The sequence below is a fragment of the Bradyrhizobium sp. CCBAU 53421 genome (genome assembly GCF_015291625.1).
GTDB lineage: Bacteria > Pseudomonadota > Alphaproteobacteria > Rhizobiales > Xanthobacteraceae > Bradyrhizobium.
In genome coordinates, this window is record NZ_CP030047.1 from 3803167 (window position 1) to 3856960 (window position 53794).

Annotated in this window: 61 protein-coding genes (2 of these 61 running past the window's edge); 37 read left to right on the forward strand and 24 right to left on the reverse strand. The window is 65.4% G+C overall.

Features of this window, described 5'->3' with window-relative positions:
* Positions 1-742 carry the 5' portion of a flagellar basal-body rod protein FlgF gene (flgF, locus tag XH92_RS17885; RefSeq protein ID WP_194460376.1) on the reverse strand. Its footprint begins 23 nt before the window's first position, so only the first 742 of its 765 coding nucleotides appear in the window; its start codon is at positions 740-742; its stop codon lies off the left edge, out of view.
* 382 nt (positions 743-1124) lie between these two features.
* Here flgF and fliL point away from each other — a divergent pair, with 382 nt between their 5' ends.
* Genes fliL through XH92_RS17905 form a run of 4 tightly spaced genes read left to right on the forward strand, consistent with a single transcriptional unit; the run spans position 1125 to position 4113 of the window.
* Positions 1125-1613, forward strand: coding sequence for a flagellar basal body-associated protein FliL (gene fliL / locus XH92_RS17890; RefSeq protein WP_194460377.1), 489 nt, complete (start codon positions 1125-1127; stop codon positions 1611-1613).
* An 18-nt stretch (positions 1614-1631) separates the two neighbouring features.
* On the forward strand, positions 1632-2834 hold the full coding sequence (fliM, locus tag XH92_RS17895; protein ID WP_194460378.1) for a flagellar motor switch protein FliM: 1203 nt from the start codon (positions 1632-1634) through the stop codon (positions 2832-2834).
* Positions 2831-3304 carry a DUF6468 domain-containing protein gene (locus XH92_RS17900; RefSeq protein WP_194460379.1) on the forward strand — a complete coding sequence of 158 codons (474 nt, stop codon included), beginning with the start codon at positions 2831-2833 and terminating at the stop codon, positions 3302-3304. Before fliM ends, XH92_RS17900 begins: the two co-directional genes overlap by 4 nt.
* Positions 3301-4113, forward strand: a complete 813-nt coding sequence (locus XH92_RS17905) for a MotE family protein (RefSeq protein WP_194460380.1) — start codon at positions 3301-3303, stop codon at positions 4111-4113. Before XH92_RS17900 ends, XH92_RS17905 begins: the two co-directional genes overlap by 4 nt.
* Positions 4114-4158: 45 nt before the next feature.
* On the opposite strand, the gene XH92_RS17910 is transcribed toward XH92_RS17905, so the two are convergent.
* Positions 4159-5358 (reverse strand): glycosyltransferase family 87 protein, encoded by a 1200-nt coding sequence (locus XH92_RS17910; protein WP_194460381.1) that lies wholly within the window; start codon positions 5356-5358, stop codon positions 4159-4161.
* A gap of 386 nt (positions 5359-5744) precedes the next feature.
* On the opposite strand from XH92_RS17910, the gene XH92_RS17915 reads away from it, so the two are divergent.
* From XH92_RS17915 to XH92_RS17940, 6 genes are all read left to right on the forward strand, one after another.
* Entirely contained in the window at positions 5745-9566 is a 3822-nt protein-coding gene (locus XH92_RS17915) for a tetratricopeptide repeat protein (protein WP_194460382.1), read from the forward strand.
* A 280-nt stretch (positions 9567-9846) separates the two neighbouring features.
* Positions 9847-10083, forward strand: a complete 237-nt coding sequence (locus XH92_RS17920) for a hypothetical protein (RefSeq protein ID WP_194460383.1) — start codon at positions 9847-9849, stop codon at positions 10081-10083.
* Between the two features lie 21 nt (positions 10084-10104).
* Positions 10105-11064 (forward strand): LysR family transcriptional regulator, encoded by a 960-nt coding sequence (locus tag XH92_RS17925; protein WP_194460384.1) that lies wholly within the window; start codon positions 10105-10107, stop codon positions 11062-11064.
* Positions 11065-11152: 88 nt separating this feature from the next.
* Positions 11153-11863, forward strand: a complete 711-nt coding sequence (locus XH92_RS17930) for an SDR family NAD(P)-dependent oxidoreductase (RefSeq protein WP_194460385.1) — start codon at positions 11153-11155, stop codon at positions 11861-11863.
* A gap of 31 nt (positions 11864-11894) precedes the next feature.
* On the forward strand, positions 11895-12146 hold the full coding sequence (locus XH92_RS17935; protein ID WP_194460386.1) for a 4-oxalocrotonate tautomerase family protein: 252 nt from the start codon (positions 11895-11897) through the stop codon (positions 12144-12146).
* A gap of 122 nt (positions 12147-12268) precedes the next feature.
* Entirely contained in the window at positions 12269-13510 is a 1242-nt protein-coding gene (locus XH92_RS17940) for a YbfB/YjiJ family MFS transporter (RefSeq protein ID WP_246788475.1), read from the forward strand.
* Here XH92_RS17940 and XH92_RS17945 read toward each other — a convergent pair.
* The 4 genes from XH92_RS17945 to XH92_RS17960 all read right to left on the reverse strand — a co-directional run bounded on the left by XH92_RS17945 (position 13507) and on the right by XH92_RS17960 (position 17363).
* On the reverse strand, positions 13507-14658 hold the full coding sequence (locus XH92_RS17945; protein WP_194460387.1) for an aminotransferase class V-fold PLP-dependent enzyme: 1152 nt from the start codon (positions 14656-14658) through the stop codon (positions 13507-13509). The two genes, XH92_RS17940 and XH92_RS17945, sit on opposite strands and share 4 nt — an antisense overlap.
* Before the next feature lie 53 nt (positions 14659-14711).
* Positions 14712-15599 carry a hypothetical protein gene (locus tag XH92_RS17950; protein ID WP_194460388.1) on the reverse strand — a complete coding sequence of 296 codons (888 nt, stop codon included), beginning with the start codon at positions 15597-15599 and terminating at the stop codon, positions 14712-14714.
* A gap of 85 nt (positions 15600-15684) precedes the next feature.
* Positions 15685-16437: a flagellar type III secretion system pore protein FliP gene (gene fliP, locus XH92_RS17955; RefSeq protein WP_194460389.1), complete on the reverse strand. Its 753-nt coding sequence runs from the start codon at positions 16435-16437 to the stop codon at positions 15685-15687.
* Positions 16434-17363, reverse strand: coding sequence for a flagellar biosynthetic protein FliO (locus tag XH92_RS17960; protein WP_194460390.1), 930 nt, complete (start codon positions 17361-17363; stop codon positions 16434-16436). The genes fliP and XH92_RS17960 overlap by 4 nt, the downstream gene beginning before the upstream one ends.
* Positions 17364-17732: 369 nt before the next feature.
* On the opposite strand from XH92_RS17960, the gene flgB reads away from it, so the two are divergent.
* From flgB to XH92_RS18005, 9 genes are all read left to right on the forward strand, one after another.
* Positions 17733-18143, forward strand: a complete 411-nt coding sequence (gene flgB, locus XH92_RS17965) for a flagellar basal body rod protein FlgB (RefSeq protein ID WP_194460391.1) — start codon at positions 17733-17735, stop codon at positions 18141-18143.
* Positions 18144-18169: 26 nt separating this feature from the next.
* Positions 18170-18595 carry a flagellar basal body rod protein FlgC gene (gene flgC, locus XH92_RS17970; protein WP_097675999.1) on the forward strand — a complete coding sequence of 142 codons (426 nt, stop codon included), beginning with the start codon at positions 18170-18172 and terminating at the stop codon, positions 18593-18595.
* A gap of 26 nt (positions 18596-18621) precedes the next feature.
* Positions 18622-18933 carry a flagellar hook-basal body complex protein FliE gene (fliE, locus tag XH92_RS17975; RefSeq protein WP_194460392.1) on the forward strand — a complete coding sequence of 104 codons (312 nt, stop codon included), beginning with the start codon at positions 18622-18624 and terminating at the stop codon, positions 18931-18933.
* Between the two features lie 128 nt (positions 18934-19061).
* A complete protein-coding gene (gene fliQ, locus XH92_RS17980; RefSeq protein ID WP_194460393.1) occupies positions 19062-19325 on the forward strand; it encodes a flagellar biosynthesis protein FliQ in 264 nt (87 codons plus the stop codon).
* An 18-nt stretch (positions 19326-19343) separates the two neighbouring features.
* A complete protein-coding gene (gene fliR / locus XH92_RS17985; RefSeq protein WP_194460394.1) occupies positions 19344-20114 on the forward strand; it encodes a flagellar biosynthetic protein FliR in 771 nt (256 codons plus the stop codon).
* A 12-nt stretch (positions 20115-20126) separates the two neighbouring features.
* Positions 20127-21200 (forward strand): flagellar biosynthesis protein FlhB, encoded by a 1074-nt coding sequence (gene flhB / locus XH92_RS17990; RefSeq protein WP_194460395.1) that lies wholly within the window; start codon positions 20127-20129, stop codon positions 21198-21200.
* Positions 21201-21341: 141 nt separating this feature from the next.
* Positions 21342-23927, forward strand: a complete 2586-nt coding sequence (cckA, locus tag XH92_RS17995; protein ID WP_194461309.1) for a cell cycle histidine kinase CckA — start codon at positions 21342-21344, stop codon at positions 23925-23927.
* Between the two features lie 242 nt (positions 23928-24169).
* Positions 24170-25129 (forward strand): TIM44-like domain-containing protein, encoded by a 960-nt coding sequence (locus tag XH92_RS18000; RefSeq protein WP_194460396.1) that lies wholly within the window; start codon positions 24170-24172, stop codon positions 25127-25129.
* 201 nt (positions 25130-25330) lie between these two features.
* Positions 25331-25957: a lectin gene (locus XH92_RS18005; protein WP_246788566.1), complete on the forward strand. Its 627-nt coding sequence runs from the start codon at positions 25331-25333 to the stop codon at positions 25955-25957.
* 248 nt (positions 25958-26205) lie between these two features.
* Here XH92_RS18005 and XH92_RS18010 read toward each other — a convergent pair whose 3' ends face one another.
* Positions 26206-26613: a DUF3606 domain-containing protein gene (locus XH92_RS18010; RefSeq protein ID WP_194461310.1), complete on the reverse strand. Its 408-nt coding sequence runs from the start codon at positions 26611-26613 to the stop codon at positions 26206-26208.
* Positions 26614-26766: 153 nt separating this feature from the next.
* On the opposite strand from XH92_RS18010, the gene XH92_RS18015 reads away from it, so the two are divergent.
* Positions 26767-27474 carry a glutathione S-transferase gene (locus XH92_RS18015; RefSeq protein WP_194460398.1) on the forward strand — a complete coding sequence of 236 codons (708 nt, stop codon included), beginning with the start codon at positions 26767-26769 and terminating at the stop codon, positions 27472-27474.
* Positions 27475-27480: 6 nt separating this feature from the next.
* On the opposite strand, the gene XH92_RS18020 is transcribed toward XH92_RS18015, so the two are convergent.
* Positions 27481-27840: a GFA family protein gene (locus XH92_RS18020; protein ID WP_137480094.1), complete on the reverse strand. Its 360-nt coding sequence runs from the start codon at positions 27838-27840 to the stop codon at positions 27481-27483.
* A 9-nt stretch (positions 27841-27849) separates the two neighbouring features.
* Positions 27850-28524, reverse strand: a complete 675-nt coding sequence (locus XH92_RS18025) for an isoprenylcysteine carboxylmethyltransferase family protein (protein WP_194460399.1) — start codon at positions 28522-28524, stop codon at positions 27850-27852.
* 155 nt (positions 28525-28679) lie between these two features.
* Here XH92_RS18025 and XH92_RS18030 point away from each other — a divergent pair, with 155 nt between their 5' ends.
* Positions 28680-29006: a helix-turn-helix transcriptional regulator gene (locus XH92_RS18030; RefSeq protein ID WP_194460400.1), complete on the forward strand. Its 327-nt coding sequence runs from the start codon at positions 28680-28682 to the stop codon at positions 29004-29006.
* Positions 29006-29446 (forward strand): SRPBCC domain-containing protein, encoded by a 441-nt coding sequence (locus XH92_RS18035; protein WP_194460401.1) that lies wholly within the window; start codon positions 29006-29008, stop codon positions 29444-29446. Before XH92_RS18030 ends, XH92_RS18035 begins: the two co-directional genes overlap by 1 nt.
* Before the next feature lie 4 nt (positions 29447-29450).
* Here XH92_RS18035 and XH92_RS18040 read toward each other — a convergent pair whose 3' ends face one another.
* Together XH92_RS18040 and XH92_RS18045 are read right to left on the reverse strand one after the other, a co-directional pair.
* On the reverse strand, positions 29451-29858 hold the full coding sequence (locus tag XH92_RS18040; RefSeq protein ID WP_246788567.1) for a hypothetical protein: 408 nt from the start codon (positions 29856-29858) through the stop codon (positions 29451-29453).
* 156 nt (positions 29859-30014) lie between these two features.
* Complete coding sequence (locus XH92_RS18045; protein ID WP_194460402.1) at positions 30015-30332, reverse strand: Kazal-type serine protease inhibitor family protein; 318 nt, start codon at positions 30330-30332, stop codon at positions 30015-30017.
* 234 nt (positions 30333-30566) lie between these two features.
* Between XH92_RS18045 and XH92_RS18050 the strand changes: the two genes are divergently transcribed.
* From XH92_RS18050 to XH92_RS18060, 3 genes are read left to right on the forward strand one after another with little or no spacing between them, the layout of a single operon-like run.
* Positions 30567-32222, forward strand: a complete 1656-nt coding sequence (locus tag XH92_RS18050) for a fumarate hydratase (protein WP_194460403.1) — start codon at positions 30567-30569, stop codon at positions 32220-32222.
* Positions 32219-32893, forward strand: a complete 675-nt coding sequence (locus XH92_RS18055) for a DUF429 domain-containing protein (protein ID WP_194460404.1) — start codon at positions 32219-32221, stop codon at positions 32891-32893. The genes XH92_RS18050 and XH92_RS18055 overlap by 4 nt, the downstream gene beginning before the upstream one ends.
* 42 nt (positions 32894-32935) lie before the next feature.
* Positions 32936-33379, forward strand: coding sequence for a MaoC family dehydratase (locus XH92_RS18060; protein ID WP_194460405.1), 444 nt, complete (start codon positions 32936-32938; stop codon positions 33377-33379).
* A 58-nt stretch (positions 33380-33437) separates the two neighbouring features.
* On the opposite strand, the gene XH92_RS18065 is transcribed toward XH92_RS18060, so the two are convergent.
* The 5 genes from XH92_RS18065 to XH92_RS18085 all read right to left on the reverse strand — a co-directional run bounded on the left by XH92_RS18065 (position 33438) and on the right by XH92_RS18085 (position 37570).
* Positions 33438-34373, reverse strand: coding sequence for an SH3 domain-containing protein (locus tag XH92_RS18065; protein WP_194460406.1), 936 nt, complete (start codon positions 34371-34373; stop codon positions 33438-33440).
* A gap of 15 nt (positions 34374-34388) precedes the next feature.
* On the reverse strand, positions 34389-34685 hold the full coding sequence (locus XH92_RS18070; protein ID WP_194460407.1) for a hypothetical protein: 297 nt from the start codon (positions 34683-34685) through the stop codon (positions 34389-34391).
* A gap of 79 nt (positions 34686-34764) precedes the next feature.
* Positions 34765-35319, reverse strand: coding sequence for an inner membrane-spanning protein YciB (locus tag XH92_RS18075; RefSeq protein WP_194460408.1), 555 nt, complete (start codon positions 35317-35319; stop codon positions 34765-34767).
* A gap of 54 nt (positions 35320-35373) precedes the next feature.
* Positions 35374-35949: a hypothetical protein gene (locus tag XH92_RS18080; RefSeq protein ID WP_194460409.1), complete on the reverse strand. Its 576-nt coding sequence runs from the start codon at positions 35947-35949 to the stop codon at positions 35374-35376.
* Positions 35950-36166: 217 nt separating this feature from the next.
* Positions 36167-37570 (reverse strand): carotenoid oxygenase family protein, encoded by a 1404-nt coding sequence (locus XH92_RS18085; protein WP_194460410.1) that lies wholly within the window; start codon positions 37568-37570, stop codon positions 36167-36169.
* A 113-nt stretch (positions 37571-37683) separates the two neighbouring features.
* Between XH92_RS18085 and XH92_RS18090 the strand changes: the two genes are divergently transcribed.
* The gene (locus XH92_RS18090; RefSeq protein WP_194460411.1) at positions 37684-38409 is read left to right on the forward strand and encodes a TetR/AcrR family transcriptional regulator; all 726 of its coding nucleotides are present in this window, start codon (positions 37684-37686) and stop codon (positions 38407-38409) included.
* A 38-nt stretch (positions 38410-38447) separates the two neighbouring features.
* Here the strand turns inward: XH92_RS18090 and XH92_RS18095 are convergent, their stop codons facing one another.
* Positions 38448-39050, reverse strand: coding sequence for a hypothetical protein (locus tag XH92_RS18095; RefSeq protein ID WP_194460412.1), 603 nt, complete (start codon positions 39048-39050; stop codon positions 38448-38450).
* A gap of 165 nt (positions 39051-39215) precedes the next feature.
* Here XH92_RS18095 and XH92_RS18100 point away from each other — a divergent pair, with 165 nt between their 5' ends.
* Both XH92_RS18100 and XH92_RS18105 read left to right on the forward strand, forming a co-directional pair.
* Complete coding sequence (locus XH92_RS18100; RefSeq protein ID WP_194460413.1) at positions 39216-39884, forward strand: SET domain-containing protein; 669 nt, start codon at positions 39216-39218, stop codon at positions 39882-39884.
* Between the two features lie 442 nt (positions 39885-40326).
* Positions 40327-40791, forward strand: coding sequence for a cupin domain-containing protein (locus XH92_RS18105; RefSeq protein WP_194460414.1), 465 nt, complete (start codon positions 40327-40329; stop codon positions 40789-40791).
* A 120-nt stretch (positions 40792-40911) separates the two neighbouring features.
* Here XH92_RS18105 and XH92_RS18110 read toward each other — a convergent pair whose 3' ends face one another.
* Positions 40912-41217: a DUF6522 family protein gene (locus tag XH92_RS18110; RefSeq protein ID WP_194460415.1), complete on the reverse strand. Its 306-nt coding sequence runs from the start codon at positions 41215-41217 to the stop codon at positions 40912-40914.
* Positions 41214-41636, reverse strand: a complete 423-nt coding sequence (locus XH92_RS18115) for an Rrf2 family transcriptional regulator (RefSeq protein WP_194460416.1) — start codon at positions 41634-41636, stop codon at positions 41214-41216. Before XH92_RS18115 ends, XH92_RS18110 begins: the two co-directional genes overlap by 4 nt.
* Positions 41637-41719: 83 nt before the next feature.
* Between XH92_RS18115 and XH92_RS18120 the strand changes: the two genes are divergently transcribed.
* Entirely contained in the window at positions 41720-42178 is a 459-nt protein-coding gene (locus tag XH92_RS18120; RefSeq protein ID WP_194460417.1) for a group III truncated hemoglobin, read from the forward strand.
* Between the two features lie 119 nt (positions 42179-42297).
* On the opposite strand, the gene XH92_RS18125 is transcribed toward XH92_RS18120, so the two are convergent.
* Positions 42298-42696 (reverse strand): hypothetical protein, encoded by a 399-nt coding sequence (locus tag XH92_RS18125; RefSeq protein WP_194460418.1) that lies wholly within the window; start codon positions 42694-42696, stop codon positions 42298-42300.
* A 31-nt stretch (positions 42697-42727) separates the two neighbouring features.
* Positions 42728-42952, reverse strand: a complete 225-nt coding sequence (locus XH92_RS18130) for a hypothetical protein (protein WP_194460419.1) — start codon at positions 42950-42952, stop codon at positions 42728-42730.
* Positions 42953-43046: 94 nt separating this feature from the next.
* Between XH92_RS18130 and XH92_RS18135 the strand changes: the two genes are divergently transcribed.
* Positions 43047-43871: a helix-turn-helix domain-containing protein gene (locus XH92_RS18135; protein ID WP_194460420.1), complete on the forward strand. Its 825-nt coding sequence runs from the start codon at positions 43047-43049 to the stop codon at positions 43869-43871.
* A 54-nt stretch (positions 43872-43925) separates the two neighbouring features.
* Positions 43926-44753 carry a helix-turn-helix domain-containing protein gene (locus XH92_RS18140; protein ID WP_194460421.1) on the forward strand — a complete coding sequence of 276 codons (828 nt, stop codon included), beginning with the start codon at positions 43926-43928 and terminating at the stop codon, positions 44751-44753.
* Here the strand turns inward: XH92_RS18140 and XH92_RS18145 are convergent.
* Positions 44741-45538 (reverse strand): thioesterase family protein, encoded by a 798-nt coding sequence (locus tag XH92_RS18145; protein ID WP_194460422.1) that lies wholly within the window; start codon positions 45536-45538, stop codon positions 44741-44743. The genes XH92_RS18140 and XH92_RS18145 overlap by 13 nt on opposite strands.
* 158 nt (positions 45539-45696) lie before the next feature.
* Here XH92_RS18145 and XH92_RS18150 point away from each other — a divergent pair, with 158 nt between their 5' ends.
* Both XH92_RS18150 and XH92_RS18155 read left to right on the forward strand, forming a co-directional pair.
* Positions 45697-46362: a DsbA family oxidoreductase gene (locus tag XH92_RS18150; RefSeq protein WP_194460423.1), complete on the forward strand. Its 666-nt coding sequence runs from the start codon at positions 45697-45699 to the stop codon at positions 46360-46362.
* An 84-nt stretch (positions 46363-46446) separates the two neighbouring features.
* Complete coding sequence (locus XH92_RS18155; protein ID WP_194460424.1) at positions 46447-47085, forward strand: NIPSNAP family protein; 639 nt, start codon at positions 46447-46449, stop codon at positions 47083-47085.
* A gap of 632 nt (positions 47086-47717) precedes the next feature.
* Here XH92_RS18155 and XH92_RS18160 read toward each other — a convergent pair.
* Positions 47718-48902: a GNAT family N-acetyltransferase gene (locus tag XH92_RS18160; RefSeq protein ID WP_194460425.1), complete on the reverse strand. Its 1185-nt coding sequence runs from the start codon at positions 48900-48902 to the stop codon at positions 47718-47720.
* Between the two features lie 182 nt (positions 48903-49084).
* Positions 49085-49738: a TetR/AcrR family transcriptional regulator gene (locus XH92_RS18165; protein ID WP_194460426.1), complete on the reverse strand. Its 654-nt coding sequence runs from the start codon at positions 49736-49738 to the stop codon at positions 49085-49087.
* Positions 49739-49982: 244 nt separating this feature from the next.
* Here XH92_RS18165 and XH92_RS18170 point away from each other — a divergent pair, with 244 nt between their 5' ends.
* From XH92_RS18170 to XH92_RS18185, 4 genes are all read left to right on the forward strand, one after another.
* Positions 49983-50600 (forward strand): hypothetical protein, encoded by a 618-nt coding sequence (locus tag XH92_RS18170; RefSeq protein WP_194460427.1) that lies wholly within the window; start codon positions 49983-49985, stop codon positions 50598-50600.
* A 208-nt stretch (positions 50601-50808) separates the two neighbouring features.
* A complete protein-coding gene (locus tag XH92_RS18175) occupies positions 50809-52077 on the forward strand; it encodes an MFS transporter (RefSeq protein ID WP_194460428.1) in 1269 nt (422 codons plus the stop codon).
* 33 nt (positions 52078-52110) lie between these two features.
* On the forward strand, positions 52111-53397 hold the full coding sequence (locus tag XH92_RS18180; RefSeq protein ID WP_194460429.1) for a DUF1254 domain-containing protein: 1287 nt from the start codon (positions 52111-52113) through the stop codon (positions 53395-53397).
* Between the two features lie 62 nt (positions 53398-53459).
* Positions 53460-53794, forward strand: partial view of a hypothetical protein gene (locus XH92_RS18185; RefSeq protein ID WP_194460430.1) — the 5' end (the start) only. 1789 nt of this gene lie beyond the right edge of the window; 335 of the gene's 2124 nt are visible here — the first part of the coding sequence; it begins with the start codon at positions 53460-53462; its stop codon lies off the right edge, out of view.

Sequence of the window (53794 nt, forward strand, 5' to 3'; positions counted from 1 at the left end):
TCTCGATCGCCGATTTGTGCAGGTCGCTCTGCTGCTGCAGCAGCGAGGCGATTTGGGTGTAGGTCCGCGTGATCTCGATCATGCGGCTCATTTCGACGACGGAATTGACGTTCGACTTCTCGATGAAGCCCTGGCGGATCTGGGCCTTGGTGTCGGGCAGCGGCTGCGTGCCTTCGCCGGGCACATAGAGGTTGGAGCCATCCTTGAGCAGGCGCTGGGCCTGCGCGAACGAGACCAGGCGCAGCTTGCCGCGGATCGAGTCGAGACGGGACGTGCCCTCGAGCACGCTGATGTTGCCGTCGGTGGCAATGTTGACGTCGTGGTCGGTCTGCTGGAACGTGATCGGGCCGGAGGTGCCGAGCACCTGGTAGCCCGAGGCGGTGACCAACTGGCCGCGACTGTTGATCGCCAGATTGCCTTCGCGGGTGTAGCGTTCGCCGCCCGGCGTCTGCACCACCAGGAAGGCGTTGCCGTCGATCGCGACATCGAGCGGGTTCTTGGTCTCTTCGGTCGGGCCCTGCGAGAAGTCGTGGAAGGTCGCCCGGTCCTGCACGAAGGAGACGCGGCGGTCCGAGGACGCGAAATTGTCCTCATGCGCGTTCGAGGACAGATATTCCTGGAACAGCGAGCGGTCGGCCTTGTAGCCGTTGGTATTCATGTTCGCGATGTTGTTGGAAACGACATCCATCTGCCGTTCCAGCACCATCTGCTTCGATAGTCCGACCAGAAGCGTATTCTGCATCGGTGGTTCTCCCCTGTGAGGTGATCCGATGCAGTGGTTCTCCCAAACCCTTACCTCGGACCGTCGGTAACCATTGGGTTCTCCCAAACCCGCTCGTTACGCCGTCCTCTCAGCGAAAGCCGTGCCAACTTGAAATGTTCAGCTGTTTGAATGGCTTAGTTGTTTTGCCGGGCGCCGTACCGGGCGGCAGAAAGGTCTTGTTGACCATGTTTGCCCGGCAGTTTTTTCCTAGTGGAAGGTAAATCCTAATCTTACGTTAACCATTATGGCCCCAGTGTTGCCGGCATTGGGGCGCGTGTGCGCCGGCGGCCTTTGTATCGCGTCTTCAAGCCAAAGCTGGGGCAAATCGCGTTCGCATCCTTCGGGTTGAAGCGAGCGGACGATGGCGGACGAGGAAAAGACTGAAAGCGGCGAGGGCGCAGCCGCTCCGAAGAAGGGCAAGCTCAAGCTGATCATTGCCGTCGTCGGCTTCCTCGTCGTGCTCGGCGCGGGCGCCGGCGGGTGGTTCTTCTTCATGCGCGGTCACGGCGAGGAGCAGCACGCCGAAGCGCCGCCGCCGAAGCCGCCGAGCTTCATCGACGTCCCGGACATGCTGGTCAATCTGGTCGGCGCGCCCGGCGAGCGGGTGCAATATCTCAAGCTGAAGCTCGTGCTCGAGATCAAGGAAGAGAAGCAGGTCGAGGCGATCAAGCCGGCGCTGCCACGCGTCACCGACCTGTTCCAGACTTATATGCGCGAGCTGCGCCCGAGCGACCTCAACGGCTCGGCCGGCCTGTTCCGTCTCAAGGAAGAGCTGACCAAGCGCGTCAACCTCGCGCTGGCACCCAACCAGGTGAACGCGGTGCTGTTCAAGGAAGTCGTGATCCAGTGACGGGGCGGATGTAAAGCCATGGCCGGCAACGACCAGATGGACCAGGACGCCATTGCGGCCCAATGGGAAGCCTCGCTCGATTCCGAGGATCCCACGACGGCCGCGGCGGAAGCTGCCAAGAACGAGCTCACCGAGAACATGGCGCTGCAATGGGCCGCCATGGTCGAGGACGGCAGCCGCGACTTCGGCGGCAAGAACACCAATGGCGAGCGCGTGCTGTCGCAGGAGGAGATCGACAATCTCCTCGGCTTCACGGTCGGCGACGTCAGCCTCGACGACCATTCCGGCATCCGCGCCATCATCGATTCCGCGATGGTGTCCTACGAGCGTCTGCCGATGCTCGAAATCGTGTTCGACCGCCTGGTGCGGTTGATGACGACCAGCTTGCGCAATTTCACCTCGGACAACGTCGAAGTCTCGCTCGACCGCATCACCTCGGTGCGCTTCGGCGACTACATGAACTCGATCCCGCTGCCCGCGGTGCTCTCGGTGTTCAAGGCGGAGGAGTGGGAGAATTTCGGCCTCGCCATGGTCGACTCCAATCTGATCTATTCGATGATCGACGTGCTGCTCGGCGGTCGCCGCGGCCAGACCCAGCTCAAGATCGAGGGCCGGCCCTACACCACGATCGAGACCAATCTGGTCAAGCGGCTGGTCGAGGTGGTGCTGTCGGACGCCGAGCAGGCGTTCCGGCCGCTGTCGCCGGTGACCTTCACGATCGACCGGCTCGAGACCAACCCGCGCTTCGCCGCCATCAGCCGCCCGGCCAATGCCGCGATCCTGGTGCGCCTGCGCATCGACATGGAAGACCGCGGCGGCAATGTCGAATTGCTGCTGCCCTACGCCACCATCGAACCGATCCGCAACGTGCTGTTGCAGATGTTCATGGGCGAGAAGTTCGGTCGCGACCCGATCTGGGAAGGCCATTTCGCGACCGAAGTGGCGCAGGCCGAGATTGCGGTCGACGCGGTGCTGTACGAGGCCGATATCCCGCTGAAGGAACTGATGAAGCTGAAGGTCGGCGACACGCTGCCGCTGGACATCCGCTCCGACGCGCTGGTCTCGGTCCGTTGCGGCAACGTGACCCTGACGGAAGGCCGCATGGGCCGCGTCGGCGACCGCGTTGCGATCCGCGTCACCAAGAATTTGCGTAAACCCCAAACCACCTTCGCGATGTTCGAGAAGGCGGACGAGCGGACCAAGATGATGGAGGCACCATGAGTCATGTGCTTGGACTAGCAATAGAGAGTCTGGTGGCCGTGCTGCTGATGCTGACGATCGGCTATTGCTGGCTGCTCAACAAGCGGCTGCAGCGGCTGAAGGCGGACGAGCATTCGCTGAAGGCGACGATCGCCGAATTGATCACCGCGACCGAGATCGCCGAGCGGGCGATCGGCGGGCTGAAGCACGCGGTGCGCGACGTCAACGAAAACCTCGGCAACCAGCTCGATGCGGCGACGCAGATGTCGGCGCAGTTGAGGAACCAGCTCGCGGAAGGCGATGGTGTGGTGCGCCGCCTGTCGAAGATCGCGATGGCCGCGCGGCCGCCGGAGCCCGCGCATGCGCCGGCACCGGCTGCTGCGCCCGCCGCGCCAGCGGCGCCGGCGCCGAGGGTTTCGGCCGCACGCGCGGTTGCCGCGGCGGCTGAAGCCTTCACCGAGCGCAGGAGGGCCGGCGGCCTCGCTGCATGAAGTTGCTTCGTGACATCAGAGTGATGCCTGTGGTGCTGGTCGCGATCTTCGGCCTGATGGTGCTGAAGGTCGCCGGCCTCGTGCTCGACGGCGGTTACGTGTTTGCCGATGACGCGCCGCCGGCGGGTCCGGCCGGCCCCTCCTGGGCGCAGCAGAACTTCAACTTCCCCGGCGCTCCCAAGGCGGTGGCGGACAGCAAGATCAAGGCCGATCCCAACGACATCACGGGTTCGGTGCACGGCAAGGAAGAGAAGAAGGACGAGGCACCGAAGCCGGCCGCACCGGCCGCGGAGGCGCCCAAGCCCGATGGCGTGGTGGTCAATCTGGATGCGCCGCCGCCGGTGTCTGCGTCGGAACGCGCGATCCTGGAGCGGCTGCAGTCGCGCCGCCAGGAGCTCGAGACGCGCGCCCGCGAGGTCGAGATCCGCGAGAGCCTGCTGAAGGCCGCCGAGAAGCGCATCGAGGCCAAGGTCGAGGAGGCCAAGGCCAATGATGCAAAGGCGAATGCCGATGCGGCGGCAAAGGCTGAGGCCGACGCCGCGCGCTTCAAGGGCATCGTCACGATGTACGAGAACATGAAGCCGAAGGACGCCGCAAAAGTGTTCGATCGGCTGGAAATGAATGTGCTCTACCAGATCGCCTCGCAGATCCAGCCGCGCAAGATGTCCGACATCCTCGGCCTGATGCAGCCCGAGGCCGCCGAACGGCTCACGGTCGAGCTCGCCCGCCGCGCCGGCGGCGACAAGTCGGCGTCGACAGATGATCTGCCCAAGATCGAAGGCAAGATGCTCGCGCCGAAGACGAATTGACGGGTGCTGTTCGAGCCGTCCGTCAATTGCCAGGTGTCGGCCTCCTCAGCCGTAGGCCGGATCCGGCTTGAGACCAGGTTGCCTGCATTTCATCCAGATGATCGCGATGACAGCTCCGCACATGAACGGACCAACGGGCACGAGCACGAACGGGAACGCGTATCCCAGCACGACAATGACGCCGAGGGCGATACGGATGGCTCGCCGATTGGCGACCAGCAAGCCCTGATCGAAGTCAGCCTTCATCAGGAAGACCAGCGCCATCGCCAGGAGCGGAAGATCGTAGATGACGAAGTAGGGCGACATCAGCGGCGTTGCCGCTAGCAGGCTGGCCGCCTGAAGAGCGAAGCTGACGTTACGACGCCATAGCACGACCACCCAAACCAGTGCGGCTGCCGCGACGGCCATGTGGAGCGACCAGGCCAGTCCGTAACCAAGGCCGGCCATCCTAAGCAGGCCATAAACACTCGACAGGTTATACCAAGCGACCCCTCCACCAGCATGCAGCCGCGCCGATACAGTCGTCGCCCCTTCGCCGAATGCCTTGAACGTATCCCAGCCGAAGCTCACTCCGGTGAGCAGCACGAGTGCAAGCGTTGCCAACGCTGCGGTGATGATGACGTTCCAACGCCTGGTCGCAATCAACACGAAGGGCAGAAGGACGCCGAACTGAGGTTTGAAGACGAGCAGTGCGATCAGGAAGCCGCTGAGGAGCGGCCGCCTGTCCAACGTCAGCAGGATGCCGCCGAGCAGCGCCGAGGCAAGCAGCCCGGTCTGGCCGTGAAACACATCATAGAAGACCGGCGGGGTCGCGAGTGCCAGCAGCAGGGCGCCGGGGCGCGGTCGGATGGCATAGATGACGAGGAGCCAGCAGAACAGCTTTGCTATGCTCCAAACCCAGAACGCGACCGGAAACGGCAGCAATGCGAGGGGCGCCAGGGCCAGGAGAAACACCGGCGGATAAAAGAACGGCAGTGGAATCTGATCGTACGGATACCGGAGTTGATCGATCGGCGGCATCCGAAGGATGAGTTGCCGATGCAGTTGCTCCCAGTCGTAGGCGCCGGCCGCGTGGCCATCGAGCGCCATCCTGCCCGCGCCCCAGAAACACGAAAAATCGAACCCGGGGCCTTCGCCGTTACCACTGACGAACAGTAAGACCTCGAAAGCGATCAGGAGAGCGCAGGCAATAGCCTGCGCCGGGTCGTCTCCTGCAAAACCATTTCGGCGTGCGACTTGGTTCATAACGTTGGTTTGAAAAATGCTTAAATCAATCAAAAGTCGAATCTATCATTGCGTTTCTTGACTAGGCAAGGCCGGGCATTTCCGGGCTCATTCGGAGAGTTAATCCCCAAGAATGGATTGTTCTCTGCCGCGGCGTGCGAGATCGCCGCGATGGGCCGCTTGGCGATGGGGCGATCACTCGTCCTCGTTCGCGGCGCTGTCGAGGGTACGAACCGCGTCCGATGCGGCTGACAAAATGCGGAACCAGGCGCACACGCCACGACCCCGAAAATGCGGCCGACGGGTTTACGTTAACAGGTCCTTAACGCCGCCCGATCCAAGATCGGGACGCGTGGGCGAGGGCGCTTCGCGCTGGTATGGCTGAGGTCCCGAGAAGACGTTTCGAGATGGCGCGAACGGCTGCCGCTGGAACATGGTCGTTAGGCCGCGCCTGGACGCGGACTGCGCGTCTGTGCCTGCTTGCCACCGGCCTCGCCCTCACAACCCTGACATATCCGGCCGCAGTGCGGGCCCAGGACCCGCCGCCGGTGCCGGGTGAGGCGACATTCTCGGCCGCGAACGGCTATGCCCGGCTGGTACTGAAGCTGAAGGAGGATGTCGAGTCGGAGGTCATGACCGCCGGCTCGATCATCGTGATCCGCTTCAAGCGTCCGGTCGAAATCCCCGTCGAGCAAATCTCGGATGCGGTGCCCGATTATGTCGGCGCCGCGCGCCGCGATCCGGACGGTTCGGCGATCCGCCTGTCGCTGGCGCGCCGTGTCACCGTCAACACCATGACCGCCGGCGAGCGCATCTTCGTCGACTTCCTGCCCGACGGCTGGACCGGGCCGCCGCCGTCGCTGCCGCAGGAGGTGATCCGCGAGCTGGCGGAGCGCGCCCGTGCCGCGGAGCGGCTGCTGCGCATCCAGCGCGCGGCCGATGCCGCCAAAAAGAAGCCGCCGATCCGCGTTCGCGCGCTGGTGCAGCCCACCTTCGTGCGTTTCGTGTTCGAGGTTCCCGACGGGGTCAGCGTCTCCTCGGTGCTGAACGAGCAAAAGCTGACGCTGTCCTTCAACTCGGTCCTGAGCTTCGACCTTGCCGATGCCAAGGTGGCAGCTCCCCCGAACGTCGCGTCGATCAGTTCGCGCGCCGATACGGACACCTCGGCGGTCGACGTCACGCTGATCGGCGATGTCGACGTGCATTCGTTCCGCGACGAGAAGAACTACATCGTCGATGTCGCCTTCCAGCAGAACGAGCAGCAGCAAGCCGCAAAGCCCTCGCTGAGCTCGTTGCTGCCGACGCCGCGCGGCAAGAAGGGGTCGGCTGCGATCGCGCCGGTGACGTCGGAAAGCATCGCGCAGCAGGCCAAGGTCGAGATCAAGTCCGAGCAACCCAAAGCAGAGCACGCCAAGGCGGAGCCGGCCAAATCCGAACAAGTAAAGTCCGAACAGGCGCCGTCCGAGCCGGTCAAGGCCGAACCGGCCACGACCGGAGAACCGGCGCCCGCGCCGGCCAAATCGGAACAGCCGAGATCCGAGCTGCCGGGTTCGGAGCCGCCAAGGATTGCCGCTGCGCCGCCGGCCGACGCCGAGAAGGCGGCTCCGCCGGCCGGGCCGCGCGAGGGCGGTGCTGCGACGGAACAGAGCGACGCGCCAAAGCCTGCGCCTGCAGTCGCGGCCGCGCCGGCGATGGAGACGCCGAAGCCGGCGGCAGCGCCATCGCCGCCTGCCGAGGCGCGCGCCGGCGCCAAGTCTGCTGCCAGCTCCGCGGTCGAAGCCCAGCGCGACAGCGACGGGTTGCGGGTGACGTTCTCATTTCCCGGCGCGACGCCGGCGGCGCTGTTTCGTCGCGCCGACACGGTGTGGATGGTGTTCGACACGCCCGAGGCGATCGACGTCGATCCGATCCGCGCCAAGGCCGGCTCGCTGATCTCGGATGTCAGCCAGATCGCGCTGGAGAAGGGGCAGGCGGTGCGCTTCCGCCTCAACCGGCCGCAGATGCCGTCGCTCGAGAGCGACGACCGCTCGCGCGGCGTGAACTGGACGCTGACCTTCGCCGACCGGGTGCAGAAGCCGCCGCTGCCGCTCAGCGTGGTGCGCAACATCAGCGAGCCCTCGCTCGCCAATGTCAGCGTGCCGCTCGCCAATCCCGGCCAGCTCCACAGGCTGATCGATCCCGACGCGGGCGACACGCTCTGGGTCGTGACCGCGCCGCCGCCGACCCGCGGCATCATCAAGCGGCAGGATTTCGTCGAGCTCTCGCTGCTGGAATCGATTCACGGCGTCGTGGTTCATCCGAACGCCGACGACGTCAAGGCGGAGGTCGGCGCCGACAAGGTGACGCTGGGCCGGCCCGGCGGCCTGACGCTGTCGTCGGCCGACGTCGCCGCCGAGCGCGCGACCGCGGCGGTGAAGCCGCTGTTCGATCCGGACGAGTGGCGCAAGAACCAGTCGGAGAATTTCCTCAAGCAGCTCGACGGCCTGATTGCGGCGGCTTCGACGGCCAATGCCGAGCAGTTGCCGCAGGCGCGGCTCGACCTCGCCGATTTCTACATGGCGCGCGGCATGTACCAGGAAGCCCATGGCGTCGCCAATCTGATCCTGTCCGACAGCAAGCGCGGCAGCGAGACGGCGTCCGTGGTGATGGTGCACGCGGTCGCCAGCATCCTGATCGGGCACCCGGCGCAAGGGCTCAAGGATCTTGCCAATCCCGTGATCGGCAACGGCTACGATTCCCAATTGTGGAAGGGGCTGGCTTTTGCCCGCGAGGGCAAGTGGCCCGAGGCGCGCGAGAAATTCAAGAACGCCGAATTCGCGGTCGCGACGCTGCCGCCCGATCTGCAGCGCATCGTCACCTTGGATTCGATGAAGGCCTCGCTCGAGGTCAAGGACTATGCCGGCGCCGCGCGGCGCAAGAGCGATCTCGACGTGGTCGGCGTTCCCGATGCGCTCAAGCCCGCGGTTGCGGTGCTGCGCGGCCGGCTCGCCGAAGCGCTCGGCCAGGAGAAGGATGCGCTCGACGCCTACCGCTTCGCCGCCAGTTCGTCCGACCGTCTGGCCGCTGCCGAAGGCAAGCTGCTGGAGACGCTGTTGCGGCAGAAGCGCGGCGAAATCGGCCGCGACGATGTGCTGAAGGAGTTCGAGCTGTTGTCGATGCTGTGGCGCGGCGACAATATCGAGCTGAAGACGCTGTACGTGCTGTCGAAGATCTATGCCGAGACCGCGCGCTATGCCGATGCCTTCGCGGTGACGCGTGCGGCGACCCGGCTGCAGCCGAACGCGCCGGAATCGCGCCAGGCGCAGGATGCCGCCTCGGCGCTGTTCGTGCAGCTCTATCTCGGCCCGAAGGGCGACGAGATGGCGCCGATCGATGCGCTAGGCACCTTCTACGACTATCGCGAGCTGACGCCGATCGGCCGCCGCGGCGACGAGATGATCCGCCGTCTCGCCGATCGTCTCGTCGGTGTCGATCTGCTCGACCAGGCCGCCGACCTCCTGCAATACCAGGTCGACAAGCGGCTCGAGGGCGCGGCGCGCGCCCAGGTCGCCGCGCGGCTTGCGATGGTCTATCTGATGAACCGCAAGCCCGACCGCGCCATCGGCGCGCTGCGCTCGACCCGGATCGCCGATCTTTCCGGCGAACTGCGCCAGCAGCGCCTGCTGCTCGAGGCGCGCGCGCAGAGCGATGTCGGCCGGCACGACCTCGCGCTCGACATCATCTCGAACATCACCGGCCGCGAGGCGATCCGGCTGCGTTCGGACATCTATTGGGCGTCGCGGCACTGGCGCGAGGCCTCCGAGCAGATCGAGCTCTATTACGGCGAACGCTGGCGCGACTTCACTCCGCTCAATCCCGGCGAGAAGGCCGACATCATCCGCGCCGTGGTCGGCTACGCGCTCGCCGAGGACGCCATCGGGCTGTCCCGCTTCCGGGAAAAATACGCGCCGCTGATGTCCGGCGATGCCGACAGGCTGGCATTCGACGCGGCCAGCAAGCCGGTCGCGACCTCGAGCGCCGAATTCGCCCAGATCGCGCGGATGGCCGCCAGCGTCGACACGCTCGACGGCTTCATCCGCGAGATGAAGACCCGCTTCCCCGACGCCACCGCGCGCGCGCCGCTGCCCGACCCGGTCACGACCGGATCGCTGCCCGACGGGCCAAAGGCCGCGCCGGACAGCACGCTCCCGGCCATCAAGGGCGAGCGCCGCGCCAGCGCCACGCCGTAAAGTCGCGCATGGGGTCAACCTTTGCATCGACGAACGGAAAGCGTCAGGAGCTTGCGTTGCTGACCCGTTCGTGCGGGCAAAGGAAGCCTGAAACCTGGCTTGATACGTTCACCGTCCCCGGGCGGGGCGCAAGCGGCGGGTGGTATCGACCCGGCACGAATGTTCGCCGGAGAGGTGCGATTTGTCAATTGCAAGAGGGCGTGATCGCGTTCGTCTCTCGACATTCCGCTGCCAAATCGGCAACCATGGCGGAAGTCGCCAGCCGGGAGGACGTCGTCACATGAGCAAGCCGATCAAGACCGAAGCCGAACTCATCGCGATGGCGCGGGCCGAGTTGAAGGTCCATGCCGATTGCCCCGACGGCATGGGCATTTCGGTGCTGCGTGACGGCGATAGCTGGGAATTCCGCGCCAGCGCCAACGAGGCCACGGTGGCAAGGCCCGGCTATCCCGAATGCGTCGCGATGCTGGTGCAGATCGGCGACCACCTCAGCAAGCAGTATGACGTAGAGGGCTAACGCTGCCGCGAAGAGGGAGCGATGGATCGCATCGACGCCATGAAGGTCTTCGTCGCCGCGGTCGACGAGGGCAGCCTTGCAGGCGCGGGGCGGAAGCTGCGGCGCTCGCCGGCGGCGGTCAGCCGGGCGATCGCATTCCTCGAGCATCACGTCGGCGCCGAGCTGCTCCATCGCACCACGCGGTCGCTGAAGCTGAGCGATGCCGGCCAGCGTTATGCGGCGGCGTGCCGGCGGATTCTCTCCGAGCTCGAGGAGGCCGACATCTCGGCCGGCGGCGAGCGGTCGGCGCCGCGCGGCATGCTGACCATCACCGCGCCCGTCGTCGTCGGCGAGGACGTGCTGCGGCCGCTGCTCGATGCTTTCGTGACGGAACATCCGGCGGTGTCGGTGCGGCTCGCGATGCTCGATCGCACCGTCAATCTGATCGACGAGGGCATCGACGTCGCGCTGCGCATCGCCCATCTTGCCGATTCCAGTTTCGTCGCCATCAGGCTCGGCGAGGTGCGCCGCGTGCTCGCGGCATCGCCGGGCTACCTTGCGCAGCATCCCGTGATCGGCGAGCCGGCGGATCTGGCGAAGCACCAGATCATCGCGATGACGCATTTCGGGCTCGACTCCTGGAGCTTCCCGCCGGTCGCGAAGTCGAAGGTCGCGCGCGCGGTCCAGTTCGCGCCGCGGCTGGTCGTCAACACGGTGCGGGCGGCGGTCGCCTCGGCCAGCGAAGGCTACGGCGTCACCCGGCTGTTCTCGTATCATATCGCCGAGGAAATCCGTGACGGGCGGCTGCAGATCCTGCTCGCCGGCGACGAGCCCCCGCCATTGCCGGTGCATCTGCTGGCGCCGCAGGGGCGCTTCGACGTGCCCAAGGTGCGCGCCTTCGTCGACTTCGCGACGCCGCGGCTGAAGCGCTATTTCGAGCGGCTGTCGCGCGAGGCCAGCCGGGCCAGTCGTTCGCGCCGCGGAAGAGTGTCTGCCGAATAGTGGGCATTCGCGCGGAAGGCGGATGTATCTAGCTTGCTCTCCATCGAGGCGGCGCTGTTGCGGCCTCATCAACAGATGGAGAGAGATCATGGGTGCAGAGCAGAAGGTTGCCATCATCACCGGTGCATCGCAGGGGATCGGCGACGCCCTCGTCAGGGGCTATCGCGATCGCAACTATCGCGTCGTCGCCAATTCCCGCGGCATCAAGCCGTCGACCGATGCCGACGTGCTGGCGGTGCCGGGCGATATCGGCGATCCCGAGGTCGCCGATCGCATCGTCAAGCAGGCGCTGGCGCGCTTCGGCCGCGTCGACACTCTGGTCAACAATGCCGGCATCTTCGTCGCCAAGCCGTTCATCGACCATACCGACCAGGACTATGCGTCGGTGCTCGCAACCAACCTCAACGGCTTCTTCTACATCACCCGCCGTGTGGCGAAGGAGATGGTGAAGCAGGGGTCGGGGCACATCGTTCAGATCACGACCAGCCTGGTCGACCATGCCAACAGCAACGTGCCTTCGGTGCTGGCGTCGCTGACCAAGGGCGGCCTGAATGCGGCGACCAAGTCGCTCGCGATCGAATATGCCGCCAAGGGCATCCGCGTGAATGCGGTGGCGCCCGGCGTGATCAAGACGCCGATGCACGCTCCCGAGACCCATGATTTCCTCGCCAAGCTGCATCCGGTCGGGCGCATGGGCGAGATGAAGGACATCGTCGATGCCGTGCTGTTCCTGGAAGGCGCGGGCTTCGTCACCGGCGAGATCCTGCACGTCGACGGCGGCCAGAGCGCCGGCCACTAACGATCATGCTCAACCAAATCGGGAGCGTGTGATGCCTGTTGTCACCATCCAGGTCACGCGTGAGGGGACGACGCCGGGTGCGTCGTCCACCACGCCCGAGCAGAAGGCGGCGCTGATCAAGGGCGCCAGCGAATTGCTGCGTGACGTGCTCGGCAAGCCGATGGAGTCGACCTTCGTCATCATCGAGGAAGTCGACACCGACAATTGGGGCTGGGGCGGGCTGCCCGCGCTGGGCTATCGCAAGAAGCTAGCTGCCGCTGCGGCGTCCAAATCTTCCCGCTGAAGGGCCTGCCCAATCCGAACTGTGCGCCTCTCCCGATCGGGAGAGGTGAGGTGCGATCACTGCGAGCGATTGCTGCAATCGCAACTATTCATTTTTCACGAACGGCCGGAGGGCCTACTGCCATGTCCATGTCAGCCAATGTCGATCATGACAGGCGTCATCACGCCGCGCCGCATCGCGATGCAGGCGGTCCGCTGTGGCTGTCCGCGGCGGCGGGGCTGTGCGCCTCGCTGGTCGGGCTTGGGCTGGCGCGCTTTGCCTACACGCCGCTGATCCCGGCGCTGATCGCCGCGAAATGGTTCACACCGGCGGAGGCCGTGTATCTCGGCGCCGCCAACCTTGCCGGCTATCTCGCCGGCGCTCTGATCGCCCGCGATCTCGGCGCGCGCATCGGCTCGGTGTGGGCGCTGCGCGGCATGATGCTGCTGGCCGCGGTCACCTGCTTTGCCTGCGCGGTGCCGACCTCCTTCGTCTGGTTCTTCGGCTTCCGCTTTCTCGCCGGCATCACCGGCGGCGTCATCATGGTGCTGGCGGCGACCGCGATCCTGCCACAGACAGCGCCGAGCCGCAGGGGCCTGATTGGCGGCGTGATCTTCGCCGGTGTCGGCCTCGGCGTCGCCGCGTCAGGCACGCTGGTGCCGCTGTTGCTGCAGCAGGGTGTCAAGCAGGCCTGGTATGGCCTCGGCGTGCTGTCGACGGTGCTGACCCTGATCAGCTGGAAGGCGTGGCCGGCGGACGTGCCTGCTGCGCATGCTGCAGCCGAGCCGCATGTTGCGTCGCATGGCGTGCGTTCGCCGCTGGTGATCGCGCTGTGTCTGGAATACGGCCTCAACGCGCTGGCGCTGGTGCCGCACATGGTGTTCCTGGTCGATTTCGTCGCCCGCGGACTCGGGCAGGGGATCGCGGCGGGATCGTATTACTGGGTGCTGTACGGCATCGGCGCCGTGATCGGTCCGCTACTATCAGGGCATCTCGCCGATCGCGCCGGCTTCGCTGCGGCGCTGCGCGCGGCGTTCCTGATCGAGGCGGTCGCGGTCGTGCTGCCCGCCGTGACGACGTCGCCCGCCGCGCTGATCGTGTCGAGCCTCATTGTCGGCGGCTTCACGCCCGGAATCGTGCCGCTGGTGATCGGCCGCATCCACGAGCTGATCCCCCATTCCGCCGCGAGCCAGCGCTCCGCCTGGGCGCAGGCGACCACGACCTTCGCGCTGTTCCAGGCGGCGGGCGCCTACGGCCTGTCCTGGCTGTTCGCACAGAGCGGCGGCAATTACGCGCTGCTGTTCGTGATCGGCGCGGCCGGAGTGGCTTTAGCACTCGCGATCGAACTGGTCAGCGTCGTCGTGCTGGGACAAAAGCGCGGTTAGCCGCGCAGCGCTTTGGTCAGCGCAGCGACGAGGCGGTCGACATCGGCCTCGTCGTTGAAGACGTGTGGCGATATCCGCATCCGGCCGAGCCGCAGCGCGACGTGGATGTTTTCGGCGGCGAGCCGCGCGATCAGCTCCTTCGGGATGCCGCCGGCCATGCCGAGGCTCAGGATATGCGGCGCGCGCACATTGCCCGCCAGCAGATTGAGCCCGAGATCGCGCACGCCGTCGGCGATCCGCGCATTGAGCATCGCGAGCCGCGCGCCGACGGCGGCGGCGCCCCATTCCGCCATCATCTCCATGCCGATCGAGGCCATTTCCAGCGTGATGAAATGATCGCGTTCGCCCATGTCATAGCGCCGGGCATTGTCGACGTAGCCGAGATCGCCGAAATACACCGGCTTCTCCGAATTGACGTCGCGGCGTCCGGCGGAGGTCTGCTCCAGCGGCACCCCGTTCTGGTGACGCTTTGCGACATAGAGGAATGCGCGGCCGTAGGGGCCGATCAGCCATTTGTAGGTCGGGAAGATCACCGCGTCGGGGTCGAGCCTTGTCACGTCCATCGCCACGACACCTGCGCTCTGCGTCGCGTCGATCACGAACATGGCGCCATGCCGCCGCAGCGCCGACTGCACCTTGTCGACGTCGATCATGCCGCCGTCCGACCAGTGCACCGAGGAGATCGAGGCGAGGCCGACCGGCGGCGCGCCTGGCCGCTCGATCGTTGCAAGCACCGCCGACGTCCAGTCGCCGTCGGCGGGCTGGCGCACGGTGTCGACGACAAAACCCTGGGCGTCGGCGCGGGCGTGCCATTCCAGCACCGGTGAGGAGTGATCGTTTTCCAGCACGACGACGCGGGTGCCGCGCGGAATGGTCAACGCCTTCGCCATGGTCGCTATGCCGTAGCTGATCGCAGGGATCAGTGCGATGTCATTCGCATCGGCGTTGATCAGGCGCGCCGCCGCGGCGCGGGCGCGCTCATGCTGGCGGCCGGCGAAACCGGCGTCGATGGTCCAGGGCTGGCCCTTGCGTCCGACTGCGGCGCGGCCGGCGTCGAGCGTCTTCAGCGGCAGCGGGCTGTAAGACGCCGAGTTCAGGTAGCAGACGTCGCGTGGGATCTCGAACAGATGGCGCTGGGAGGGAAGCATGTCGTCTCGTGGCTGGAATTGCTGATGATGTCGCGGTGCGGACGAGCGCGCGCTCATCCGTCATACTGGTCCGGTCCCATCGCCCATGGCGCCTGGTCGTAGCCGTTGGCGAAGGTGCGGTTGGTCTGCGCCGGATTGCGGTTGACCAGCGGCCGCAGATACATCGGATGGGTGGCGCTGCGCACCTCGTGCTCGACGGTGAACAGATGCCGGCCATCTCTGGGATCGACGATGTCGCAGAAGCGGTACTGGTACTGATTGTCCTCGCGGGAGACCAGATTGCGTTCGCGCAGCCGCTTATAGGGGCCGGAGAAGTCGGTGATGTAGATCTGGACGTGATGGCCGTCGAACTCGCGCTGCGCCTGGTCGGTCTCGCGGAATTGCAGATACTGATCCTTGCCGACTTTTGCGCGCGCCATCGTGCCGTCGTCATTCGCAACGCTGGCCGGGATGCCCATGATCTCAGGGTAGAACCGGCTGATTGCCTCGGCCGTGCCGCGCGGCACGTCGAATTCGACATAGGGCATGCCGAGCGCGATGCGCCCGAACCGCTCGGCGTCCGGTTCATAACAGCGCAGCCGGTTGCCCCACGGGCAAATGGCCTCGACGTGATCGTTGTGCTCGCGATAGCTGAATGCGGTGCCTTCGAGCTTGGGGGCGACCGCGGCAAGCCGCGCGAGCAGGCCCTGCCGTCCGGAGATCACGATCGCGGTGTGGCCGCGCAGCACCTGTGGCCGGCCGCTCGGCAGATGAAACTGACTGCGGCCGGCGTTCACCCACATGTTGCTGTCGGAGACCATCAAATAGGGATCGCGGGTCAGCCCGATGCCGGCGACGTAGAACAGCGTGGCGAGGCGCTGGTCGGGCACCTGCACATTGACGTGCTCGAGATGGATGGCGTTGCCGAGGTCTTCTGCGGCGCGGTCGAATGGCTGCTGCACGGCGCGGCTCCCTGGATGCGGTGCCGCGCATGATAGTGCAACGGCACGGCCGATCCAGCTGGGAGCCTATGAATGTTTCGCGGGGCTATCCCCCGTAACTCTGCACCAGGCTGCCGGCAACCAGCGCCCAGCCGTCGACCAGCACGAAGAAGATCAGCTTGAACGGCAGCGAGACCACCACCGGCGGCAGCATCATCATGCCCATCGACATCAACACCGAGGCGACCACGAGGTCGATGATCAGGAACGGCAGGAACAGCAAGAATCCGATCTCGAAGGCGCGCTTCAGCTCGGAGATCATGAAGGCCGGCACCAGGATGCGCAGCGACATCTCCTCCGGCGTCGCCGGCGGCGGCTCGCCGGAGAGGTCCATGAACAGTTTCAGATCCTTCTCGCGGACGTTCTTCTGCATGAAGCCGCGCAAGGGCACCGAGGCGCGCTGCAGCGCGTCCTCGACGCCGATCTGGTTGGCGACCAGCGGCTTGATGCCGTCGTCATAGGATTTCTGCAGCACCGGCCCCATCACGAAGGCGGTGAGGAACATCGCGAGCGCGATCATCACCGAGTTCGGCGGCGCGGTCGCGGTGCCGAGCGCGGTGCGCAGCAGCGACAGCACGACCACGATGCGCGTGAACGAGGTCATCATGACCAGGATCGACGGCGCGATCGACAGCACCGTGAGCAGCGCGATCAGCTGGATCGCGCGCTCGGTTACGCCGCCGTTGCCGCCGCCGAGATTGATGCTGATGTCCTGCGCCATCGCCGGATCGGCGAAGGATCCGGCGGCGATCAGGACAGCGATGAAAAAAACTCTACGCGGGACTGTCCCTGACCTCACGAAGGATTCTTCGGTCGGCCGAGCAGCGAGGCCATCTCGTCCTCGAGGTTCTCGAACCCGCTCTTCTGTCCGCCGGCGGGCGGGGCAGGCGGCTCGCTGCGCGGCGCACGCACCGGCGGCGCCTCGGGCGCAACCGGCGGCGCAACGGTCTCGCCGGCGCCGGTCGGGCGGCGCAATGCCGCCTCGAGCCGCTGCGCCATCTCGGCGAGATTGGCATCGGCGTTCGATGCCGGCGGCACCGGCGGAGGCGCCTGTGTTGCGACCGGCGGCGGAGCAGGTGGCGGCGGCGGCGCGACGGCGCGTTCGGGCGCCCGCGGTGGCGCCTTCGGCGGCTCGGCAGCGCGCGGCGGACGCGGGATCACGGGTTCGGAGCGCGGCGGCAGGCGTGGCGGCATCGGATCGGGCCGCGGTTCACCGCGCTCGGGCGTGAAGCCGGCCAGCGGATCGCTGCGACGCTCGGCGATCGGCGGCGGAGGCCGGCGCAATTCGTCGGCGAAGGAGGGGCGCGCCTGGCGCGGCGGCAGCTCCGGCTCGGGAAGATCGAGATTGTCGGCGCGGGCTGCTTCGCTTTCGTTCCACGCTGCATCCGGAAGCGGCGCCACGCGCGGCGGCGCGGCATCGGCTGCGACCGCGGGGCGCGTCGACATTTGATCGCGCGCGGGCATCGCGCGGACGATATTCGGCTCGACAACGATATCGGTGGGGCCGCCGATCATCAGGAGATGCTCGATATTGTCGCGGCGGACCAGCACTAGGCGGCGCCGCCCATCGACGGCGGCAGCGTCGATCACCGCCAGGCGTGGCATGCGTCCGCGGTTGGCGTTGGCCCCGAGCCGGTTTCCGGCGAAGCGGCGGACGAGCCATGCGGTGACGCCGATCAGCGCCAGCACGACAACGAATGCCAAGACGAATGTAATGACCTGCATATTGGAGTCCCCGGCCATCGTGGCCTTCCTCAGCTTCCGCCATCAACGAGCGCGGATTGATAGGTGCGGTTTGCGCAGCGAATCGCGCCCGAGATTCGCCTTATTTCTTAATTCCCAGCGGCTTGCAGCCGACTGTTCTATTAATAAACCAAGAATCGCTTGTCCCAAAACGACTTCTCAGCGCCCCACGCTGTCTTGGTTTGTGCTGGTTAACGCAGCATTCGTGGCGAAAATGCGCTCGCCGGCAGCAGTTGCGGCGTTCTCCACGGGTCGATCCGATATTTTAACCACCCATTAACCATACACCGGGCAAATTCTGCCTACCTCGGAAGGCCCAAAGGCCGCCCAAAGGTTAACGGAGCCGCGACGATGGCCATGAACGACCTCCCGATCCTGTCGGCGCTGCGCACCAAGATGCAGTGGCACCAGGAGCGCCAGCGGGTGCTCGCCGAGAACATTTCCAATTCCGACACGCCGAACTTCCGGCCGCGCGACCTGGTCGAGCCGAAATTCGACCGGGCCGGCACCACCGTCGGCGGCGGCATGGGGACGCTGCCGATGATGCAGACCAGCGCCACCCACATGACGGCGTCGGGCGCGCCGGACAACTTTGACAATGATCGCGGCAAGAGCGGGTTCCAGACCCGCCCGGCCGGCAACGCGGTGAATCTCGAGGAGCAGATGCTGAAAGTGTCGGCCAACCAGATGGACTACGCGGCCGTCACCTCGCTCTACAGCAAGAGCCTGCATCTGCTGAAGACCGCGATCGGCAAGGGTTAGGCCGCTGACAGCGGCGGGAGGATCCCATGGCAGATGGAACAAGCGATTTCACCCGCTCGATGAGCATCGCGACCTCGGGCTTGCGCGCGCAGGCGGGGCGGATGCGGGTGATCTCGGAAAATATCGCCAATGCCGATTCGACGGCGCAGACCGCGGGCGGCGATCCCTACCGCCGCAAGGTACCGACCTTCTCCTCCGCGCTCGATCGCTCGCTCGATGCGCAGGTCGTGACGCTCGGCCGGATCCGCCCCGACCAGTCGTCGTTCCGCATCAAGCACGAGCCGGGCAATCCGGCGGCGGACGCTTCCGGCAACGTCAAATACCCGAACGTCAATTCGATGGTCGAAATGACCGACATGCGCGACGCCCAGCGCTCCTACGAGGCGAACCTCAACATCATCAGCGCGACGCGGCGGATGATCCAGCGCACGCTCGACATCCTCAAGTCCTGACGCAACAAGAACAGGGAACGTAAATCATGGCTACACCGACAGTCGCCGCCAACGCCTACGCCAATCTCGCCAAGATGATGCAGCGCGGCGGGGTCGAGAAGGCCGGGCAGGCCGTCGCCGGTCCGTCGTTCAGCGCGCTGCTGAAGGATTCCGTCGGCAGCGTGCTGGAAGCGGGCAAGAAGTCCGACGCGCAGACCATGGCGATGGCCTCGGGCAAGGCGAATGTGATGGATGTGGTGACGGCGGTCGCCGATACCGACGTTGCGGTGTCGACGCTGGTCTCGGTGCGCGACCGCGTGATCCAGGCCTATGAAGACATCATGAAGATGCCGATCTGATTTCACTGTCGTTCCGGGGCGCGAAGCGAGCCCTCAGGTGCGCAATTGCGCACCGAGAACCTCGAGATTCCGGGTTCGCGCTACGCGCGCCCCGGAATGACGAAACAAGTCAAGAAGCGAGAACAACAATGACCGGCCCTGAAACTCTCGACGTCGCGCGCGATGCGATCTGGACCATCGTGCTGGTGTCGTCGCCCTTGATGGTGGTCGGCCTCGTGGTCGGCGTCGTGGTGTCGCTGTTCCAGGCGCTGACCCAGATCCAGGAACAGACGCTGGTCTTCGTGCCGAAGATCCTCGCGATCTTCGTCACATTGCTGCTGGCGCTGCCGTTCATGGCGGACTCGCTCTCGAGCCACATGATGCGGATTTCGTCGCGAATCATCGGCGGTTGATGCACTAATGCCGCGGTCATGCGCATCGATGTCTCCCTGCTGCCGGCGCTCGCCGCAATCTTCGTGCTGGTCTTTGCGCGCGTGGGCGCGATGGTGATGCTGCTGCCCGGTTTCGGCGAGAGCAACATCCCGGCGCGGGTCAAGCTGTCGATCGCGCTGCTGCTGACGCTGATCATCCTGCCCCTGCACCGCAACGCCTATCATGTCGACCTGACGTCGATCTCCTCGCTCGGCGTCTTGATGGTGCATGAGCTGATCATCGGCATCGTGCTCGGCGCGACCGCGCGGGTGACGCTGTCGGCGCTCAACGTCGCCGGCTCGGTGATCGCGCAGCAGCTCGGCCTCGGCTTCGTCACCGCCGTCGACCCTACCCAGGGCCAGCAGGGCCAGATCATCGGCAACTTCCTCACCATCCTCGGCCTGACGCTGCTGTTCGCCACAGACAGCCACTATCTCGTGATCGCGGCGCTGAGCGAGAGCTACCGCATCTTCTCGCCCGGCGAGATCATGCCGACCGGCGACGTCGCCGCGCTCGCGACCTCGGCGTTCTCCGCCGCCTTCAAGATCGGCCTGCAACTATCGGCGCCGTTCCTGGTGTTCGGCCTTGTCTTCAACATCGGGCTCGGCGTGCTGGCGCGGCTGATGCCGCAGATGCAGGTCTACTTCGTCGGCGTGCCGCTCTCGATCATGGTCGGCTTCCTGATCTTCGGCGTCGTGCTCGCGGCGATGATGGGCACCTATTTCGACTATTTCAACGGCGTCATGCGCCAGCTCGCTCCAATGAATTAACCAGGAGCAGGGATGGCCGACGATACCGACGACAAAACAGAAGACCCTACGCAAAAACGTCTCGACGAAGCCCTTGAGAAAGGCGACGTCGTCAAGAGCCAGGAGGTCAACACCTGGTTCGTCATCGCCGGCGCAACGCTGGTGCTGTCGACTTTCTCGGGCTCGATCGGTGGCGGCATCTTGATGCCGCTGCGCAACCTGATCGCCAATTCATGGATGATCCGCACCGACGGGGCCGGCCTGCTTCAACTGACCCAGACGCTCGGCTACGCCGTGGTCGCGGCGATCGGCGTGCCGTTCCTGATGCTGGCGCTGGCCGCGGTCGCGGGCAACATGATCCAGCATCAGCTGGTGTGGTCGGGCGAGCAGCTCAAGCCGAAATTCTCCAAGATCTCGCCGGCGGCCGGCTTCAAGCGGCTGTTCGGCAAGCAGGCGGTGGCGAACTTCCTGAAAGGCCTGTTCAAGCTGATCGCACTTGGCGTCGTGATGGTCATGGTGCTGTGGCCCGACCGGATGCGGATGGAATCGTTTCTGCGGGTCGACCCGGCCGAGCTCCTGCCCGCCATCACCGGCATGACGGTGCACCTGATGGCGGCGGTGGTCGCCATCCTCGCCGCGGTCGCGATCGCCGACTACTTCTTCCAGTACCGGACCTGGTACGAGCGTCACAAGATGTCGCTGCAGGAGATGAAGGAGGAGTTCAAGCAGTCGGAAGGCGATCCGCACGTCAAGGGCAGGATCAAGCAGTTGCGGGTGCAGCGCGCCAAGAAGCGCATGATGGCCCAGGTTCCGAAGGCCTCGGTGATCATCACCAACCCGACCCACTATTCGGTGGCGCTGGCCTACGACCGCAGCATGTCGGCGCCGATCTGCGTCGCCAAGGGCGTCGACGTCCTCGCGTTCAGGATCAGGGAGATCGCCAAGGAGCACGACATTCCGATCGTGGAGAACGTGCCGCTGGCCCGGGCGCTCTATGCGACCGTCGACATCGACAAGGAAATCCCGGTCGAGCACTATCATGCGGTTGCCGAAATCATCGGCTACGTGATGCGGCTGAGGCGGGGCCTGTCCGGCCTGCGCCAATAAGGGGCGGAAAACCGCTTGAAATGCGCGTAATTTGCGAATTAGCGGCCTGATGGACTTGCGTTTTCGGGTCCGATTCAGGCACTCAGGGGTGAGGTGGCCGGCCGGTCGCCTTCGTGATGCAGACGAGCCATGTCTCTCCAGATGACCGCCGATAGCAACGATCCTCCCGCGACCGAGCCGTTCGTGGCTCACGGGCCAGCGCGGCGGAGCGGCAGCATCCTGCTGGTGCTCCTGATCGCCACCGGCATCGTCGCGGTGGCGGTCTGGCTCATGACAATCGGCCGGACCCAGGCGCAGCCCTATATCCTCTTCGTGCTGGCGCTGCTCGCCACCGTCGGGCTGTTCAACCTGTTCGCCCTTGCCGCCGGCATCATCCGCTTCTCCGACCGCGCCACCGACGATCCGGTGATGGCGCGGATCGCCGACCAGGCCCAGGAAGGGCTCGTCGTCACCGACTCCCGCGGCCACGTGGTCTATTCCAACGCCGCCTATCTCACGCTGACCGGCGCGGCGGGTCCGCAGGACGTCCGTCCGGTCGAGCGGGTCTTCATCGGCAACCCCGACGTCTCCGAGGCGGTGTTCCGCCTCCTGAAGGCGGCGCGCGAGGGCAAGCGCCAGCAGGAGGAGGTCCGCATTGCCGGCCATGAGGCCGGGCAAGGTGGCGGACAGGGCCGCTGGCTGCGCCTGCGGGTACGCCCGCTCGGCGAAGGCAAGCGCGACGCGAAATATGCCGTGTGGTCGATCGCCGACGTCACCCGCGACCGCGAGCGCCAGGAAGACGTGTTCCAGGAGCTGCGGCACGCGATCGAATATCTCGATCATGCGCCATGCGGCTTCTTCTCGGTCAATCCGGCCGGCGAGATCGCCTATGTCAACGCGACGCTCGCCAACTGGCTGGACTACGACCTCGCCGAGATCGGCTCGGGGGGCCTGAAGCTGACCGACATCGTTTCGGGCGACGGCGCGGCGCTCTTGACCTCGATCGCTGCGGTGCCCGGCGAGGTCAAGACCGAGGTGTTCGACATCGACCTGCGCATGCGCGGCGGCAAGACCGTGCCGGTGCGGCTCTATCACAAGCTCGCCTTCGGCGCCGACGGCGCCGCGGGCGCCTCGCGCACGCTGGTGATCAGCCGTGCCCGCGACGAGCATTCCGATCCGGAGCGCGCCGCCGAGGTGCGCTTCATGCGCTTCTTCGATCATACGCCGATGGCGATCGCGACCGTCGATCGCGGCGGCAACGTGGTCGGCGCCAATGCGCGCTATGCCAAGCTGGCGCAGGGGCTGAACGGCGACGGCGGTGCGGCCAAGTCGATCTTCCGTGCGGTCAATCCGCGCGACCGTGGCCTTCTGATCGCCGCGATCAACCAGGCTGCCGAGGGCCAGGGCGACATCGCGCCGGTCGAGGTGATGCTCGACGGCGCGAAGGAGCGCTTCGCCCAGTTCTTCGTCACGACGGTGGAGAAGGACGAGCGCGACGCTGAGACCGCGATCGTCTACATGCTCGAGACCACCGAGCGGCGCGCGCTTGAGAACCAGATCAACCAGTCGCAGAAGATGGAGATGGTCGGCCAGCTCGCCGGCGGCATCGCGCACGATTTCAACAACGTGCTGTCGGCCATCATGATGGCCAACGACTTCCTGCTGAACGCGCACAAGCCGACCGACCCGTCGTTCCAGGACATCATGCAGATCAAGCAGAACGCCACCCGCGCCGCGACGCTGGTGCGGCAGCTGCTTGCGTTCTCGCGCCGCCAGACGCTGCGGCCGCAGGTGCTCGATCTCGGCGATGCGCTGTCGGACCTCACCATGCTGCTGCGCCGCCTGATCGGCGAGAAGGTCAAGCTCGACCTCGTGCATGGCCGCGATCTGTGGCCGGTGAAGGTCGACGTCTCGCAGTTCGAACAGGTGGTGGTCAATCTCGCGGTCAACGCGCGTGACGCGATGCCGGACGGCGGCAAGCTGATCATCCGCACCGCCAACGTGCCGACCGAGGAAGCGGCCCAGCTCGCCAACAAGGGCATGCCGGCGGCGGACTATGTGAAGATCGAGATTTCGGACACCGGCACCGGCATTCCGCACGAGATCATCGACAAGATCTTCGAGCCGTTCTTCTCGACCAAGGAAGTCGGCAAGGGCACCGGCCTCGGCCTGTCCACGGTCTACGGCATCGTCAAGCAGACCGGCGGCTTCGTCTATGTCGATTCCGTGCCGGGCAGCGGCACCACGTTCCGGATCTATCTGCCGCGGCATCGCCAGGAGCAGGAGGTTGCACCGGAGGCGCATGCCGGCAACGGCGCGGCCAAGGAAACCGCAGCCGCCGCGGAAGCCGCCAAGCCGAAGCCGGATCTCACCGGGCAGGGCACCATCCTGCTGGTCGAGGACGAGGACGGCCTGCGCTCGCTCAATGCGCGCGGCCTGCGCTCGCGCGGCTACAGCGTGATCGAGGCGGCCAACGGCGTCGAGGCGCTGGAGGCGTTCGAGGAGAAGAATGGCGCCGTCGATCTCGTCGTCTCCGACGTCGTGATGCCGGAGATGGACGGGCCGACGCTGCTGAAGGAAATGCGCAGCCGCAATGCAGAGCTGAAGATCATCTTCGTCTCCGGCTATGCCGAGGATGCCTTCGAGAAGAGCCTGCCGGAGAACCAGCAATTCGCGTTCCTGCCGAAGCCGTTCACGCTGACGCAGCTGGTCGCCGCGGTGAAGGAAACCATGACGGCGGCGAACTAGTCGGTTGCCACGGCAAGTGTCTTCCCATCTCGCAAGTGCGAGGTGAAATTCCGTTGCAACTGCGGTTGAAACCGGGCCTCATCCCGCGCTAGGACGCACCGTCGCGTCCACAAGGCCCATAGTGTCACATCGCCGCGACCGAGGGCCGCAGCCGCGGTTCCCGTTTCCCGCTTCACTTTTGTCAGGCCCTGCCCATCTTAGGGGCGTTTCCCCATGCCGGGGAATCCTTTGAGGAAACCAACATGAATTTCTCGCAACGCACGCGTGGAATTGTCCGGGCGATCGCCGTCGCGATGGCGCTGGCGCTGCCCGTGATGATGACCGTCTCGGCGGCCGACGCCCGCGTCGGCGGCGGCGGCTCGCGCGGCTCGCGGACATTCTCCGCGCCGCCCTCGACCAACACCGCGCCGGGCTCGGTGGCGCCGATGAACCGTACTTTCAGCCAGCCCGGCAGCCCCAGCATGGGCTCGCCGGCGGCAGCGAATTCCGGTGGCCTGTTCGGTCGCGGCGGAATGGGACGCGGCCTGCTCGGCGGCCTGGCCGCGGGCTTCCTCGGCGCCGGCCTGTTCGGCATGCTGTTCGGCGGCGGCTTGTTCTCGGGCCTCGGCGGCCTGTCGTCGATGCTCGGCCTGCTGCTGCAGATCGGCCTGATCGTGCTCGTGGTCCGGCTCGCGATGTCGTGGTGGCAGCGCCGCAATGCGCCGGCCGCCGCCTACGCGGGTGGCCCCGACGTCGGCCCCGGTCCGCAGGCGAACGCCCGTTCCGGCTTCGGGTTTGGCCTCGGCGGCGGATCGAACGCGCCGGTCGAGATTGCGCCTGGCGACTACGAGACGTTCGAGCGCCTGCTCGGCGACATCCAGACCGCGTGGTCGAACGAGGACATCGCCAAGCTGCACACGCTCGCGACGCCGGAGATGGTGTCGTACTTCTCGAAGGATCTCGAGGAGAACAAGGCGCGCAACGTCACCAACAAGGTGACCAATGTGAAGCTGTTGCAAGGCGATCTGGCGGAAGCCTGGCGCGAAGGCGACAGCGAATATGCGACGGTCGCGATGCGCTACTCGCTGGTCGACACCATGCTGGAGCGCGGCACCGGCCGTCAGGTCAGCGGCGGGCAACCGGAGGAGGTCACCGAGGTCTGGACCTTCGTGCGCCAGCGCGGCGGCAATTGGGAACTCTCGGCGATCCAGCAGACCAACTGATCGACTGCCTGAGATGACGAGTACAAGGCGCCGCGGCATCGTCCGCGGCGCTTTTGTTTGTGCGCGTTATTGACGTGCCGCGGCGCCGGAATATCCGGACCGGCTGCGGGTTGATGTCAGCGGACCAAGAACAACCATGGGAGGATCAAGATGAAGATCATTGCGCATATCGCGGTTCCCGCCTGTCTTGCATTCGTCGTCATGGCCGCGCCGCCGGCAACGGCGCAGACCGCCGACACCGGCTTCTTCGTCACCAGCAACGGCATCGGCAATGGCGGCAATCTCGGCGGCCTCGCCGGCGCCGACAATCATTGCCAGACCCTGGCGCAAGCCGCGGGCTTCGGCGCGCCGAAGACGTGGCGCGCCTATCTCTCGACCCAGGCGGCCGACGGCAAGGTAGCGGTGAACGCGCGCGATCGCATTGGCAACGGCCCGTGGAAGAATGTGAAGGGCGTCGTGGTCGCCAAGGACGTCGCCGACCTGCACAGCGCCGGCAACAATCTCACCAAGCAGACCGCCCTGTCCGAGAAGGGCGAGGTCGTCAACGGTGCCGGCGACACGCCGAACCGCCACGACGTGCTGACGGGATCGCAAGCCGACGGTACCGCGTTTGCGGCCGGCGAGGACCGCACCTGCAAGAACTGGACAAGCAGCACACAAGGCGCCGCGATGGTCGGGCATTTCGACCGCAAGGGCCTGCGCGACGACGAGCCGTCGAAATCCTGGAACACGTCGCATCCCTCGCGCGGTCCTGACGGCGGCTGCTCGCAGGCCGATCTGAAGAGCACCGGCGGCGACGGCCTGCTGTACTGCTTCGCGGCGAATTGAGGCGACGGAGGCGCGCGTGCGAATTTGTCGTCATTGCGAGGAGCTCGCGACAAAATTGCAGAGCAATTTTGCGCTGAAGCGACGAAGCAATCCATCTTTCCGCAAATGCGGCGCGGTGGATTGCTTCGCGGAGCCTGTCATCGGGCGGCGCTTCGCGCCGACCCGTTGGCTCGCAATCACGGGGATAGAGCAGCGTGCGGAAATCCTCGTCGTTGTCCGACGACCTATCAGCCGCCGCCTCTCATCGCTCAGCTCTTCTTGCGCTTACCGGCCTTCTTGGCGGTCTTCTTCGCAGCCTTCTTTTTCTTCGCGGTTTTCTTCTTCGCCGCGAAGTAGGCCTCGACCTTCTTCGAGGAATGTCCGACCTCGCCCACCGCGGCCTTGAGGCGGGCAGGGGTCACCTTGAACTTCTTCGACCAGTAGCGGACCTCGTAGGGCTCGCTGATCGCGATCCGCGCGCGGTCGGCAGCCATGTGCCGCTGCTCCTTGAAATGGGCTTCCACCTTCTTGGCGGAATGCCCGACCTTCTTGACGGCGGCCTTGAGCTTTGCCGGCGTGACCTTGAACTTCTTGGACCAGTACGCAACTTCGTAGGGCTCGCTCAACGCGATCAGAGCGCGATCCTGCGCGCCCCGCTTCTTCTTGTTGTCCGCCATCAGTTGATCCTTCATCGAAGACTCGAGGCTGGAACCTTAGCAGTCTCTGTGTGGTTCGGACAGGCACACCGCGTGCAGTGGACGATCTGATCGCGGCGCGGCTACGATCGCCATGAAGCAAAGCGATGCGGTGAAGTTTTTGGAGGTAAGTGCATGCACTATCAGCTCTACTACTGGCCGATGATCCAGGGCCGCGGAGAATATGTCCGCCTCGCGCTCGAGGATGCGGGCGCTGAATATACCGATGTCGCGCGCGGCAAGGGCGGCACCGGCGCCATGATGAAGATGATGGATGCGCACAAGGGCACGCCGCCGTTTGCGCCGCCGTTCCTCAAGGCGGGCCAGCTCGTGATCGGGCAAACCGCCAACATCCTGCTCTATCTCGGCGCCCGCCATGGCCTGGCGCCGAAGGCGGAAGGCGGAAAGCTCTGGGTGCACGAGTTGCAGCTGACGATTGCAGACCTCGTGCTGGAGATTCACGACACCCATCATCCGCTCGGGCCGTCGCTGTATTACGAGGACCAGAAGGCGCCGGCGAAGAAGCGCACGGAAGAGTTCTGGAAATCGCGGGTGCCGAAATATCTCGGCTATTTCGAGGGTCTCGTTGCGGCGAACGGCGGCGCCTTCGTCACCGGCCGCCGGCTGACCTACGCCGATTTGTCGCTGTTCCAGATCGTGGAAGGCCTGCGCTACGCCTTTCCGAAGCGCATGGCAGCCTTCGAGAAGAAGGTTCCGCGCCTGATCGCGCTGCGCGATCGCGTCGCCGAGCGTCCGAACATCAAGGCGTATCTCGCCAGCGCGCGGCGGATTCCGTTCAACGAGGAGGGGATCTTCCGGCGCTACAAGGCGCTGGATTTGTGATCGCAGTCACCGGTTCCGTCCATCCACCGGCGTCATCGCGATCTTCGACAGATCGATGCCGTCGATGCAGCTGACATTGAGCGCCACGATGTCGGTGCCATCGGGCTTCTTGCCACGCGCGAACACGTCGACGCCGCAGTCGACGCAGAGCTGGTGGCGGATCGCATGGCGGTTAAAGAGATATTCTTTCAAATTCTCGGCGCCGGCGCGAAGCTGGAAGCTCGACGGCGGCATGAACACGAAGTGCAGGCCCTTCTTGGTGCAGATCGAGCAGTTGCAGGCGGTGACCATCGCCATGTCGGTGGTGCATTCGAAGCGCACCTGGCCGCAATGACAGCCGCCGGTGTAGGTCTTGCTCTCAGCCATGATGGTTCCTCACCACAGTCCGGGCACGAGGCGATAGCGCACCCGTGCCGCATAATCGGCATAGCCTGATAGTCCCGCCACCAGCGTGCGCTCCTCAATCCGGGTGCGGAACGCGAACATCGCGAAGAACACCGGCACGAAGGCAAGGCCCCACCAGGAGCCGAGCGTCAGCGGCACGCCGATGAAGAACAGCATCACGCTCGCATACATCGGATGGCGGACCAGCGCGTAGGGCCCGGTCGAGATCACGTGATGGTCGCGCTCGGTCTGCACCTTCACGACCGGGGCTGCGAACGAATTGGTGCGGAACACCCACAGGATCAGCACGGTCGATAACAGATACAGCGCAAGGCCGAGCACGATCAGCGGCACGCCGGCATTGGCGCCGCCGAAGCGGCGATCGAGGCCCATCGCGACGAACCACAGCACGGCAATGACGAGGAACACCAGCATGAAGCGCTTGTCCTCGGCGGGCTGGCCCTCACGCGCGGTGAGCCGCATGCGCTCGGCCAGCAGGCCGGGATCGACCTTGGCAAGCCACAGCCCGCAGGCCGGGCCGATCAGCGCAGAGGCGATCAGGTAGGCCCACGCGCCGGGCCAGTGCAGCGTGCCGGCAAAGGCAAACAGCAGCGCGGCCATGGCGATGACGAAGAAAGTATTCTGCAGCAGGAGCTTTGCGATCATGGGCGGCTCCGTGATTCCAGCCGCGATTATCGCACTGTTTTTCCGGCAAACATGCGACCGCAGTCATCAACTTTCGGAGCAGGCGAGGCGTTCCTGCGCCGCGACCGCGTCGTCCCTGCATTGACAAACGTATAAGCAATTGCTTATATATTGGCATGACCGCCGCCATGCAGTTGACCAACGTGCTCAAGACCCTCGCGGACCCGACGCGGCGGGCGGTGTTCGAGCGGATCATCCGGGAAGGCGAGATCGCCGCGACCGGGCTGGTGCAGGGCTCCAAGGTGTCGCAGCCCGCGGTGTCGCAGCATTTGCGCGCGCTGCGCGATGCCGGGCTCGTCGCCGAGCGGCGCGAGGGGCGGCACATCCATTACCGCGTCGCGCCGAAGGGGCTCGGCCCGCTGATCGACTGGCTCGGCCATTACGAGACGTTCTGGGCCGAGCGCTTCGCAAATCTGGAACGGCTGTTGAAGGAGAGTGAGTGATGAGTGAGACGCACGCGATCACGGTCGAGAAGGTGCTGCCTTATGCCGCCGACAAGATCTGGCGGACGCTGACCACGAGCGACTTGCTGATGAAATGGCTGATGCCGAACGATTTCCGGCCGAGCGTCGGACACCGCTTCAATTTCCGCACCAAGCCGATGGGCGATTGGGACGGCGTCGTGCATTGCGAGGTGCTGGATTGCGATCCGCCGCGCCTGCTGCGCTATTCCTGGAAGGGGGGCGCCGACAGCAATCCGCAATACGGCTCGAAACTCGACTCGGTCGTCACCTGGACGCTGACGCCGGTCGAGGCCGGCACGCATGTCCGCATGGTGCATGATGGCTTCGTGTTCCCCGGCAACCGCTTCGCGTTCGACATGATGAGCCCGGGCTGGGGCAAGATCGTCGATGCGATCGGGCGGGTCACCGCGGAGGCCTGAGCGATCACTCGTTCTTGCCGCGGCGAACCGTGATCGACGCGTCGGTCTTGTTGCGCGTGCATTCGAGATTGAGGCGGCGATAGCGCATCGTGATGGTGTTGCCGCGCAGGATGCCCATGCGCTTCAGGCAGCGCGAGGTGCCGGTGGTGGCGTCGTCCTTCGGCACGGTGAAGACCAGTGCCGTGGCCGAGCCGACCAGGTTGAAGAACTCCGGCTTCATCTTGCGATCGGTCTTGGCAAAGAGCTCGATCGAATAGTCCTTGCCGCGGCAGCCGAGCGACAATTCCTTCGCCGCCGGATGTGTGAGGTATGTGATGTTGGCGGCGCTGAAATTGACCTTCAGCCCGTCGATCTGACCGGCGAGCTGCTTTGCGATGTCCTCGCAGGGATCGGCATGCGCAGGTGCGGCCATGAAGGCTGCGGCCAGCGCGATCAACGCGGCCGGCAAAGTGGAGCGGATGCCCAATGGCAAACGTCGGCGCAACGGTGCTGTCACGAAATACCCCCGCGGTATGACAATACGCGAAGCTACATGCAGGCTCCCGCGCAGCGCGTCAATATGGCCCCGTCAAGATGCGCACTTGCCGTCCTGCGCCTTGGAAGCTCCGGCGGCGCGGCGTTCGCAATCATTGCCATAGGTCTTGCCGTCGCAGCCGCACACCGGCTTGAAGATCTTGTTGCAGATCGTCGGCCGGAACGCGCAGGTGCCGGTCTGGTCGGCGCGGCCGCACTGGCCCGGCTTGAACTGGCAGAACTGGCCGCTACGGCTGCATTGCACGCCGGCAAGACCGCCGCATGATTTGCCGAGGCGGGCCGCATCGGCGCCGGTCGGGACAGCGACCAACAAGGCCAGCGCCGCGAACCAGATCAAAAGCGCTGTCTTCATGATGGTCTCCTGATGGCGTTCCTGGCCGCTTGGTGGATTGCGCATGCGTTGTGGCAACCCGAGATTACGGAGGCATGAAACCTAGCACACGGTTTGCCGGTCCCGCGCATGGCTGGAAGGCAGCCGGCTTCCCTTTCCTTTGCCGGAAAAAGGCTTAGAACGGCTCTACATTGCCGGCGGCCCTGCGGCCGGACCGGCCTTACGAACCCGGCCTGCAAGCCCAAAGAGCAGCTCATGAACGCCCCCTCAGCCTTCCCCGACCAGCAGAAGCCCGTTCCGCCCTACAAGCACACCCCGCTGTTCCCGCTGGGTGCCGACACCACGCCCTACAAGAAGGTCACGAGCGAGGGCGTCCGGGTCGAGAAGGTGCTGGGCAAGGATATGCTGGTGGTGTCGCGGGAGGCGCTGCGGGCGCTGTCCGAGGCCGCCTTCGGCGACATCAACCACTATCTGCGGCCGGGCCATCTGAAGCAGCTGCGCTCGATCCTCGAGGACAAGGAAGCCAGCGACAACGACAAGTTCGTCGCCTTCGATTTCCTGAAGAACGCCAACATCGCGGCCGGCGGCGTGCTGCCGATGTGCCAGGACACCGGCACCGCGATCATCATGGGCAAGAAGGGCTGCAACGTCATCACCGACGGCGACGACGAGGCGGCGCTGTCCGAAGGCGCGCGCGACGCCTATCTGCGCCGCAATTTGCGCTACTCGCAGGTAGCTCCCTTGTCGATGTATGAGGAGAAGAACACCGCCAACAACATGCCGGCGCAGTGCGAGATCTACGCCGAGGGCGACGACGCCTACAAGTTCATGTTCATGGCCAAGGGCGGCGGAAGCGCCAACAAGAGCTTCCTGTTCCAGGCGACGCCGTCGGTCTTGACCAAGGATCGGCTGCTGGCCTTCCTGAAGGAGAAGGTGCTGACGCTCGGCACCGCGGCGTGCCCGCCATATCACCTTGCGATCGTGATCGGCGGCACCTCGGCCGAGCTCTGCATGAAGACCGTGAAGCTTGCCTCGGCGCGCTATCTCGATGCGCTGCCGACCCACGGCTCGGCCGACGGCAACGCCTTCCGCGATCTCGAGATGGAGCAGGAAATCCTCAAGATGACGCAAAGCCTGGGGGTGGGCGCGCAGTTCGGCGGCAAGTATTTCTGCCACGACGTGCGCGTGATCCGGATGCCGCGCCACGGCGCATCGCTGCCGATCGGGCTCGGCGTGTCGTGCTCGGCGGACCGTCAGGTGCTCGGCAAGATCACCAAGGACGGCGTCTATCTCGAGGAGCTCGAGCACAACCCGGCACAGTATCTGCCTGCGGTCGAGCAGTCGCTCGGCGGCGATGTCGTCAAGATCGACCTCAACAAGCCGATGAAGGAGATCTTGGCGACGCTCTCGCAATATCCGATCAAGACCCGCGTCTCGATGACCGGCACCATGATCGTGGCACGCGACTCCGCGCATGCCAAGCTGCGCGAGCGGCTGGAGAAGGGCGAGCAGCTGCCGGATTATTTCAAGAACCACCCGGTGTACTACGCCGGTCCCGCCAAGACGCCCGATGGTTACGCCTCCGGCGCATTCGGCCCGACCACGGCCGGCCGCATGGACTCTTTCGTCGACCAGTTCCAGGCCGCCGGCGGATCGATGGTGATGGTCGCCAAGGGCAACCGCGCGGTCGCGGTGCGCGAGGCCTGCAAGAAGCACGGCGGCTTCTATCTTGGCTCGATCGGTGGCGCCGCGGCGAACCTCGCCGAGCACTGCATCAAGAAGGTCGAGGTGGTCGAATATCCCGAGCTCGGCATGGAAGCGATCTGGCGCATCGAGGTGGTCGACTTCCCGGCCTTCATCATCATCGATGACAAGGGCAACGACTTCTTCAAGGAATTGAATCTGGGTTGATTGCGGTCGGCCTCGACGGATTCTCCGAAGGCTGGGTCGCCGTCAGCATCGACGGCGACCAGCACACGCTTTCCTTTCACGCTGGCATTGCGGACGCGCTGGCGCGACCGTTCGATCGCGCCGGGATAGACATCCCGATCGGCATGACCGATGACGGCAAGCGCGATTGCGACCTGCTTGCGCGTGAGCGCCTGCGTCCGCACACCTCGCGCGTCTTCACCGGCGCGCGGCGCTGGCTGTGGCGGGACTTCGACCATCCCGATGCGGCGAACCGTGAAGCGCTGCGCCGCGGCCAGACCCGCGTCTCGCGCCAGCTCTGGCACATCGGGCCGAAGATCATGGAGGTCGATGCGTTCGTCCGCGCCAACGCCGCGCGGGACATCCGAGAGGTGCATCCCGAACTGGTGTTCCTGCGCCTGAACGGCGGCACGCCGTTGCCGCGCAAGAAGTCGGAGGAGGGCGATGCGCTGCGCCGCAGGCTGCTGAAGCGATCGGGCTTTCGCGACATCGACCGCTGGCTCACCGAGGCGCGGATCGGCACCGGCGCCAAACGTGATGACGTGCTGGATGCCTGCGCGGTGGCGTTGGCGGCGCACGAGCCCTGCGGATGCGTTCCGGAAGGACCGCCGTCGTTTGACGCGCACCGTCTGCCGATGCAAATCTGGTTCTGACCCCGCTTGGCATCCGCGAGCGCAACTGGAGGTGTGTGCACCATGGTTGAGTGGTTCGATGATCTGAAGGTCGGCATGCGCTTCACGAGCGGCAAGGCGACGGTGTCGAAGGAGGACATCATCCGCTTCGCCTCCGAGTACGATCCGCAACCGTTCCACCTCGACGAGGAGGCTGCCAAATCGTCGATCTTCCAGGGACTCGCCGCGTCCGGTTGGCAGACCGCGGCGATCGCCATGCGGCTGGCCACGGAGTGCCGGCCGTTCGGGCCACACCCGTTGCTTGGCGCCGGCGTCGACGACCTGCGCTGGCTGAATCCGGTACGGCCCGGCGATACGCTTCATCTCGAGGGCGAGGTGACGGAGCTGGTACCGTCGCGGTCGAAGCCGCAAGGTATCGCCCGCGTCAAATGGACCGCCTACAACCAGCATGGCGAGCCGGTCTACACCTTCAATCCGATCGCGATCGTGCCGAGCCGCCCGAAGTGAGGCGCGCCGGGTGAGGCGGGCAGTGGCGGCGACCGGTGCCGGGCCGCGCCGCATGGCCTTAGCTGCAGGTCGTCACCTGATTGGAGCACAGGCTGCGCCACCAGCCGCGTACGCCGTCGTGGCTTTCCACCAGGGCCCAGTCGCCACTGCAGGCGAAGATCCGCTTCGGGCCGTCATCGGTGTCGAGCGCGCCGCCGAGCTTGCGTTGCGCCGGCATCCATCTCGCATCGGTGTAGGGCGCCTGAAACAGCCCGCCCATGCGGGTGCCGCCGTTGGCGTAGTTCGCGCCGACCTTGTTGGCCGCGACCCATCCGCGCCCCGGATACGGCTTCGGCGCATTGCGGGGGTATCTGCGCTCGTCTTCATAGGCCTTGCCGGGCGGCGTCGCGCCCTCGATCAGGAACCAACCGTCCTTGAAGCCGATGATGCGAAACTCGGTGAGCCAGCCGCCTTCGGGCGTGTTCTCGCTGCCACCCATCTTGAGCCGGTACGGCGGCGGCAGCGTGCCAAGCACGCGGGCTTTCACTGACGGTTCTGCCCGCACGTTGAGGCCCGCGGGATCCCCGTCGTCCGACCATGCGCCGAGATCGCACGGCTCGGTGCCGGCGGGAAGCGCGGCGCGTTTCTCGGCGAGCCTGGCCTTTATCTCGGCGAAATCGCCGTCGTCGCTTTCCGCGGTCGCGGTGGTGCGTTCATCGCGCGGCTGCAACTCGGCCGACAATGCGCGGGTGCCGTCCTTGCTCAGTGTCACGACGAGCGATTGGCGGGGAGCGAGAACGCTCGCCGGTGTCTTTGGATCGTTTGCGGTCGCGGCGTAGACGGCAAGCGAGCCGGTCGTGCCTCCGGCCGCTGCGGTGGCCTCGCCCGCAACAAATCCGGCAGGCACCAGCGTGACGGCGCTCGCGCGCCACGCTGGTTCGGCTGCATTCGGTTGCTGCGCGGAAGCCGTCGTGGCGATCAACGCCAGGACGGCAACGGATGTCGGAATGCGCATTGGTGCGCGCCGCGGTTACGCCCGCGTGCCGGTGAAGGGGAAGCTGCCCATCGGGCCGATGCCCATCTCGCCGGAAATGCCGTCGCCCGCGACCTTGCCGCTGAATTCCAGCGTCAGCGGCATCGGGTTGGTGATGGAAACCTTCCAGGCGACGTCGTCGCCGTTCACGGTGCCGTCGAAGATTTCGGTGGAGTTACCCTCGGCGCCCTGCGTGCCGGTCAGCGTGCCGCCCGAGCTCGCCAGTGACAGCGTCGCCTTGCGCTCGCCCATCGGCGTCGTCATCGTGAGATTCCAGTTTCCGTCCACCGCCATTGATGTCTCCCCTCCAGATGAAAAACGTGCGCGGGTATAGCCCATCTTGCCGCGCGCGCCTAGTTCGCGGCTGCGGCGATCAGGCGCGGGCGGCAGCGCGCAGCCGGTTGCCGACCAGGAAGCGGAAAGCGACGTACTGGATCGCGAAGGCCGCGATCTTGGCACCGACCAGCACCACCGACACGTAGAATGCCCACAGCTTGATGTCGCCGGTCGCCGCGACCGCGATGGTCCCGGCGGCGAGGATGAACATCAGCCCGGCCCAGGCGTAGCCGGCGAGGGTGGCGTATTCCGGGATGGTCTCGGTCACGATCGGCGGCAGATAGCGCAGCATCCAGCCGCGCTTGAGCATGATGGCGCCGATCGCGATGTGGCCGATCGCGGGCTTTGCCAGCACGAAGCGCGGATCGTTGGTCAGCAGCGTCGCGCCGCCCAGCACGATGACGAGTCCAAGGCTTGCCCAGGTCATGTAGCCGAGCGTCTGTCCCTTGACGCGCGCATAGACCACCTGCGCAATCGCACCCACGATGGCGACAGCGGTGGCGATCAGGACATTGTCGGTGGCGAGATAGACCACCAGGAACACGATGGTGGAGAGGAAGTCGCTCGCGAGCCTGGCAAATACGCTCTTCATCGTCGTGGTTTCCGTTTCCTCGTGATGATCGTTGTGATGTTGTTATGTCGGCGCCTAGCGTGAGGGTAGCGCGCCGGTCGGCGGCGCGCCGTACTTGGCCGCGCGATAGTGCGGATACCAGCGGGTGAAGCACACCGCAGCGTTGCGTGCGGCGAAGGCGATCAAGAGCCCGGTCCACAGCGGCAGGGCCGGGACGCAAAGTACCGCGACGTTGCCGATCAGCATGAGCAGCGTCGCGGCGGTCCAGGCTCCGGTGATCAGGTAGTTGGCGTGGATGAAGCCGGGCAGCTTCGCGATCTCGGCATCGACCTGCTCCACCGCGTATTGCCGCGTGAAGGGATGGCCGATCAGGATCGAGCCGAGCGACACCACGAGGATGCCGGCATCGACGGCGATATTCACTGCGATGCTGCTCGGCGTCGCATCGACGAACGTGAGATAGAAGCCGACGGCGGTGAATACGATCACCGAACCGACGCCGAGGATCTTGATGCTGCGGCCGCGCGCGATATCGAACGCAATGACGGCAAGGCAGATCAGTGCGGCGGCGAGCAGGCTCACCGTGGCCGAGGTCACCAGCATCAGCGTGGCGAAGGCACCGTAGGGAGCGAGGATCAGGAAGATCGTCATCGGAAGCCTCGAAGGCTAATCTTTACATCGTAAAGATACCCTAGAGGCGGGCCGGCGGAGCGTCAAGCGAAATCTTTACAGTGTCAAAATCGTGATGCAGCCGGATAAAATGGAAGAATGTCAATGTCTTGAAGTTTTGGTAGGTGGCGATCGGCTGCCCGGGTCGTCATGCCCTGGAGAAGCCCGGGCATGACGTGAACGGAGTCGTGCGCAGCCGCTACCGTGCCCCGACCCAATTGCCGTGGAAGCCATCCGGCACGCGGTGGCCGAGATGGACCAGCGCGGTCGGACCCGCCTCGACGTCCTGCGCGTTGAACACGGCAAGGTCACTGCGGTTTTCGCGGGCGCGCCAGACCACTGCGAGCAGCCAGCCGTCGCCCTCCGCGGCGTCAGCGCTGCGCTCGACGAACACGGGTTCGGAGATGGTGTCGCCGGCGGGCAGCAGGTAGTGGCCAAGCCGCCTGCCGCGGCCGTCGACATGCACGATGCCCGACAGCGCGCCGAACATCGGCAGATCGGGGTTGGCGCAGGCGTACCAGCCGTGATTGCTGGCAAAGCCGGCGCGGCGATCGTCGACGCGGGGGAATTCGCCGGTGAGGTCGTCGAGATAGGTTTGCGTGAAGCTGTCGGTGTTCCCCGAAAGATCGAACGTCCAGCGGCAATAGCGCGCGCGGTTCTTCTTTGGGTCGGTCTGCGAGCCGTCGGGATGGTTGAACAGCGGCGCTTCCTCGAACTGCATCACGTCGGCGATGATGCGGTTGCCGTCCTCCCACGCGTTCATGACATGGAAGACGTAGCAGGTCTCGGCGCGGAACCAGACGATGTCCTTGGATGAACCGCTGCGCTTCATCACGCCGACATAGGCGCCTTTGTCCGGCTCCCAGGCGTAGGGCGCCTGTCCGCGAATCGCGCGCTGCATGCTGCCGGTGATCGGCAGGATCGGAAACAGCACATGGTTCTCGGTGACGATGAAGTCGTGCACCATGCTGGCATAGGGCGATTCAAAGCGTTCGAACCGCGTCACCACGCCGGATGAGCTCACCGCGCCGAACGACAGCGCCGGCGTCAGCGGGCCCGCGGCGTTGTAGCCGAAGAACACCATCTCGCCGGTGATCGGGTCGATCTTGGGGTGTGCGGTGAAGGGGCCTGATATCGCGCCCTTGTAGTCGCAATAGCCAAGGCGATTGAGCGTGCCGGGCTCGATCTCGGTCGGCAGATGGCCTTCCTCGAGCGCGAGCAGGCGGCCGCCATGGAAGATGATGTTGGTGTTGGCGGCGCCGCCATCGGTCGTGATGTCGGCAGGGGCGTCCGGCATCTTGCGGCCGAAGCCGCCGAACAGCGCGCGGCCGGCATCGTGCTCGGCCTGCCACTTCGGCGTGCGGACCCAGCGGTTGCGGTAGCTGGCGCGGCCGTTCTCGAGATGGAAGGCGTGCAGCATGCCGTCGCCGACGAACCAGTGCGCACCCGGCGCCTCGAATTGCGGATTGGGACCGTTGCGGTACAACGTGCCGTTCAGCACGCGCGGCAATTCGCCGGAAATTTTCAGGAACGGCGCATCGGCTTCAAACGGGATCGGCGCCAGATTCGTGCGCGCGGTGTTGGACGTGACCTGGTCGAGCATTCCGCATCTCCCTGCATTATGATCTTTACATCGTAAAGATATCAGTAGGGATGACGCCATCGATCGTCAAGCAAAATCTTTACAGTGTAAAAATTGCGACCTATAAGGGCCGGATGGCAAGATTATCCAAAGAAAACAAGGCGGCTCGCCCGGCACGGGCTCCGGCGCGCCGGGTTGCGCGTGCCGCCGCCGATCGTCCGGCACCGCGGCGCCGGGCCAACGACACGCCGTATCATCATGGCGATCTGCACGAGGCGCTGCTGAGGGCCGCCGAGCGCGTGCTCGAGCGCGATGGATTGGCCGGGCTGACATTGCGTGCGGTGGCGCGCGAAGCCGGTGTGTCGCATGCGGCTCCCACACATCATTTCGGCGATCTCACCGGTTTGCTCAGTGAACTTGCAGCGATCGGTTTTCGGCAATTCGGCCAGGCGATGGCGGCGGCTGACGCTTCGGCGGCGACGCCGGCCGAAAAGGGCGCGGCGAGCGCCAAGGCCTATGTCGCCTATGCGCAGGCGCATCCCGGAATGTATGGGCTGATGTTCCGCAGTGAGCGGCTCGATCATGCGCGGCCGTCGCTGCACGAGGCGTCGGAGGCGTCGTTCGCCGGGCTGACCCGTGGCGTCGGTGCCAGCCGACACGAGCAGATTTCCAAGGAGCAGCTTACGCTGGACCAAGCGGCCGCAATCGCGTCGGCCTGGTCGCTGGTGCACGGTTTCACGATGCTGCTGCTCGACGGACGCCTCAAGACCATTCTGGATCGGTCGCCCCAGGGCACATCCGTGGAAGCGTTGTTGACCGCGATCCTGCGATTGTCCGCAAGCCGCTCGGCACGGCCGTAACCAAGCAACCCTCGTCGTGCTGGCGCAAAGCAGAAGGCCTAGCGTTTCACAAGCAACGTCGTGCGGCCGCTCTGTCCGATCGTCTTCACCTTGTCTGCGCCGCACTTGAAATCGCGGGCGAATTCGTCGGCGGCCTGCCGCGCCAGCTCGTTGGCGTTGGGATTGGCGGTGACGTCGACATAGGCGACGTGACAGACGTCGCCCGGCGGTAGCCGCGTCACGGCGAGCATTGCCCGTGAGACCGGGCCGCCGCGCTTGTCCTGCTCACTGTTGTCGGCGATCTGCCAGCGCTGGATGATCGCGAAGGGCTTGCTGCCCGCGGCACGCCATTCGACGGTGTCGCCGGTCGAGCTGAACGGGCCGAACCAGGCCTGCGCTGCCGGTTCCTTGGCTGCCGCCGCGCGGTTTCGGCCGACCGAGACCACTTCGCGCAGGTCGCCCTCGTTGATCAGCACCACGAGCCCGGATTTTCCGGGGCAGACCCGCGTGCTGCTGCCGTCCTCCTCGTTGGGCTTGCCGATCATGCGGCAGGCCTTCGGCGCGGTCGAAGTATAGCTGCTGCTGATCGTCTCGGAGGCAGCCTGACCAGGATTTGCGCTGGCAAGCGCCACAACGATTGTTGCAAAAGCAAGGTATTTCATCGGGGGAAACCTGCGATCCGGACGTTACTTTGTGTCTGACTTATGCAATCTGGGGAAGGTTCAACAGACACGCGGGAAACACCTGACAGGCGCGCGGAATCGTCCTAGAAGGGCGGCTTCGCAACTTCTGTCGCGTGCACCTTGCGTGCCTTAGCCTCGATCGACATGCCCGCATCATTATCGCACAAGCCCTATCGCGTCGGCCGTTCCCGTACTGGCCTTGGCCTTTTCGCCACCAAGCCGATCAAGAAGGGGACCAAGATCATCCGCTATTTCGGGCCGTTGCTCGACTCGAAGAAGAAGGATGAGGACGCGATCGAGAACAAATATCTGTTCGAGCTCACCAATCGCTGGACCATCGACGGCTCGATCCGCGAGAACGTCGCCCGCTACATCAACCATGCCTGCAGGCCGAACGCGGAATCCGACGTCAAGCCCCGCAAGCGCAAGGTGTTCATCCGCGCCATCAAGGACATCGAGCCGGGCGACGAGATCAACTACGATTACGGGACCGACTATTTCAAAGCCTATCTGAAGCCGATCGGCTGCAAATGCGACGCCTGCGAGAAGAAGCGCAAGAAGAAGCGCGCGGAGGCGAGGGCGGAGCGGCTTCGGCTGAAGGAAAAGGCCGAGCGGAAAGCCAGGCGCGAGGCCGAGAAGCTCGCCGAGCAGCGGGCCAAAGCCAGGGCAAAGAAGACGAACGGCGCCAAGGCAAACGGCAAGGCAAACGGCAAGCTGAACGGCACGCAACTGAACGGTCATTCTCTCGTCAAGGCTGCCGGCAAGAAGGCTGCCGCCCCGAAGCGCGGCGCCGCGCGGGTGCTCCAAGCCTGACGCTGCGCTCCGGAATCGGGGCGTGTGCTCATGACGTCTTGCGCGGCGAGATCGACTGCGTCGCCTCGCCGAGGCACTGACCCGCGAGGCATCCGGTCCGGCGATTGGCTGCGATGCGTGCCAACGATGGACGGCCGAATTGGCTCGTCGACTTCGGATCGGGGGCAGAGCCAGCAATGACCATGACCTCTACCCATAAAGGCGCAGACGTCAGTTTCTGACGGCCAAGCGGAAATCTTACGATCAGCCAGAGCATTACCGCTCGTGACCCTGGCCCGACATCACTCTTTTGCTCCCTTTGGTGCCACGGCGGCGTCGCGTAGCCTATCGCGAGCTGCCGTGAAGCGAGAGGTGCCGAGATGCTCGCTTGGAGAACGAGCAGTGATCATCGTGCAAGCAATAGAAGCGCTGAAAATGGAGTAATCATCGTACGGAGGGCCTCATGAAAAAGCTTCTGACATTGGCAGCCTTGATCGCACTGGCGGGTCCGACACTGGCGCAAGATGCCGGGACTATCGTCAAACCAGATGCTCTGACGTGGAAGGACAATCCGAACGTTCCGAAGGGTGGCCAGGTCGCGCTCCTGGCAGGTGATCCTACGAAAGCTGGCAGCGTGGTGATTCAGCGCGTCAAGCTTCCTCCCAACTATAAGGTTCCGCCGCATACTCATCCCTATGCCGAGACCGTCACGGTGATCAGCGGTAGCGTCGGCTGGGGCATGGGCGAGAAGTTTGACCCCGCCAAAGGCGAGATGGTCAAGGCGGGTGCCTTCGAGATGATGCCGGCGAGGCACGCTCATTATGTTTGGACGGAAAACGAGGAGGCGATCCTCCAGATTCAATTCACCGGCCCAGGAGGCATCGACTATATCGATCCGGCTGATGATCCCCGCAAGAAGACGCAGTGATGCATGAGGTCCGCTATTGCGCCGCCATCAGGGGCACAGCGGACCTCATACGCGTCCTGACTGCGGCGCGGATTATGATGCGTACGCGCCCGAGGGAGGGGATTCCAGACATCTGCGCCCTTATGAGTGGACGCCATAACCGCCGGGCTTGCGCGCCGATGCGGGCAGCGGGGCGTCGCCGAAATCGAGCGTCGAGCGTTGGACGATCGTGCCGCGCTCGTCGATGACAAGGCGGAAACGGCGGTGTTCCGAGAAGAAGGTCAACCGATGTCGACCGGCATCGTTGTCGACCCCTCGTTCCGACAGCGTCGTGATCTTGCCGGATCGCATTTGGTCCTGCAGCAGCGACACAGTGATGCCGAGGCCGTCGGCGACGATATCGGCATCGACCTCGAACGTGCTGTCAGTGAATGCAATCGTCGTCATGATGCCCTTTCGGGACGCGGCAGGTAGGCACATTCGGCAAGCGTGGTTCCGTCGAGCTCGCGCATGAAGGCCTCGCGGGCCGCCGCGAGCCTTGCTTTCAGCCGGCAGCGCGGCAGCAGCACGCACTCGCCGCCATCGTCCCTGAAGCATTCGACCAGTGCGCTGCCGCCCTCGAGCGCGCGCACCACCTCGCCGAGCGTGATCGCCTGCGGGGCGCGCGCCAGCGAGAATCCGCCACCTGCGCCGCGCTGGGTCGCGATGAAGCCGGCCTCGGCGAGATCGCGCACCACCTTGGCAAGGTGATTGCGGGAGATGCCGAACTCGGCCGCGATCTCGCTCGTGGCAAACGAGCGGTCCGGCTCGCCGGCTACCCGCATCAGCGCGCGGAGCGCAAAATCCGTGAATGATGTCAGGCGCATGGAAGCCCTTCGAAATCGGCGCTTGGCGGATCCGCTATAGCAGTCTAAATGGGTATTTGAAATACCTATTTAGGATGTGAGCGATGACAGCAGCAGAGCGCCGCGAGGAGATCACCGCGGAGATCGTCGCGCGGACCGGGATCACCGAGGCCATGATCGAGCAGCTGGTGCACGGATTCTACGCCAAGGTCCGCAAGGACCCGATGATCGGGCCGGTGTTCGAGGCCAGGATTATCAATTGGGAGCCGCATCTGGCCCAGATGTGCGCGTTCTGGTCGTCAGTCGCGCTGATGACCGGTCGCTATCACGGCACGCCGATGGTCAAGCATATGAAGCTGCCCGTCGATGCCGCGCATTTCGACCGCTGGCTCGAACTGTTCGAGGCAACGGCGCATGAACTGTGCCCGCCTGTCGCAGCACTTCATTTCATCGAGCGCGCGCGGCGCATCGCGTCGAGCCTCGAAATGGGCGTCGCCAGCGGGCAGGGCGTGATGCTGGGAGTGGGGGAGAGGTTTCGGCGACACAAGGCGGGAGCCGTATAGTAGGGTCATCGGTCGCCCCGTCATTGCGAGGAGCGTAGCGACGAAGCAATCCATGCTTCCGCACATGCGGCTCGGTGGATTGCTTCGCTTCGCTCGCAATGACGGCAGGCGACAGCGTGCTACGCCGTCACTGCACCTTCACTCCTCCGCAATCCGACATATTGCAGCTCGGCGAACACGCCGGTGGCGATCGCCTGGGCGAGGATCACGATGGTCCCGAACAGGTTCGGCGATACGGTGCCCGAGAGCAGCAGCGCGATGCTGGCCAGCGTCCAGGCCGCGTTGCCGGCGACCACGAGGATCACGGGTCCTTTCGGCAGCGAGGTTCGCGCGGCGAGAAAGCCGACCAGCGCGGTGTAGGCGATCAGGAACAGCCCGGTCTCGCGCAGCAGCGCTTCCGGCAGGCCGAGCAGCGATGCCAGCGCACCGGCGTCGAGCACCATTGCTATGGCGGATACGCCGCTGAAGACCGCGTCGGCAAGCAAAGCGCGGCGCAGCAGCTGGGACGAATGGATCATGGCAGTGTCTCCTCTGGTTGGGATGGGTTGGTCAACGGAACAGGGACCGCAGCTGGCGCCAGAGCCGGAACGGACACAGCGCCCTGCCGACCCTCATCTCGACCGCATAGACCTGCGCGAACACGAACAGGCCGGTGTGGTGCACCAGCGGCTGCGGCATGTTGAGCGAGCGCGCGAGGAGCCAGGTGGCCAGATGGACCAGCCACGGGATCAGGACGGCGATGGCGCGGATAAGGGACAGCATCAGCATGGTCATCTCCTGTGCCGTGGAAGATGAGCCGGCCCGCGCGCCAATTCGATTACCTCGGGCGTAATGGAACGGGCGAATTTCGCATGGTAGGTTTTGCACCATGAACGCACATGCATCCATGGCGCGGGCCGAGCCCGCAAAACCCGTCCTGATCGGCGAACACCTGCGCGAGTGGCGGCAGCGCCGCCATCTCAGCCAGCTCGACCTTGCCGTCGATGCCGAGGTCTCGGCGCGGCATCTGAGCTTCGTCGAGACCGGCCGCTCGGCGCCGTCGCGCGACATGGTCCTCAAACTGGCGGAGCGCCTCGACGTGCCCCTACGCGAACGCAACGTGCTGCTGGTCGCCGCGGGCTTCGCACCCGCATTCCCACAACGCTCGCTGGACGATCCCGCCCTGAAATCGGCGCGCGAGGCGATCAATCTGGTGCTGAAGGCGCACGAGCCCAATCCGGCGCTGGCCTATGACCGGCACTGGAATCTGGTCTCTGCCAACCGCATGGTGGCGCCGCTGCTCGAGGGCGTGCCGCAGCGGCTGCTCGGCCAGCCCTTCAACATCCTGCGGCTGGCCTTCCACCCGGAGGGCCTGGCGCCGCGCACCGTGAACCTCGCGGAATGGGCCGCGCATCTCCTGGAGCGGCTGCATCGGCAATGCGAGGCCACGGCTGATCCGGAGCTGCTCAAGCTGTACCAGGACCTGAAGTCCTATCCGATCCCGGCGCGGTCGGCTCCGATCACCACCGACAACAACGTCGCACTTCCGTTCAAGCTCCGCCTCGATGGCGAGATCCTGAGCTTCATCTCGACCACCATGGTGTTCGGCACCCCGGTCGACATCACGCTGCAGGAACTGGCGCTGGAGACGTTCTTTCCGGCCGACGAGCTGACCGCCGAGCGGATGCGGCAGATGGCAGCGGCTATGGGCTGAACGAATCGATGCGCCCGCTTTGCAGCGCGGGTCGCCTGGCTGCATAATCCGTTCATGAGCACCCATTCGGCGCCGGCCCGCGGCGCGCGACCCCATCCCGTCGGCGACCTCCTGCGCGATTGGCGCGGGCGACGCGCCATGAGCCAGGCCGACCTTGCGTTCGAGGCGGGCATCTCGATCAAGCATCTGAGCTTCGTTGAAACCGGCAAGGCAATCGCGAGCCGGGACATCCTTCTGCAGCTCGCCGCAGCACTCGGCCTCTCGCTGCGCGATCGCAACGCGCTGCTGGAGGCGGGCGGTTTCGCGCGGCAATATGGCGAGCGCGATCTGGCGGCGCCGGAGATCGCCGACGCCAGGCGCGCAATCGACCTGCTGCTACGGCGCCACGAGCCGTTTCCGGCCATCGTCACCGACCGGCAGTGGAACGTGATCGTGGCCAACCGCGCGGCGACCCGGCTGATGACGATGCTGCTTGGTCCGGTGCGCATGCAGCAGCCGCTCAATCACATGCGGATGTTCCTGGCGCCGGACGAGCTGCGTCCCTTCGTCGAGAACTGGCCAAGCCTCGCCGCGGCGCTGATGGCGCGCGCACGTCACGAGGCGATGGCGGCGCCGCTCGACCTCGCGTTGCAATCGACATGGCGCGAATTGATGACGCTCCCCGACATTGCCACGCCGAAATTCAACGAAAGTGCGGCGCCGGGACCGCTATGCGAGGTGCGGCTGCGCAATGGCGACGTGACGCTCGGGCTGATCGGTACGGTGCTGACGCTCGGCACGCCGCAGGACGTGACGTTGCAGGAATTGCGCGTCGAGATGTTCATGCCGGCCGACGCGGCCTCCGAGGCCGCCCTGACGTCGCTTGCGGCTCAGGACGCCTGAGCCGCCGCAGCGCGGCGTTCGAAGCTCATCGCTTGCATCACCTCGGCGAACGGGCCGCAGCGATCGCTCAGGGTCGCGGTCGTGAGCCCGGCTCCGCTTGTGCCGACGCGGGTGCGCGAGCGGATCAGGATCCAGTCGCCCTCGGGCGGACGAAAGAAATAGAGGCTGACCTCGGGATTGATGAAGGTCCATTCGCGCATGTCCACGATCTGCGCGACGCCGCTGGAAAAGTCCGCCGCCTGCACCGCCTGCAAAAGCGGCGTGTTGAGCTCACCGGCGACGAGCGGCACATCGAGGCGCATCCAGGCGGCGGCGGGGCCGGGCTTCTCCAGCGCGCCCTCGATCAATCGCACCGAGACATTCTGAAAATAGCGGCTCCATTTCTGTGCAAAGGCGGGCGGCGGCGATCCGGTCTCGGGGGCGCGATCCTCGCTTGCGGGCGGCGAGAACGGATCGCGCGGCGATTCCTCGCCTTGCGCAGTCATCAGCGCGGTGCAGCGGCCGATCTCGGTGTCGCCGTCGAGCAGGCGCACCTGGACCGTCTTGGCCTTGCGGCCGTCCCGCAGGACGCTGGTTTCGACCACGAAGGCGCGCAGGCCTGCCGGTCGCCACAGGTCGAAGGTCAGGCGGCGGACTGCGAAACCTGCGCGGACCGCCAGCCTTTCGACCTCGCGCGCCATCAGCGCGGTCGTGGCGCTGCCTTGCAGCATGTCCGGCGACCATGGCCCGCCGGCGTGCTCGGTGGCGCGAAACAGGGTGCCTTCGGGCTGGAAAATGGCGGTCATCGGCGGGTCTCCGCGGGCTGTGGGAACAGGCCGATGTCTAGGAAGCGGGCGCTCTTCCCACAATAACCGCCGAGGTTATGTGATGCGAGACATGCGGCCGGCGGCCTTGTGTTGCTGAGCGGGGGCCTTACCTTTGGGACTTCAATCCGGAGGACGCCATGAGCGATCTGAAGCCGCTTCGCCTCGATATCGTCTCCGATGTCGTTTGCCCCTGGTGCTATATCGGCAAGCATCGCATCGAGGACGCGCTCAAGCTGGTTCCCGACGTGCCGGTCGAGGTGCACTGGCGGCCGTTCTTCCTCAACAATTGGGTGCCGCGCGAGGGCATCAGCCGCGACGAATATCTCACCGCAAAATTCGGCTCGGTCGACGCCTACAAGGGCATCGCCGGCCGTGTGGTCGCGGCTGCGAATGAGGAGGGGCTCACCTACCATCCCGAGCTCGTCAAGCGGCAGCCCAACACGATCGACTGCCATCGGCTGATTCACTGGGCCGAGGCGGAGGGTAAGGCGGCCGAGATGAAGCAGCGGCTGATGGAGCTGTATTTCCGCGACGGCGGCGATCTCACCGACAGCAACGTGCTGGTGCAGGCGGCGGCCGATGTCGGGCTCGACGCCGACGACGTCCGCAAGCGTCTTGCCACCGACGAGGATGTGGCGCTGGTGTCCGCGCAGGCCCAGGAAGCCGCCGAGAAGGGCATTTCCGGCGTACCGACCTTCGTGTTCGCACAGAAATACGCGGTGTCCGGCGCCCAGCCGGCCGAACAGCTCGCCCGCGCCATCCGCCAGGTCTCGGCCGAGATCAACGCACAGGCGGCCGAGTAGTCCGCAATCGCTTTCGAAAGCCCGGCTCCTGCCGGGCTTTTTCGTTTGCCCACACGCCCATTCCAGACAGTCAGGGAGACAACCATGATCTATGAGCTGCGCACCTACACGGTACGTCCAGGCACCGTCGGCGAGATGGTGAAGGCGGCAAGCACGATCTCACGCGATATCCGTGCCGACAATTTCGGCAAGCTGGAAGGCTACTGGATCACCGAGATCGGCCCGCTCAATCAGGTCATGCACATGTGGAGCTATGCCGATCTCAACGAGCGGACCCGGCTGCGCGCGGAGCTTGGGAAAAATCCGCGCTGGACCGGCGAATACATTCCGGCGATCCGTCCGCTGCTGGTGCGCCAGGAGGTCCGCCTGCTGAATGCGATCATTCCGCCGGTGGCGCCGGCCACCAAGGGCAACATCTACGAATTCCGCAACTACCGCGCCAAGCCGCTCGGCGGCGTCAAGCAATGGCTCGATCTGATCACCGGCGTGCTGCCGGAGCGCGAGAAATACTCCAAGATCGTCGGCCTCTGGCACACCGATTCAGGGCAGCCCAACGAGGTCTGCCACATCTGGGCCTATCCCGATCTCAACGCCCGCGCTGCTGCGCGCGGCGGCGCGATGAAGGATCCGGCGTGGCTGGAATTCCTCGGTAAAGGCACACAGCTGCTCGAGGAGATGCACTCGACCATCATGTTGCCGGCCCCGCACTCGCCGCTGCAATAAAGCGAGCCTCGCCGAGAACGCTGGCAGAAAGCCTCACCCGATGCTTCCATCGGATGAGGCTTTCCAGGCAAGGGCATGCGCCGCCTGAGAAACAGCGCGCTGCGACGCTAGAAGGGCTAGCTGACACCAACCTGACGGCGGGAACCGATTGTTTCCCGACGTGTCTGCATGGCTACGAAAAGGTAAACCATGGGCCGCGACGAAGGTGGCAACCTCGGTGCGCTGCCTTGCCGGTCCATCTGGCGCATAACGAAAGCCGCGGCGGTCATGCGCAGCCTAACGATCCGCGCGGGCCCGTGTAAGGGCAGGGCTATCGCATATGGCGCCTGCGGGCTTCGGCAACGGACGTCTCCACGTCGTCACGGCCGGGCTATTGATGCGATAGCTGCTGTCCGAGGGGCGCGCTGCCAAAAAATCGAAAACAACCCCATGCAAAGTAGCCGGCGACTGCCGGCGTTCGACAAGGCGGCTTGACTCGTCGGGCAACTCAGTCGCATTCTTCCATTATTCCGAAATCGTCATCACCCGCGCATGGCGGAGATCCGGTATTCCGGAGATCGCAGTGCTTGAATCGATAGGTCGCTGCGTACTGGATCGCCCGGTCCGATTGCCCTGCGTGTAAAAGGGCCGTGTTATCCGGGCTTGCCGCGCCGATGGCGGATGAAGCGGACGACGCTGCGCGCGGCCTCGTAGGCCAAATTGTTCAGGGTCAGCGCGGCATGAACAGCGGTGACCAGCGGATCGCGGCGCCGCAGCGGCAGCAGCACATCGCCGATCGAAAAGCGGCCGCGCCAGATCGGGTCGATCATGGGATGGCCCGGCGCCGCGGTGGAATCCGCCGAATTGATCGCGGGATCGGCGCAGAGATGGCGTGTCAGCTCCAGCGTCAGTTGCGCGCCCGGCGAGTGCTTCGCAAAGCGCTCGTCGATGCCGATCTTGAAGAAGAACGCCCGGTCCTGGTGGCGCACCACGATGCCGCCTGCGACCGCCGTGTCGCCCGCATGCAGCGTCACGATCTCGCAGCGGCCGGCTTCGGCCAGCGCCGACGTCGCGCGGCGGATGAAGGCCGCGTCGCCGGCATGCTGGCTGAGCGCGGTGCCGCGCTGGCCCTTCCAGCCACCGGCTTCGAGCGCAAGGAAGGTCTCGAGCGCCGCCGCAACGCCGCGCGGCGTGCATGCGACGTCGAAGCGGACCGCGCCGTGGTCGGACAGGCGATGGCGCTGCCGGCGCAGCTCCTTCAGCTTCTTCGGCCCGAGCGCGTCGCGCAGCAATTCATCGGCGTCGCGCGTCGCATCGAGTTGCGCGCGCTGATAGCCGCTCAGCAGGCGCGGCTGCAAACCATCGCGCGCGAGCACCGCGCGGATCGCCGCCATGGCCGGGCCCTCGAGCGACATGGTGCGCAGGATCAGCGCGTGCGCGCCCGCATCGCGAGCCTGCTGCAGGATCTTGCCGGCGGCCTGCTCGGCGGCGTCGCGATCGAGCAACGGTGTGCACAGCGTGCCATAGGGTTCGGCGCCAACCAGTGCGGGCAGGGGGATCCGGTAGATCTTCCGCATCGGCACGACAGGCAGCAGCCCGATCAATTGCCCGGCATCGCCGGTGGCGCTGAGCAGCGCCGCGCCGGTGCGGCCGCGCGCGGAGGCATCGACCGCCAATTCCCAGTCGGGCTGGTAGTAGCCATTGGGCTCGATCGCGCGCTCGGCTAGCGCCCGCCATGCGCCGATCGGTGCGGCCGACAGCGGCGGCAACGCCCGATCGTCCGTGGCATCCTTGCGCGATGCACGGCGGATCATTGCCTGGTCAGCGATATCGGCCACGTCCCTGTTTCCCCGGTCCGCGAGGCTGATCGGCCTTGCGTTCATCGAGGGCAACGCTAACGGAAAGAAATGGAAAATGCCGTTGAGGCGATCCCGCAATTTGAGCGGTATTGTTAACGGGGCGTTCAGCATACCGCCGCGCCAATCCACGGCACGGCGTTCACACGGCAATCGAACCCGGCCTACGACCGTTCCGCTTCCATCTGCCGCAGGGCAGCCTTCAACAAGAGCGTGAGGCAATCCTTGGCCTCGGCAATGCTTCGGTTCGGATAGGTGCGCAGCGACTGCCACATCTCCCAATCGAGCAGGGTCGCAAGGGCAACCAGCCATTTCTGCCGCGCCTCGGCGGACACCTGCTCGAGTTCGGTGGCGAACCACTGGCCGACCACGTCGCGAAAGGCCTTGCGTACGCGCAGACGATGTTTCTGCAGCAGCGGCGAGGTCTCGATCATCGCATTGGAAGCCCGACGATGCGGTGTCATGCGCTCCAGCGCCTGGGCCCGCATGTCGATGAATTGCGCAACGCGAACCTCAACCGCGCCGTGCAGGACGGATTTCGCAGGCGGTGGCTCGATCGATTCGGGGGGCGTCAGCTCGTCGAGCACCGCCTGCGTGAGCTGTCCCTTCTCCGGGAAATGCAGAAACAGCGTGCGGATCGATACGCCGGCCCGCTCCGCGATCTGTTGCGCCGATGGACGTGCCGAGCCCTCATTCTGAAGCGCGATGCACGCGGAGACGATATTGCCGCGGGTGACCTGCGTGCGCTGCCGCCGGCCGTCGGCCGTCTTGACGGACGACTTGGCGGAAGAGAGGCCTGACGTCGAGCGGGAAACCATGCAATCGCGGTCCTTCAAAGGCTTGATCGTCTCTTAGCAAAATCGATCGCGAGAAAATATTCGCGGCTAGCCAGAGAGCGGATTTTTCCCGCCGCGGCAAGTCCTTCGCCTCCCATGACCGCGATCTGCGGATGCGCTGACGCCGGCTTGACACCGCTGAAGCGGGCAGAATATATTTGCACAAAATTATGCAAATACATTGCCGGACGGAACGCGTTCGGGAGAACTGCCCGGGGAGGAGCCATTGCCGGATACGAATTATCGCGTGCTGCGGTTTGACGAGCTGACCGTTCGGCCCAACCGCGGCGAGGAGATCGCCGCGATGCTCAAGGCCGCCGGCGCGCCATCCCATGCGCAAATGCTCGGCGTCTTCGTGCCGCTGATCGGCGTTTCGAGCAATGTGGTCACTGTCGCCACGAGCTGGACCGGCGAACCCGCGCCGCATGCCTATGAAGGTGCAAACATCGTCAGCGTCCGCAGCCGGCTGTTCGACGTGCCGGCGCGTGGACAGCAGCCATGCTCCGCCGAGGGCATTTACACCCATCGCTGGTTCGTTGTCGCGCCCGACCAGGTTCAGGCGCTGACCGAGATGAGCGTCGAGGCGTGGAGATCGTCGGAAGCCGACACCGCGATGCGCATCGCCGGCTTCTGGCGCTGCCGCGAGCCGAACGCCGAGGGTGAGGCGGTGGTGTTGATGATCGTGAATTATCCCAGTCTCGCAGCATGGGATGAGAGCCGCTACTGGAAGCCGAAACCCGTCCACCAGGCTCAGCCGAACCGCAACGTCTGGGGCGGACTGTTTGCGCGGCGGCGTGAGATCCTGCGCGATTCCTGGGTCACGGTGCACCGGCTGGCAACCTAGCGCGCAAAGCATCACCGGCGGCTTGACATCGTTCAAACCGCAAAATTATAAATGCATAAAAATATGCAATAAGATTTCGGAAGGATCGCGATGTCATTCAGCGGCAACGGGAGATCGCGGATCGGTCCGGCGGTCGTGGTCATCGGGCGCATCGACGGCGCCGGCCGGCCGCGGTCAGCGCGCGTCGCTTGCAACTGACGAGGGCAGCATGGCGCAGCAGATCATGGACCCCGGCTGGAAGGTCGTCGTCGGCTCGGGAATCGGCATTTCATTCGGCGCCGCGCCGATCTTTACCGCGGGCTTCGCGCACCTGACCGGCGCGATGGCGCAGGACTATGGCTGGAGCCAGGCCGAAGTCGCCCGGGCCGCAACCATCGTGCTGTCGTCGACGATGGTCGCATATCTGTTCTGCGCGTGGCCGCTCGATCGTCTGGGATCGCGCAAGTTCGCGCTGATCAGTATTTCCTTGTTCGCCGTGTCGCTCCTCATTCTGAGTCAGGTCGGAAATTCGCTGCTGCAGTTCTATCTCGCCGCTGCCCTGTTCGGCTTTGTCGGCGCGGGTACCAATGTCGTATCCTATGCCAAGGCGATCTCCCGCTGGTTCGATCAGCGGCGCGGCCTGGCGCTCGGTCTCGCTGCGAGCGCGCAGGCCGCCGGCAGCTTCATCGTGCCGCTGGCCGCGCACTGGATCATCGCAGGATATGGCTGGTCGGCCTGCCTCGCGGCATTTGCCGTCTTCGAACTTGTCGTCTGCCTGCCGTTGGTGGCGTGGCTGGTGGTGGACGCTCCGCCTGCCGGCGATTCGGCAACGCAGAATGATGGGCCGCGGCCATCGACTGAGGCCCAGACGGCGGAGGCCGGCATCAGCGCCGCCGAGATCATTGGCACTCCGACCTTCTGGAAGCTCGCGCTCTGCTTCGCCGTGATCGGGATGTCGTTCTATGCGATCGCGCCGAACGTAATATACATCCTCAAGCGCCGCGCAGACGTGACCGCCGCCGATGTCGCCTGGATCCAGGCGGCCGGCGCCGTCGCCGCGCTGTTCGGACGAATTATCGTCGGACATCTGCTCGACCGGCTGCACGCCCGCGTAGTCGGCATCCTCACCGTACTGCTGATGGCGCTGTCCGCGCTGATCAATGCAACCGCGGACGCATTTGCGCCGATGGTGCTCGCCTCGATCCTGATGGGGTTCTCGATCAGCGGGGAGGCGGACCTGATGCCCTATCTGGCCGGGCGCTATTTCGGCACGCGATCGGTCTCGAAAGTCTTCAGCTGGCTGCTGTTTGCGTTCTGCATCGGCGCGGCGATCGGCCCGGTCGCGTTCGTCTGGCTTTCGACATCGAGCGACAGCGTGGTCTTACCGTTGCTGCTGCTGTCGGCCGTGCAGATCGTCCCCGTGATGCTGTTCCTGTCGCTTGGCCGATACCGGACGCCGCCCGAGCGCGTCCAAGGCCTTGCCGTCGCGCTGACATGAGCCGCGATCGATAGCCCCAGCTGGAGAAGAAGAATGACGCTCAGCGATTTGCCACAGACATCTGTATCCGCCGCCGCACCGGCATCCCGGCCGATCCCGCAGGAGGCCAGCCTGTCCGCTGCAGCGGGCGAGGCCTTCGTCTATGCGTTGCCCCTGATCGAGATGGCCGCGGTTCGCCGCAACTCACTTGGCCGCGCCGGGGCGCAGAACACGTTGTCGCATCAGCGCGAACTGATCGATCACAGGGCGCGCTGGGTCACGACGCCGAACAACGACACGCTGTACTCGATCGCATGGCTCGATCTGACGCAGGGCGCGGTTCGGCTGACGATCCCGCCGACGGGGGACCGCTATTTCTCCGCCGCGCTGATGGACATGTACACCAACAACAATGCGGTGCTCGGCACGAGGACGATCGGCAATGCCGGCGCCACGTTCACCATCATCGGACCGGACCAGACCGGCTCGGGCCCCGATGTCGTCCGGGTCGCGACCCCGCATGCGTGGCTGCTGATCAGAACATTGGTCGACGGCGCCGCGGATCTCGTAGCCGCACGCCGGATTCAGGATGGTTTCAAGCTGGAAGGCCCGTCGGGCAGTCCGCCTAATGATTATGCCGAGCGCAACGCGGCCGCGCCGGCGCTGTTCGCCAGCATTCAGAGCTTGATGACGTCGGATCCTCCTCCGGCGACCGATACCGCCATTCTGCGTCGGATCGCAGCCTCGCTCCAGCCGACGGCGCCGGCGGCAGCGGAGGCGATTGCCCACGGTGTCGCCGCAGCGCGAACGGCACTGATGGCCGGCCGCCGGCGAATGGAATTCATCGACGGCTGGAGCTATCCGCGCGCGAACCTCGGCAATTTCGACCAGGATTATCGCTATCGCGCCGCCGTGGCCCTGTGGGGCATCGGAGCGCTGCCGGTCGCCGAGGCGATGTACATGCGCGCCGCGGGAAATCGGGAGAACGGCTTCTTCGACGGCATGGCCGACTATCAGCTTCACTTGCCGGCCAGACTGCCGTTGAACGGCTTCTGGTCGCTGACGATGTACGAAGTCGCCGACGACAATCAGCTGTTCCTCACCGAGAATCCGCTGGGGCGCTACGCCATCGGCGATCGCACCGAGGGGCTGCGGCGCAATCCGGACGGGTCGATCACCATCTGGATCGGTCGCAATGATCCGGGTGGCGATCGAACCGCCAACTGGCTGCCGGCGCCGAAGCGCGGCCCGTTCAGCCTGATCATGCGCTGCTACCTGCCGCGTCAGGAGATGCTGGCGGGCCGCTGGCGCTTGCCTGCGGTCCGGGAAGCCGGAGGCTAGAGCATTCAACGATCCGCGGGGATCGACAGGGCGGATCAACAACAAACGACAAGGGGGCAGGGATGATGCGGAAGGGCGTACTCCCCGGCACGGTCGCCGGGCTGTTCTGCATGCTGGCAGCGGCGCAGGCCGCCGATCAAACGAGCGATACGGCGCGCGAGATACCGAGGAAGGCCGTGACGCTGAAGGCGCCGCCGCCGGCCGAAAAGCCGTTCTTCCTGGTCAACGACAACCGCGTCACCGTCTCGCAGTTTTCGGGAGGCGTTCCCGGCTACGCCAAGAACTCGCAGAGCACGACGCTCGCCTATACGCACTATGACACCTGGGCCTATGGCAGCAACAGCTTCTCGCTGCTGACGTCGAAATACGATCACGGCGCGGCTACCGCGCCATGCCT

Excerpts from the sequence above, each read along its gene's own strand:
- XH92_RS17905 (WP_194460380.1), top strand. The coding sequence starts at position 3,301 with ATGAAGTTGCTTCGTGACATCAGAGTGATGCCTGTGGTGCTGGTCGCG.
- flhB (WP_194460395.1), top strand. The coding sequence starts at position 20,127 with ATGGCCGACGATACCGACGACAAAACAGAAGACCCTACGCAAAAACGT.
- XH92_RS18110 (WP_194460415.1), bottom strand. The coding sequence starts at position 41,217 with ATGACGACGATTGCATTCACTGACAGCACGTTCGAGGTCGATGCCGAT.
- fliQ (WP_194460393.1), top strand. The coding sequence starts at position 19,062 with ATGACCGGCCCTGAAACTCTCGACGTCGCGCGCGATGCGATCTGGACC.
- XH92_RS18090 (WP_194460411.1), top strand. The coding sequence starts at position 37,684 with ATGGCAAGATTATCCAAAGAAAACAAGGCGGCTCGCCCGGCACGGGCT.
- XH92_RS18150 (WP_194460423.1), top strand. The coding sequence starts at position 45,697 with ATGAGCGATCTGAAGCCGCTTCGCCTCGATATCGTCTCCGATGTCGTT.
- XH92_RS18175 (WP_194460428.1), top strand. The coding sequence starts at position 50,809 with ATGGCGCAGCAGATCATGGACCCCGGCTGGAAGGTCGTCGTCGGCTCG.
- XH92_RS18020 (WP_137480094.1), bottom strand. The coding sequence starts at position 27,840 with ATGGCTGAGAGCAAGACCTACACCGGCGGCTGTCATTGCGGCCAGGTG.
- fliE (WP_194460392.1), top strand. The coding sequence starts at position 18,622 with ATGGCTACACCGACAGTCGCCGCCAACGCCTACGCCAATCTCGCCAAG.
- XH92_RS18025 (WP_194460399.1), bottom strand. The coding sequence starts at position 28,524 with ATGATCGCAAAGCTCCTGCTGCAGAATACTTTCTTCGTCATCGCCATG.
- XH92_RS17940 (WP_246788475.1), top strand. The coding sequence starts at position 12,269 with ATGTCCATGTCAGCCAATGTCGATCATGACAGGCGTCATCACGCCGCG.
- XH92_RS18130 (WP_194460419.1), bottom strand. The coding sequence starts at position 42,952 with ATGACCATGCTGATGCTGTCCCTTATCCGCGCCATCGCCGTCCTGATC.
- XH92_RS18165 (WP_194460426.1), bottom strand. The coding sequence starts at position 49,738 with ATGGTTTCCCGCTCGACGTCAGGCCTCTCTTCCGCCAAGTCGTCCGTC.
- XH92_RS18135 (WP_194460420.1), top strand. The coding sequence starts at position 43,047 with ATGAACGCACATGCATCCATGGCGCGGGCCGAGCCCGCAAAACCCGTC.
- cckA (WP_194461309.1), top strand. The coding sequence starts at position 21,342 with ATGACCGCCGATAGCAACGATCCTCCCGCGACCGAGCCGTTCGTGGCT.
- XH92_RS17920 (WP_194460383.1), top strand. The coding sequence starts at position 9,847 with ATGAGCAAGCCGATCAAGACCGAAGCCGAACTCATCGCGATGGCGCGG.
- XH92_RS18065 (WP_194460406.1), bottom strand. The coding sequence starts at position 34,373 with ATGCGCATTCCGACATCCGTTGCCGTCCTGGCGTTGATCGCCACGACG.
- XH92_RS18070 (WP_194460407.1), bottom strand. The coding sequence starts at position 34,685 with ATGGCGGTGGACGGAAACTGGAATCTCACGATGACGACGCCGATGGGC.
- XH92_RS17935 (WP_194460386.1), top strand. The coding sequence starts at position 11,895 with ATGCCTGTTGTCACCATCCAGGTCACGCGTGAGGGGACGACGCCGGGT.
- XH92_RS17910 (WP_194460381.1), bottom strand. The coding sequence starts at position 5,358 with ATGAACCAAGTCGCACGCCGAAATGGTTTTGCAGGAGACGACCCGGCG.
- fliM (WP_194460378.1), top strand. The coding sequence starts at position 1,632 with ATGGCCGGCAACGACCAGATGGACCAGGACGCCATTGCGGCCCAATGG.
- XH92_RS18120 (WP_194460417.1), top strand. The coding sequence starts at position 41,720 with ATGACAGCAGCAGAGCGCCGCGAGGAGATCACCGCGGAGATCGTCGCG.
- XH92_RS17900 (WP_194460379.1), top strand. The coding sequence starts at position 2,831 with ATGAGTCATGTGCTTGGACTAGCAATAGAGAGTCTGGTGGCCGTGCTG.
- XH92_RS18115 (WP_194460416.1), bottom strand. The coding sequence starts at position 41,636 with ATGCGCCTGACATCATTCACGGATTTTGCGCTCCGCGCGCTGATGCGG.
- XH92_RS18005 (WP_246788566.1), top strand. The coding sequence starts at position 25,331 with ATGGCCGCGCCGCCGGCAACGGCGCAGACCGCCGACACCGGCTTCTTC.
- XH92_RS17960 (WP_194460390.1), bottom strand. The coding sequence starts at position 17,363 with ATGCAGGTCATTACATTCGTCTTGGCATTCGTTGTCGTGCTGGCGCTG.
- XH92_RS18080 (WP_194460409.1), bottom strand. The coding sequence starts at position 35,949 with ATGACGATCTTCCTGATCCTCGCTCCCTACGGTGCCTTCGCCACGCTG.
- XH92_RS18075 (WP_194460408.1), bottom strand. The coding sequence starts at position 35,319 with ATGAAGAGCGTATTTGCCAGGCTCGCGAGCGACTTCCTCTCCACCATC.
- flgB (WP_194460391.1), top strand. The coding sequence starts at position 17,733 with ATGGCCATGAACGACCTCCCGATCCTGTCGGCGCTGCGCACCAAGATG.
- XH92_RS18040 (WP_246788567.1), bottom strand. The coding sequence starts at position 29,858 with ATGGCCGCACCTGCGCATGCCGATCCCTGCGAGGACATCGCAAAGCAG.
- XH92_RS17930 (WP_194460385.1), top strand. The coding sequence starts at position 11,153 with ATGGGTGCAGAGCAGAAGGTTGCCATCATCACCGGTGCATCGCAGGGG.
- XH92_RS18180 (WP_194460429.1), top strand. The coding sequence starts at position 52,111 with ATGACGCTCAGCGATTTGCCACAGACATCTGTATCCGCCGCCGCACCG.
- XH92_RS18045 (WP_194460402.1), bottom strand. The coding sequence starts at position 30,332 with ATGAAGACAGCGCTTTTGATCTGGTTCGCGGCGCTGGCCTTGTTGGTC.
- flgC (WP_097675999.1), top strand. The coding sequence starts at position 18,170 with ATGGCAGATGGAACAAGCGATTTCACCCGCTCGATGAGCATCGCGACC.
- XH92_RS18015 (WP_194460398.1), top strand. The coding sequence starts at position 26,767 with ATGCACTATCAGCTCTACTACTGGCCGATGATCCAGGGCCGCGGAGAA.
- fliL (WP_194460377.1), top strand. The coding sequence starts at position 1,125 with ATGGCGGACGAGGAAAAGACTGAAAGCGGCGAGGGCGCAGCCGCTCCG.
- XH92_RS18030 (WP_194460400.1), top strand. The coding sequence starts at position 28,680 with ATGACCGCCGCCATGCAGTTGACCAACGTGCTCAAGACCCTCGCGGAC.
- XH92_RS18035 (WP_194460401.1), top strand. The coding sequence starts at position 29,006 with ATGAGTGAGACGCACGCGATCACGGTCGAGAAGGTGCTGCCTTATGCC.
- XH92_RS18050 (WP_194460403.1), top strand. The coding sequence starts at position 30,567 with ATGAACGCCCCCTCAGCCTTCCCCGACCAGCAGAAGCCCGTTCCGCCC.
- XH92_RS17925 (WP_194460384.1), top strand. The coding sequence starts at position 10,105 with ATGGATCGCATCGACGCCATGAAGGTCTTCGTCGCCGCGGTCGACGAG.
- XH92_RS18010 (WP_194461310.1), bottom strand. The coding sequence starts at position 26,613 with ATGGCGGACAACAAGAAGAAGCGGGGCGCGCAGGATCGCGCTCTGATC.
- XH92_RS18095 (WP_194460412.1), bottom strand. The coding sequence starts at position 39,050 with ATGAAATACCTTGCTTTTGCAACAATCGTTGTGGCGCTTGCCAGCGCA.
- XH92_RS18105 (WP_194460414.1), top strand. The coding sequence starts at position 40,327 with ATGAAAAAGCTTCTGACATTGGCAGCCTTGATCGCACTGGCGGGTCCG.
- XH92_RS18140 (WP_194460421.1), top strand. The coding sequence starts at position 43,926 with ATGAGCACCCATTCGGCGCCGGCCCGCGGCGCGCGACCCCATCCCGTC.
- XH92_RS18125 (WP_194460418.1), bottom strand. The coding sequence starts at position 42,696 with ATGATCCATTCGTCCCAGCTGCTGCGCCGCGCTTTGCTTGCCGACGCG.
- XH92_RS18155 (WP_194460424.1), top strand. The coding sequence starts at position 46,447 with ATGATCTATGAGCTGCGCACCTACACGGTACGTCCAGGCACCGTCGGC.
- XH92_RS17945 (WP_194460387.1), bottom strand. The coding sequence starts at position 14,658 with ATGCTTCCCTCCCAGCGCCATCTGTTCGAGATCCCACGCGACGTCTGC.
- XH92_RS18000 (WP_194460396.1), top strand. The coding sequence starts at position 24,170 with ATGAATTTCTCGCAACGCACGCGTGGAATTGTCCGGGCGATCGCCGTC.
- XH92_RS18060 (WP_194460405.1), top strand. The coding sequence starts at position 32,936 with ATGGTTGAGTGGTTCGATGATCTGAAGGTCGGCATGCGCTTCACGAGC.
- XH92_RS18145 (WP_194460422.1), bottom strand. The coding sequence starts at position 45,538 with ATGACCGCCATTTTCCAGCCCGAAGGCACCCTGTTTCGCGCCACCGAG.
- XH92_RS18085 (WP_194460410.1), bottom strand. The coding sequence starts at position 37,570 with ATGCTCGACCAGGTCACGTCCAACACCGCGCGCACGAATCTGGCGCCG.
- XH92_RS17915 (WP_194460382.1), top strand. The coding sequence starts at position 5,745 with ATGGCGCGAACGGCTGCCGCTGGAACATGGTCGTTAGGCCGCGCCTGG.
- fliR (WP_194460394.1), top strand. The coding sequence starts at position 19,344 with ATGCGCATCGATGTCTCCCTGCTGCCGGCGCTCGCCGCAATCTTCGTG.
- XH92_RS18100 (WP_194460413.1), top strand. The coding sequence starts at position 39,216 with ATGCCCGCATCATTATCGCACAAGCCCTATCGCGTCGGCCGTTCCCGT.